Genomic DNA, 57,671 nt, shown 5'->3' on the forward strand with positions numbered 1-57,671 from the left:
TCAGCGCGTAGGGGTGCGTGTCGTACAGCGGCCAGTGGCGGAAGACCAGCCGGACGCCGCCGCCGGAGCCGTCGACCAAGGCGCGCAGCACCGGCGCCGTCGCGGCGCAGTACGGGCACTCGAAGTCGCCGTACTCCAGCACGGTCACCGGTGCCTGCGGATCCCCGTAGACGTGGTCCTGCGCGGTCACGGCGAGGGGGTTGCTGGTCATCGACGGGTCCTCAGGCGCCCGTGGCGACCAGGTCGCGGTACCCGGGGTGCCGCTCGATCCACCCGGCCACGAACGGGCACTGCGGGACGACGGTGCCCCCCGCCGCCCGGACGTCGTCCAGCGCGGCCCGGACCAGCCGGCCGCCGAGGCCGTGGTGCTCGTCGCCGGTCTCGACCTCGGTGTGGGTGAAGGTCCAGCGGTCTCCGGCCCGGGTGTAGGCGGCGATGCCGACCCGCTGGTCCCCCTCCAGGATCTCGAAGCGGCTGTGCTCCGGGTCGTCCCGGACGGTGGGCTCCGACGGTGTCGTCATGTCCGCGCCAACGCACCGCGCGACCGACGCCTTCCCGGCACCCCTCGCCTGCGCCGCCCAGCACGCGACAAGGCGTCGGACACGACAGGGCCTCGGACGCGACGAAGGCCTCGGACGCGACGAAGGCCCGGACTCCGAGGAGTCCGGGCCTTCGTGGTGGTAGCGGGGACAGGATTTGAACCTGTGACCTCTGGGTTATGAGCCCAGCGAGCTACCGAGCTGCTCCACCCCGCGTCGCAAGGAAAACGTTACCCCCGGACACCTGCGGCGTCCAACCGGGTGGGCGTGACGGTGACCACCCCGCGCCGACCACCCGGCGCCCCGGTCGCCCGCCCGGCTCCCCTCGGCGACGATGGAGCCGTCGCAGCCCGTCGACCTCCTCCCCGGGGCACCGCCCGCGGGACAGCACCGGAGGCCGCCGTGACCCTCCCTGCCCACCCGACTCCCCCGCCCCCCACCACTGCACCGACCCGCCTCGCCACCCTGGGCCGTGCCGCCGCCCGAGGCGCCGCGGCCGGGCTGCTCGGCGTCACGGTGATGACCGTGGCCGAGGAGGTCGAGCAGTCCCGCACCGGCCGGCCCGACTCCTCCGTCCCCGGCCGCACGTTGCGCACCCTGCTGCGACGACCGACCACGGAGGCCGACCGACCGCTGGGCTGGGACCACGCCATGCACTGGGGCACCGGCGCAGTGCTCGGAGCCCTGCGTGGGGTGTGGGCCGCCGTCGGACTGCGCGGGCCGCGGGCCCACCTCGCCCACACCGTCGTGCGGCTGGCCTTCGACCAGACCGTCGAGAACGCCACCGGTCGCGGAGCACCGCCGCGGACCTGGCCGGTGCGCGAGCAGGTCTGGGACACCGCGCACAAGGCCGTCTACGCCCTGGCGACCGGCCTGGCGGCCGAGCGGTGGATCGCCCCGGCGCTGGAGTCGGCCAGCGGGCGGCGCTCGCACTGACCACCACGCCCCCGGGCGGTCGAGCGCTCCTGCGGCACGCACGCGAGAGGCCCCCGGACCAGTGGTCCGGGGGCCTCTCGTGGTGGTAGCGGGGGCAGGATTTGAACCTGCGACCTCTGGGTTATGAGCCCAGCGAGCTACCGAGCTGCTCCACCCCGCGTCGCTGGGAAGAGCCTAACCCATCCCGTGGTGGGGCCCCCGCGGGGGCCCCACCACCGCCGGTCACCCGGTCGGGCTCGCCGCCGCCCCGGACTGCGCGGCCTGGTAGGCGGTCACCGCGTCGGCCAGGTCCTGCTGGGCCTGCCCGATCGCGGCGAAGTTGCCCGTCTGCTGCGCCGAGGCCAGGGCCTCCAGCGCCGCGTTGATGGCCGCCACCGCGGACTCCGTGGTCCCGGCGTCCGCCCCACCGCCGGCGGGTGCCTCCGTCGTCGGCGCGGCACCGGTGGACGGCGCTGCCGTGGTCGGGGCCGCGGTGCCCTCGGTCCCGGTGTCGGACTCGGTCCCCGGGTCGTCGGAGTCGGTGGCCACGTCCCCGGCGCCGGCGCCGAACACCTGGTCCAGCGCCTCGGACAGGGTGTCGCCGTAGCCGATCCGGTCGCCGTAGTTGACCAGCACCTTCTGCAGCAACGGGAAGGCGTTCTCCCCCGAGCCCTCGACGTACAGCGGCTCGATGTAGAGCAGACCCGCCTCACCGATCGGCAGCGTCAGCAGGTTGCCGAAGACCGCCGTGGACGTGTCGCTGTTGAACAGCGTGAGGTCCGGCCTGACCTGGTTGTTGGTCAGGAACGAGTTCTGCACCTGCTGGGGACCTCGGAACGGGGTGTTGCCCGGCAGCCTCAGCACCTGGATCTCGCCGTAGGTGGCGGGGTCCGAGCTCGCCGAGATGAACGCCGACAGGTTCTCCCGCTCGAAGGCGTTCAGCGCACTCGTGAGCTGGAAGCTCGCGCCCTCCTCACCCGGGCGGGCCGCCAGGATGTAGTACGGCGGCTGTGCCTCGCTGGTGTCCTGCGTCGGGTCGCTCGGGATCTGCCACCGGTCGTTCTGGTTGTAGAAGTCCGTCGGGTCCGTGACGTGGTAACGGGTCAGCACGTCGCGCTGGAGCTTGAAGAGGTCCTCGGGGTACCGGATGTGGCTGGTCAGCGCGTCGGGCATGTCCGACTTGGGCTTCACCACGCCCGGGAAGGCCTTCATGTAGGTCTCCAGGAGGGGGTCCTCCTCGTCCCAGGCGTACAGCGTCACCGTGCCGTCGTAGGCGTCGACCGTGGCCTTGACCGAGTTCCGGATGTAGTTGAACTGGTCGTCGGGCAGGGCCGTGGTCCCGGTGCCGGTCAGGGCGTCGGCCGCGGCCGTGCCCAGCTCCATCTGCTCGGCGTAGGGGAAGGCGTCCGAGGTGGTGTAGCCGTCGAGGATCCACTGCACCCGGCCGTCGACGACGGCGGGGTACGGGTCGCCGTCCACGGTCAGGAACGGCGCCGCCTTCTCCACCCGGTCCAGCGGGTCGCGGACGTAGAGCACCCGCGACTGGTCGTTGACCGCACCGGAGAGGATGAAGTTCCGCTCCCGGTAGTAGATGGCGAAGGTCAGCTGACGGAAGAAGCTGCCGATCGAGACGCCGCCCTCGCCGTCGTAGGTCGAGTTGATCTGCCCCTCGTCCGAACCGCCCTCGGGCTGGTCGAACTCGCGCGGGTTGGACCCGTCGGCGGCACCGACGACGGAGTAGACGTCCGTGCCGTTGTCGTTGAGCAGCTCGCCGTAGTAGATCCGCGGCTGGTCGACCTCGATGGTGCCGGTGGTCGGCAGGTCGCGGGCGCCGCTGAAGTTGGGCTCGCCACCCTCCTGGCCGGCGACGACCTCGTTGGCCGGCGCGGCCACGAAGCCGTTGCCGTGGGTGTAGACGGTGTGCCGGTTGATCCAGCTGCTCTGGTTGTCGCTCAGCCCGGAGCTGTTGAGCTCGCGGACGGCGACCACGTAGTCGCGGGTCTCCCCGTCGATCGTGTACCGGTCGATGTCCAGCTTGTCCGGGAAGCCGTAGACGTTGCGGATCTGCTGGCGGGCGGTGAACGTCTCGCTGAGCACGTTGGGGTCCAGCAGCCGGGCGTTGGGGATGGTCGCCTGGTCGTTGCGCAGGGCCGCGAGCGCGGCGTCGGGGTCGACGTCGGTGCCGTCGGAGTCCTGGGCGTAGTTCACGTAGTCGACGTCGGTGAGGCCGTAGGCCTCCAGCGTCGACCCGATGGCCCGCTCGATGTACTCGGCCTCGCGCTGGTCGGCGGAGGGCCGGACGACGAACTGCTGCACGATCGCCGGGTAGGCCACGCCGATCACCAGCGAGGACAGCAGCAGCAGCACGAGGGCCGCGGCCGGCAGGGCGAAGTTGCGCACCACGATGTTGGCGAAGAACGCGACCGCGCAGATGACGGCGACGAAGACCAGGATCGTCTTGGCCGGCAGCAGCGCGTTGACGTCGGTGTAGCTGGCGCCGCTGAACACGTCACCGCGGTTGGAGTAGACGAGCCCGTAGCGGTCCAGCCAGTAGGCGACCGCCTTGAGGGCCACGAAGACGCCCAGCAGGACCGAGAGCTGCACGCGGGCCGCCGGGGTCAGCTTCTGTCCGGGGGTCTGCAGCCGCATGCCACCGAACACGTAGTGGGTCAGCAGCGAGCCGATCAGCGCCAGGATGACGATCGCGAACCCGAAGCCCAGGGCCAGCCGGTAGAACGGGTAGTGGAAGACGAAGAAGCTGTTGTCCAGCCCGAACTGCGGGTCGACGGTGCCGAAGTCGGTGGAGTTGCGGAAGGTCAGCCAGGTCTCCCAGCTGCCCTGCGCGGTGAACCCGGCGAACAGGCCCAGCACGACCGCGATCGCGATGAGCACCAGCTTGCGGCGGGGCTCGACGGACTGGCGGTAGCGCTCGAGGTTCTGCTGCTCCAGGCTCATCGGCCGGAAGGTGGGCCGGAACCGGTAGGCCAGGTAGACCGCCAGCGCGACCAGTCCGCCGGTGGCGACACCGGCGACGGCGAAGAGCAGGGCGCGGGTCTGGACCTCGGTCCAGAACACCTCGGTGAAGTTGGTCTCGTCGAACCAGAGGTAGTCGACGTAGACGTTGGTGAGCGTCCCGATCACGGTGAACAGCACCAGCAGGACGGCGATGACGCCGATGACCAGCTTGGCTCGCCGGGACAGGGTCGGCACCGGCACGGGGGGCCGCATGGCCACGGGCGGGCTCCTTCAGTTGCTGTGGGACTCGACAGTGCTCAGGGGGTGCGGGTGCTCGGTGGTGCTGGAGCCGGGTGGTGCTGGAGCCCGGTGGTGCACAGGTCCTCGACCGGGGGCGGACAGCTGCCCGACAGTCGCTGCGGGCACGCTGACCGCGGGAGGGTCCGTCTGCTCAACTGTCGCGGGCGGCCCCGGGTTCCCCGGTGTCCTCCCCAGCATCCACGGGTCTCCCCGCCCGGGTGGCGGGCGGTCAGCCGCCGGTGGTGCAGGGGGCGGGCGTGCCGCCGTCCCGGAAGACCTCCAGGGCGGTCAGCGCGTCGTCCAGCGTGGCCACCCGGGCCATGGTGAGGCCGGGCTGCGCGGCGCCCAGTGCCTCGGCGCAGTTGTCGGCCGGGACGAGGAAGAGCGTGGCGCCGATGTCCCGGGCCGCGACCAGCTTGAGCGGGATGCCGCCGATCGGGCCCACCGCGCCCGTCGCGTCGATGGTCCCGGTGCCGGCGATGACCGCGCCCTCGGTCAGGTCGGTGTCCCCGACCAGGTCGATGATCCCCAGGGTGAGCATCAGCCCGGCCGAGGGGCCGCCGACGTCGTCGACCCGGATGTCGACGTCGAAGGGCGCCGACGGCGTCTGCAGCACCGACACGCCCAGCAGGGCGCCCTCGCGCTGGTCCGACGAGGTCGAGGTGATCGTGGCGGTGCCCGGCTCGCCGAGGCGCGTGTAGGACACGGTGACGTCGTCCCCCGCGGGGATCGCGGTCAGCGCGGCGTCCAGTGCGGCCTGGTCGGGGGTCGCCGTCCCGTCGACGGCCTCGATCGCGTCGCCCTCCTCCAGCTGCCCCTCCGAGGGCGAGTCCTCCGGGACGTCGGCGACGACGACCTTCTCGGGGTAGCCGAGCTGGGTGAGTGCCGCGGCGTTGGCCGACTGCTCCGAGGTGAGGAAGGCCTGCCGGTTCTCCGCCTGGGTCTCCTCGACCGACTGGTCGGGGGGGTAGACGGTGTCGCGCGGGACCACCGACACCTCGCTGTCGAACCAGCCCTGCACCGCCCCGACCAGGGTCAGCGGCCGCTGCGGGACCCCCACCGTGGTCAGGTTCAGGTTGCCGCTGACCTCGTTGCGGTCCCGGCCCTCCACGGTGATGATCGGCGTCCCGTCGAGGTCGCCGAGGGTGTTGTAGGTCGGGCCGGGCACCTGGGCCACGTAGGGCACCGGCAACAGGGTGCCGACCAGACCGAAGCCCAGCAGCAGGACCACACCGGCCACGAGGACGGTCACGCGACGGCTCACGGACGACGACAGTAGGTGACCCGGACCGCCGGGGCCCGCTGCTGTGCGGCGCCCCTGACCTGCCCGGGTGTCCGCCCAGGGCGTAGCGGCGGCCCGCCGGGGCACCCCGGACGCGGTTACCGTGGGGTGCATGAGCGACGTGCCCTTCGGATTCGGCCTCCCCGACCGCGACCCGGAGCGCCGTGGCGACTCCGACCCGAACGACCCGTTCGGCTTCGGAGCCCTCTTCGGCGCCGGCGGCCTGGGCGGCGCCGGCGGCGGGTCCCCCGAGGACCTGCTGGGCAAGATGCCGCTGTTCGCCGAGCTGCAGAAGCTGATGACCTGGAAGGGCGGCCCGGTCAACTGGGACCTGGCCCGCCAGGGCGCGATCAGCCAGCTCGCCGCCGGTCACCAGCCCACCTCCGCCGCCGAGCGCAGCGAGGTCACCGAGGCCCTCCGGCTGGCCGACCTCTGGCTGGACCAGGCCACCGAGCTGCCCTCGGGCGTCGAGCGCACGCTGGCCTGGTCCCGGGTGGACTGGCTGGAGCAGACGCTGCCGGCCTGGGGCGCCCTGATCGACCCCCTCGCCGAGCGCGTGGTCGCGGCGATGACCTCCGCGCTGCCCGCCGAGGCGCAGGCGATGGCCGGTCCACTGGCCGGGGTGATGGGCCAGATGGGCGGCGTCATGTTCGGCGCCCAGGTGGGCCAGGCGCTGGGCCGGCTGGCCGACGAGGTCGTCACCAGCACCGACGTCGGCCTGCCGCTGGCCCCCGCGGGCACCGCCGCGCTGGTCCCGCAGAACGTCGACGCGTTCCGGGAGGGCCTGGACCGTCCCGAGGAGGAGGTCCGCCTCTTCCTCGCCCTGCGCGAGGCCGCCCATCACCGGCTCTACGCGCACGTGCCGTGGCTGCGCCAGCAGCTGACCGACGCGGTGCACGCCTACGCACGCGGCATCCACGTCGACGCCGACGCCCTCCAGCGCGGCCTCGAGGACGCGATGGGCGGCATGGAGGGCGGTTTCGACCCGCAGGACCCGGAGAAGCTTCAGCAGCTGCTGGGCTCGGGTGTGCTGGAGCCCGCGGAGACCCCCGAGCAGCAGATGGCGTTGCGTCGGCTGGAGACCCTGCTGGCCCTGGTCGAGGGCTGGGTCGACGTCGTCGTCGCCGAGGCCGCCGGCAAGCGGCTGCCCGGGCACGGCGCGCTGGCCGAGACCATGCGCCGCCGGCGCGCCTCGGGCGGTCCGGCCGAGCAGACCTTCGCCACCCTGGTGGGGCTGCAGCTGCGGCCCCGCCGGCTCCGGGACGCCGCGACCGTGTGGGCCGCCATGGGCGCCCAGCACGGCAGCGACGCCCGCGACGCGCTGTGGTCGCACCCGGACCTGCTGCCCACCTCCGAGGACCTCGACGAGCCGATGGACTTCGTCGGCCGGCAGGGCCGTGGCGGCGAGCGGGACGCCGAGGGCCGCGACGAGTTCGACCGGCTGACCGCCGGACTGACCTTCGACGACCCGGACGGGACCGACGCCGGGGACCAGACCCCCGGTGCTGACGGTCCCGGGGACGACGCCGGGTCCGACGGCCCGGACCCCCGCCCGGGCGCCTGAGCTCAGTCGGTGTCGTCCCCGTCCGCGGGGGCGGCACCGAGCCGGGACTCCACGCCCTCGAGGAAGCCCAGCGCCCGCTCCGCACGCGGGTAGCGGCCCACCAGCGCCCAGAAGGCGTCGTCGTGGGCGGGCTCGAGCAGGTGCGCGAGTTCGTGGACGAGCACGTAGTCCACGACGTACTCGGGCATCCCGCGCAGCCGGCTGGACAGCCGGATGGTGCGGTCGGCGGGGGTGCAGGAGCCCCATCGGCGGTTCTGGTTGTCCACCCACCGCACGCTGGCCGGCAGCACGCCGCCCAGGTGGGCCTGCGACAACACCCGGGCGCGGGCCATCAGGTCCTCGTCGCTGCCCAGCGTCCGGCGCCGGCGGTCCTCCCGGGTCTCCAGCTTGGCGACCATCTGGGCCACCCAGCGCCGCTCCTCGGCCGCGCTGAACGAGGCCGGGATGAGCACGATGGTCCGGCCCTCCTGGCGGTAGGCGGTGACCGTGCGGCGCCTGCGGTGGCTGCGGCGCACCTCCACGGCCGCGTGCCCCGGGTCCCCGGGGTGTGCCGGGCTGCCGTGCGCGCCCGCGCCGGCCCCCCGGGTGCCGCGCCGGCCGCTGGTGACCCCCGCGTCTGCACCGCGCAGGGCGGCGGGAGCCGTCGGCGGGACGGCGGAGGGCGAGGCGGGACCGGGGTGCACGCACGCACGGTAACCGCGGTCGGGCCGTGCGCCCACACGCTGGACACCCGGTCGTGTGCAGGTGCACACCGTCGGTGGACATCCGGCACCGGACCGGTCCGCTCATGGGTCGTCCACAGGCCCGGACGGGCGTCTGCCCCTGCCCAGCAGGGGTACGGCCCCGGGCGGGGCCGGCGGGCGGGCCGTCGTCCCCGGGCCGTGCACAGCGCCACGCCGAGCACTCCCCACCGTGTCCACAGGCCCGTCCACAGGCTGTGGGTTTCCGGGGGCCCGGGAGACCCCGGTGCCGCGACCGCTCGCCGGAGCGTCGACGACGATCCGCTCGGACGATGTCACGCACCGTGGTCGTGCTGGCCGCCTGTGGACGACGGACCGGCCGATGCGCCCCCAGGTGCCACCCTCGCGGCGTGACCGACAGCGCCCACCCGCTCCTGCCGCCGACCACCCCGCTGCTGCGGCTGGACGGCGACTGCCTGCAGGTGGGCGGCGCGGACGGCGGGCCGGGCCTGCGGGTCGGCCCGGTCGACCCCGGCACGAGCGCCGGGCTGTCCCGGCTGCTGCGCTCCCTGGACGGGTCGCGGACGGTCCGCGCGGTGCACGCCGGGGCGCTGGCCGAGGGGCTGCCCGCCGACCTGGTGCACGACGTCCTGCACGAGCTGCGGTCCGCGGGACTCACCACCGAGGTGTCCCCCGCCGACCTCCTCGCCGCCGCACCCGGTCCCGCCGACCGGGCCCGTGTCCTGCTCGAGCTGCCGACGGCACTGGCGTCCCGGGGTGGCGGCCGGTGGCGTGACCGCGCGGGCGCCGTCGTGGTCGTCGAGGGCGCGACCCGGGTCGGCGTCCCGCTGGCCGGCCTGCTCGCCGCGGCCGGAGTCGGCCGCGTGCACGTGCGCGACCGGGGCACCGTGCGTGCCGAGGACACGGGGGTCGGCGGGCTGGGCGCCGCAGACGAGGGCCGCCCGCGGGCCCTGGCGGCCGCCGACGCCGTCCGGCGGGTGGCACCGCACGCCGACCTGCGCCCCCCGCCCGCCGGCCGGGTGCCGGACCTGGTGGTGCTGTGCCACCCGTGGGCCGCCCTGGACCCGCTGCACGGGGTGCTGCAGCGCGACGGGGTGGCCCACCTGGTCGCGACGGTGCGCGGGGAGACCGGCGTGGTGGGCCCGCTCGTCGTGCCCGGCCTGACCGGCTGCCTGCGGTGCGCGGAGGCCACCCGGCGGGACGAGGACCCGGCCTGGTCCCGGGTGTCCGCCCAGCTCCGCGAGGGGCCCGCCGCCGGCCCGGACCGGTCACCGTCCCCGGGCAGCGGGTCCAGCGCGGCCTGCCTGGCGACGGCGCTGACCGCGGCGGGTCAGGTCCTCGCCCACCTGGACGGCGAGCCCGGCCCGGTCGTGGTGGACGCCGTCCTGGAGCTGCACGCCCCCGACCTGCTCCCCCACCGCCGTGCCTGGCCCCCGCACCCGGACTGCCCGTGCCGGCCCGCGCGGCGGTGACCGGGCGCCCCCCGGCACCGCCGGACCGCACGCACCCGACACCGGACGTGCAGAACAGGGACACTGGGGGCGTGACGGACACCGGACGGGGAATCCCACGCGGCTCGGTGTCGCGGACCGCTCGACTGGCCTCGCTGCCCCTGGGTGCGGCGGGACGGGCGACGCTGGGCATCGGCAAGCGGCTCTCGGGCCAGTCGGCCGAGGAGGTCTCGGCCGAGCTGCAGCAGCGCACCGCCGAGCAGCTCTTCGCCGTGCTCGGCCAGCTCAAGGGCGGGGCGATGAAGCTGGGCCAGACGCTGTCGGTCTTCGAGGCCGCAGTGCCCGAGGAGATGGCCGCCCCCTACCGGGAGGCGCTGGTCAAGCTCCAGGAGGAGGCCCCGCCGATGCCGGTGCGGACCGTGCACGCGGTCCTCGCCCAGCAGCTGGGCGGCAGCTGGCGCAGCCGGTTCGCCCACTTCGACGACACCCCGGCCGCCGCGGCGAGCATCGGTCAGGTCCACCGGGCCACCTGGCGCGACGGCCGCGACGTCGCGGTGAAGATCCAGTACCCGGGTGCGGCCACCGCGCTGATGGCCGACCTGAACCAGCTCTCCCGCTTCGCCCGGATGTTCGGCGTGCTGTTCCCGGGGATGGACGTCAAGCCGCTCATCACCGAGCTCAAGGCCCGGGTGGTCGAGGAACTGGACTACGGCATGGAGGCCGACGCGCAGCGCGCCTTCGCCGCCGCCTACGCCGGTGACGAGCAGATCGCCGTCCCGCGGATCGTGGCCAGCGCCCCCAAGGTGATCGTCTCCGAGTGGATGGACGGCACCCCGCTGTCCAAGATCATCAACGGTGGCACCCGTGAGCAGCGCGACCGCGCGGGCTTGCTGATGTCCACGCTGCACTTCTCCGGGCCCCCGCGCGCCGGGCTGTTGCACGCCGACCCGCACCCGGGCAACTACCGGCTGCTGGACGACGGCCGGCTCGGTGTCATCGACTTCGGCGCCGTGGCCCGGTTGCCCGAGGGCTACCCCGAGCCGATCGGTCGACTGGTCCGCTGGGCGCTGGAGGGCAAGGCCGACGAGGTGCTGGCCGACCTGCGGGCCGAGGGGTTCGTCCGGCCCGGGGTCGACGTCGACGCGCAGAGCGTCCTGGACTACCTGCTGCCCCTGCTCGAGCCGGTCGGGAGCCACCGCTTCCGGTTCACCCGGGCGTGGATGCAGGAGCAGGCCACCAGGGTCGGCGACCCGCGCAGCGAGGTCAGCCGGCTGGGCCGCCAGCTCAACCTGCCGCCGTCCTACCTGCTCATCCACCGCGTGACGATCGGCTCCATCGGGGTGCTGTGCCAGCTCGACGCCGAGGGCGACTTCCGCAGCGTCATCGAGGAGTGGCTGCCCGGCTTCCGGGAGTGAGCACCCCGGCTCCTCGGTGACCGGTCCTGCTCACGGGTCGAGCCGGCACTCGATCTCGCGGACGTGCCGCCGGGCGCAGGCCGCGCACAGTGCCGTGACCACGCCGTCCCGGTCGGTCTCCCGTGACCAGCCCAGGGCCACCTCGGCCCGGGTGCCGTGTGCACCGCAGAGTCGACACGTCGACTCCTCGACCGCCATCCCGGCAGTGTGCCCGACCGGTGCGCCGCGGACACGGCACACGCGGCCCCACCGTCGTGGCCGACGGGTGGAGCCGCGTGTGGTGGTGCCGCGTCTGGTCGTCCCGGGTGCCGGTCGTGCTGCGTTCCCGGGCCGGGCGCGGTCTCGCCGGGTCCGGTCGTGCCGGGAGTCCTCCGGCGCGCCGGTGTCGCCGGGGCCGGCGGGTCACCACGGGCTCACCGGACGGCCGCGCTGGCGCGCGCGGCGCGACGGGTCGCGCGCTCGGCCCGGCGGGCCCAGCGCCGGGCGGCGACGACGCGGCGGGCGCGTGCCGCCGCGTCGTCATCGGCCCACAGCGCGGCCTGGTGACGGCGCGCCAGGTACAGCGTGCCGTCCCAGGGGTCGGTGCGGTCGATCTCCACGGCTCCTCCTCTCGGTCCTACGTCCTCGGTGGTGCCGGTCCCCGGGCGGGTGCTGGCGGCGTCGGTCACGCGGCCACCTTGCGGGGACGACCCCGCGGGCGCTTGCGGGCGATGACGACCCCGTGGTCGAAGATCTCCCCGCCCCAGACGCCCCAGGGCTCGCCCCGGTCCAGGGCCCCCGCCAGGCAGGCCACCCGGAGCGGGCAGTCCGCGCACAGCGCCTTGGCCTCCTCCAGCCGGGCCGGTGCCTCGGCGAACCACAGCTCGGGGTCGGTGACCCGGCAGGGCAGTGCCGTCCGATCGGCCCGGTGAGCAGGACCCGGGGTCCTGCCGTCGGCTGGTGCGTGCGGTCCGTCGAGCCCGGGGCGCAGCCTGGGCGCCGGTCGCTCGATCGTGTGCTGCACGGCCGTTCCTCCTCGTCTCCGTCGTGCCGTGTCCGGTCGACGGAGGTCCCGCCGACCGGGAGGTCGGTGGGATCGGCGGCTCTGGCGCAACGACAGAGGCCGCGGATCCCGGGTGGTGCTCCGGGTTCCGCGGCCTCTGGGAGGGCCGTCCGAGCTAGTCGCTCGGCGGTCCTCCCGGGGGCAGGTCACCCGGGGTGGTGTTGGTGGTGGCGTTGCTGGTGGCGTCGTAGGCAGCGGCTTCGCCGGCGGTCTCGACGCCGATCGGCAGGCCGGTCATCGGGACACCCAGGGGGCGCAGCCGGAGGGCAGCGGGCAGACCGGTCCCGACGTGGGGGACTGCGGGGCATGCCGTACCGGGCAGGAACCAGCTGACGACACCGCGGGCAGCGCGGGCGCCACGCACGACGAGGACCCCGGCCTGGAACGGGGTCTGCGACGTCATCACGGTCGACGTGTTCATCAGGGACCCCTCCTCTCGGGGCTCGGGGACCAGCCGGTGGGCCGGTCCCGGGTGCGGGTGCTGCTCGGACGGTGGTGCGTGCTCTCCGTCACCGGAGGGCGTGGACAGGAGGTTAGGGGGCGCCCCGCAGGGGGGTCAACGCAATTAACGCGGTGTTCTCCGGAGGCTCCGACCTCAGTCGTCGGAGCCGACCGCCGCGAGCACGTCCGGGCCGTACATCTCCAGCTTCCGGCTGCCGATCCCGGGCAGCGCGGCCAGCTCGGTGAGGGAGGAGGGCCGGGTCTCGGCGATGGCCTGCAGGGTGGCGTCGTTGAAGACCACGTAGGCCGGCACGGAGGCCGCCGCCGCGGTCTCCCCGCGCCAGGCCCTCAGCCGCTCCAGCAGCTCGCCCGCGGCGCCCTCCAGCGCGACGACGGCCCGCTGGACCGGCTTGTCCCGGCGTGCCGACACCTGCTCCGGGGCGATGCCGGTGAGGAAGCGGCTGCGCGGGCGGGACCGCCGTCCCCCCGGGTTGCGGGCCAGGGACCAGGACAGCGTCAGCTGCTCGCGAGCCCGGGTGATCGCGACGTAGAGCAGCCGGCGCTCCTCCTCCACGGCCTCCGGGCGGGCCAGCGACTGGGCGATCGGCAGCACCCCGTCGACCAGGCCGACGACGAAGACGGCATCCCACTCCAGGCCCTTGGCCGCGTGCATCGAGGCCAGCGTCACGCCCTGGACGGTGGGTGCGTGCTGGGCGTTGGCTCGTTCGGCCAGGTGCGTGACGAAGCCGGCCAGGTCCAGGGTGGGCTGCTCGGAGACCAGGTCCACGGCCAGGTCGACCAGCGCCGACAGCGACTGCCACCGGTCCCGGGCGGCCCCGCCGGGCGGCGGGCGGTGCTCCACCCAGCCGGTGGAGGCCAGCACGTCGCGCACGGTGGGGACCAGTGGGCCGTCGTCCCGGCCGGCGGCGGCACCGCGCAGCAGCAGGACCGCCTCGCGCACCTCGGGCCGCTCGAAGAACCGCTCGCCGCCCTTGAGCACGTAGGGCACGCCGGCATCGGCCAGCGCGGACTCGTACACCTGGGACTGGGCGTTGATCCGGAAGAGCACCGCGATCTCCGCGGCCGGCAGTCCCCCGTCGACCAGCTCGCGGCAGGCGGCGGCGACCGCGGCGGCCTCGGTGGGCTCGTCGGGGTGCTCCAGGAAGCGCGGCTCCGGGCCGGCGGCACGCTGGCCCAGCAGCCGGAGCCCGGGCAGGCCACGCCGCTTCGGCGCCATGCCGATGACCCGGTTGGCCAGCCCGACCACCTCCGGGGTGGAGCGGTAGTCGCGCTCCAGCTTCACCACCTCGGCGTCGGGGTAGCGGTCGGCGAAGCCGAGCAGGTGGTCGGGGTCGGCACCGGTGAAGGAGTAGATGGTCTGGTGCGGGTCGCCGACGACGCACAGCTCGGCGCGGCCCCCCAGCCAGGCGTCCAGCAGGCGCTGCTGCAGCGGGTTGACGTCCTGGTACTCGTCGACGACGAAGTGCCGGTACTGGCCGCGCACCTCCCGGGCGACGTCCCGGTGCTCCTCCAGGGCGTAGGCGGTCACCAGGAGCAGGTCCTCGAAGTCCAGCGCACCGTCCCGGCTCTTGGCCGACTCGTAGCTGGCGTAGACCGCGGCCACCGCGGCCGGCTCGAACGGCGCCTCGCGGCCGGCCGCCTTCGCCCGCGCCGGGTAGTCGTCCGGGGTGGCCAGCGTGGTCTTGGCCCACTCGATCTCACTCGCCAGGTCACGCAGCACCGTGCGGTCGGTGGACAGCTTGTGCCGGGTGGCTGCCGTGGCGACCAGCCGCAGCTTGTTCTCCACCAGCTCGGGCATCGGGCCACCGAGCACGCGGGGGGCGAAGTAGCGCAGCTGGCGCATCGCCGCGGCGTGGAAGGTCCGCGCCTGCACACCGCCCACGCCCAGGGCCGACAGCCGCCCACGCAGCTCGCCGGCGGCCCGGGCGGTGAACGTCACGGCCAGCACCTGCTCGGGCACGTAGACCCCGGCGTGCACGCCGTAGGCGATGCGGTGGGTGATCGTGCGGGTCTTGCCCGTCCCGGCGCCGGCCAGGATGCACACCGGCCCGGTCACCGCGGCCGCCGCAGCCCGCTGCTGCTCGTCCAGGCCCGCGAGGACCGCCTCCGCGCCCGTGGGCCCCTGCCGCTCGTCGGTCCCGACCACTCCTGCGCCACCCACGTGCGCAGTGTCCCAGTCGGGTCCGACGGGACGGGGAAGCATCCCCCGGGGGTGCACGTTGGTGCATGGGTGCGTCACCACGCACCCGCGAGGGCCCCGAGTGGCCGTCGTCCGCACCGACGTTGGAGGATCCCCCAGTGAGCGCAGCGACCGCAGCCGTGACGATGTACACCACCACCTGGTGTGGCTACTGCGTGCGGCTCAAGAAGCTCATGCAGCGCGAGGGCATCGAGTTCGCCGAGGTCAACATCGAGACCGACGAGGACGCCGCCGTGCTGGTCATGAAGGCCAACGGGGGCAACCAGACCGTGCCCACGCTGGTCTTCCGCGACGGCAGCGCCCTGACCAACCCGAGCATCGACCAGGTCAAGACCCAGTTGTCGGGGCTGTCCGGCGCGTGATCCCGCACCCACGGCCCTCCGCGGGCGATGATCGTCCCCGTGCGGGCCGTGGGGGACCCGTGCCCCCACGGCCACCCGGGTCGCGGAGACCCCAGGAGGACGTGGTGGCGAGCAGTCCGGTCGACCCCCAGCTGACCGGCGCCGCACCACCCGCGACGTCCGGCACCACACGAGGCGGCCGGCACCCGGCACCCGGCGACGACGTCGTCCGGACGGCGGCCGGTGAGCCTGCCTTCGTGGTGACCCGGACGACCCGCGGCTGGGCGGTGCTGACCCCGGCCGGCGCCGAGGACACCGCGGACCTGGTCGAGGCGATGAGCCTGGCCGACCTGATCGCCGAGGACCTCGGCGCCTCCCCCGAGCCCGGCCGGGACGCCCGCCGCGCCGCTCGCGGGAGCACCGACGGCGAGGCCGCCGACCCGCGTGACGCCCAGATCGCCGCGTTGCAGCGGACGGTCGGCCAGCTGGAGCACGCCCTGGCCACCCGGGTCTCCACCGAACGGGCCATCGGGGTGTTGGCCGCCCGCAGCGGCAGCACACCGCGGGAGGCCTTCGAGGAGATGCGCCGGCAGGCCCGCTCCGAGGGCCGCGCCGTGCACGACCTGGCCCGCGAGGTCCTCGACAGCCTCACCGCGGCTCCCGCCGTGCCCGCCCCACCAGTGCCCGGTGACGCCGTCGTGGCCCCGTCCGGGCGGTCCCGTCGGGTGGAGCGCAACCGCGGCCGGCACGTGGGCGCCGAGGGTGAGCGCTGACCAACCCGCTCCCGCTCACCCCCGACGCGCTGGCCGACCGGCTCGCCGTCCTGCTCGCCGACACCCCGGCCGAGGACGGCGCGGTGGCCCTGCGGGTGGCCCTGGACGGTCCCGACGTGGCCAGACCCCGTGACCTCGCCGAGGCCGTCGCCGGACGGCTGCCCGCGCTGGGCAGACCGTGCACCGTGGTCCCGGCCGAGGGCTTCCTGCGGCCGGCCTCGACCCGGCTGGAGCACGGGCGGACCGACCCCGACGCACGCTACACCGACTGGCTGGACACCCGGGCGCTGGCCCGTGAGGTGCTGGACCGGGTGGGTCCCGGCGGTCCCGGTGACGTCCTCCCCCGCCTGTGGGACGCCGAGCGCGACCGGGCCACCCGGGCCGCCCGGGTGCCCGCGCCCGGGGTGGTGCTCGTGCCCGGGTCGCTGCTGCAGGGCGTGGGGCTGGCCTTCGACGTCGTGGTGCACCTGCGGGTGAGCGCGGCCGCGCGCCGGCGGCGGACCCCGCCCGAGCAGGCCTGGGAGCTGCCCGCCTTCGACCGCTACGACGACGAGGTGGACCCCACGGCGTGGGCCGACGCCGTCGTGCTGGCCGACCACGCCGACCGCCCGGCCCTGGTGCTCCAGGGCCGGTTCAGCGCCTGAGCGACCCCTCCGGGCGCCCCGGGACAGGCCGGCTCAGGAGAACTCGCCGGCCACCCAGCGGTCGACGATGTGGCGGGCGATCGAGACCGGCGGCGGCAGTGCCGCGGGGCCGGCACCCGAGCGCAGCTCGTCCCGGGTGAACCAGCGCGCCTCCTCGATCTCGTCGTGGTCGACCTGCAGGTCGGTGGTGACCGCGCGCGCGACGTAGCCCAGCATCAGCGACTGCGGGAAGGGCCAGGGCTGGCTGGAGACGTAGCGGACGTCGGTGACCTCCAGCCCCACCTCCTCGGCGACCTCCCGGGCGACCGCCGCCTCGGCGGACTCCCCAGGCTCCACGAACCCGGCCAGGATGGAGAACCGACCGGCCGGCCACACGGCCTGGCGGCCCAGCACGCACCGGTCACCGCCGTCGTGGACCAGCATGATCACCGCGGGGTCGGTGCGCGGGAAGACCTCCTGGCCGGTGGTGGGGTCGCGCTGGGTCCAGCCGGACTTCTCGATGGTGGTGGCGGCGCCGGTGTAGGGGCTGAACCGGTTGCGCTCGTGCCACTCGACGATGCCGACGGCCTGGGCCAGCAGGCCCGCGTCACGGTCGCCGAGGTCGGAGCCGACCTCGCGCAGCCCGGACCAGCTGTCCACCGGGGTGCCGCTGATGGTCAGCGAACGCGGCCCGCGGACCACGGCGTAGGGCACGTCGTCGGCGACCCCGAGGTAGATGCCGCCGGTGGGGAACTCCGGCTGGGTGTCCCAGAGCAGCTCGGGACCCCCGTCGCCCTCCCGGACCGGGACCTGGCGCTTCTCGTCGATGGTCAGCACCCGCACCGGGCGGCCCTTGGCCGGGTCGTCCAGCAGCCGGTCCAGGTGCCCGCGGTCGTGCGCCACCCGGGACAGCACCGGGACCTCGGCGCCGGAGGAACCGGTCGAGGTCAGCCACACGGCGTCGTCGGCCGGGGTCTCGGTCGGCGGGTGCTCACCCAGGGCGGGAGTCGGGTTGTCGGCGGCGTCGCTGCCGCCGGGGGGCACGGTCACGAGGGCTCCGTCGACTCGGTGGTGGTGGCGCGCGTGGTGGTGGTCGGGCGCACGGCGGAGGCGGTGACCTCCACCGGGCCCAGCGCGCGCAGCTGCTCGGCGACCTGCTCGGCGTCGCCGACCACCACGGCGGTCAGCCCGGCCGGGTGCATGTGGCGGCGGGCCGCGGCTGCGACCTCCTCGAGGGTGACCGTGGCCAGCGCGGCCTGGTGCTCGGCCAGCCACTCCGCGGGCAGCCCGGCACCGATCAGCGCCGACAGCGTGCTGGCCAGCCCCGCGTGGGTCGCGGTGGCCAGGGCCATCGTGCCCAGCACGTAGCGGCGGGCCCCCTCGAGCTCGGCCTCGGTGACCGGCACCAGTGCGATCCGGCCCAGCTCGTAGGTGGTCTCCAGCAGCGCCGGCCCGGTGACGCCGGTGGCGACGTCGGCCTCCACGACGAAGGAGGACCCCGCCGCCAGGTGGTCGACCGAGCTGCGGGGGCTGTAGGTGTACCCGCGGCGCTCGCGGATGTTCTCCACCAGCCGGGAGGAGAAGTACCCGCCGTAGACCATGTTGGCCAGCCGCAGCGCGGGCAGCTCGGGGTCGGTGCGGCCGGGTGCCGGACCGCCGAGGCGGATGTTGGACTGCACGGCGCCGGGTCGGTCCACCAGCTGCAGCGGGCCCACCCGCAGCTCGGTGAGCGGCGGGACCCCGGTCTGCCCGGCAGTACCGGTCCACTCACCGAGGGCGTGTGCGACCGCCTCGACGGCACTCGCCGGGTCGACGTCGCCGACCAGGGTCAGCGTGCTGCCCGCGGGCAGCAGCCGCTCGCGGTGCAGCTTGCGCAGCGCGGCCGGGGTGACGGCGGAGACCAGCGCCGGGTCGGGCAGCTGCACCGCGTAGGGGTGCACGCCGTGCCGGCGGGTGGCCAGGGCCGTGCGGGCGACGACGCCGGGCTGGGACTTCGCGATGCCGATCCGCTCGACCACCCGGGCGCGCTCAGCAGCGACCTGGGCCTCGGGGTACGTGGCCCGGGTCAGCAGCTCGGCCAGGACGCCGAGCACAGCCGGCAGGCCGGCCGGGAGCATCGTCGTCCCCAGCAGGAGGCGGTCGGGGTCGGAGGAGACCGACAGCTCGGCGCCCTCGGCCTGCAGCAGCTGGGCGATCTGCACCTGGTCGTGGGCGGCGGTGCCCAGCAGCACCGCGCCGGACAGCACCGAGGTGCGGGCCACGTGGGTGCCGGCGGCCCGCGCGGTGGTGGCCGCGAACGGGATGCGCAGCCGCAGCTCGACCAGCGGGACGCCAGCGCGGGGCACGACGGCGACGCGGAGCCCGTTGGGCAGCGTCGTCTCGTGCACCTGCGGGACCGGCTGCGGGCGGGGCTCGCCCAGCGGCGGGACGAGGGAGAGGTCGAGCACGGGCGCGCTCACAGGTGTCCTCCGGTGGGGTGGGTGCGGGTCACGCGGCGCCGTCCCCGGTCCGCAGCTCGAGCACGGCGGCGGTGTCCGGGCGCAGCCCGCGGGCGGCGAGCTGGACGGCCTCGGGGGTGACGGCGGCCAGCCGGGCGGCCAGCTCGCCGGCGAGCTCGGCCCGGCCGTGCACCAGCTCGGCGGAGGCGAAGCCCAGGGTGCGGCCGAGCACGGAGTCGGCCTGCCGGAGCAGCTGGGCGCTGGTGCGGGCCTGGACCCGGGTCAGCTCCTCGCGCCCGACGCCGTCGACGGCGATCTTCTCGACCTCCTCGTGCACCGCGGCCAGTACCCGCTCGGGGGTGACGTCGGCCGGGTGGTGCACCTGGGTGGTGAGCGTGGTGGCGTCCCGGACGTCGAAGGGGTCCCCGAACAGGCCCACGTAGGAGGACTGGGCGACGGCCAGGTGGTCGCGGTGCACCAACCGCAGCTCCAGCCGGGAGGCGTCGCCCTCGCTGAGCAGCTCGGACAGCAGCACCGTGCCCAGGTAGGTGTCCAGGTCCCCGACCGGGTCGGGCACCCGCCAGGCGACGGCGACCGCGGGGGCCGGGGCGAGCCGGTCGACGACCACGCCGTGCCGCGGCCCGGTGGGCGAGGGCTCCCCGGTGTAGGGCGTGGGCGGGGCCGGGCGGGCGGCCACCGGGTCGAACCAGCGGCGCACCAGCCGCTCGGTCTCGGCGACGTCGAGGTCACCGCCCAGGCACAGCACCGCGTTGGCCGGGGCGTAGTAGCGGTGGAAGAAGTCCTGCGCGTCCTCGACGGTGGAGGACTCCAGGTCGACGAAGGAGCCGTACCCGTCGTGGGTGTTGGCGAAGGACTCGAAGGCGATCTGCGGCAGCTGCAGCCACGGGAAGGCGCCGTAGGGCCGGTTGAGCACGTTGACCCGGATCTCCTCCTTCACCACGTCGATCTGGTTGCGGAGGTTCTCCTCGGTGATCGCCGGGGCGGCCATCCGGTCGGCCTCGAGGAACAGCGCGCGCTCGAGGGCCTCGGCGGGCAGTGCCTCGTAGTAGTTCGTGTAGTCCTGGTGGGTGGACCCGTTGAAGGAGCCGCCGGCCGCCTGCACCAGGCGGGCGTGCTCCATCTTCGGCACGTTCGCCGACCCCTGGAACATGACGTGCTCGAACAGGTGCGCGAAGCCGGTGCGGCCCTCGGGCTCCGAGCGCATCCCGACGTCGTAGAAGACGCTGACCGCGACGACCGGCACGCTCCGGTCGGGGGCGAGGACGACGCGCAGCCCGTTGTCGAGCGTGAACCGCTCCACCGGGTGCCGCAGGGTCAGATCGGCACCGGCTGAGGTCACGTCCCGACCCTAGTCGCGGGGTACGACAGCTGCTGCCCGCCCGTCGGACACCGGTGTCAGAGGACGTCGACCGCGCCGACGACCCGGTCGATGACGCCGTAGAGCTCGGCGTGGGTGTTGGGGATGGACAGGTACAGCAGCGCGGGCGCGGGGCGGCCGGTGTCCACGACCAGCATCGCGGCGCGCTCGCCGCTGGCCTCGTAGCCCTCGACGTCCCAGCTGAGCACGAACTCGTACAGGTGGGCGGGGGCGCCGTCGACGGTGAGGTCCTCGTCGCGGAGCACCTCGATCTCGTTGGGCGCCGGGTAGTAGTTGCCGCGGGCGCTGTCGGCCACCGCCTGGGTGGTCGCGGCCAGCGAGCCGGGACCGGCCCAGCCGTACCCGGCGGCGACCGGTCCCGAGGTGATCTGGGCGATGAACTGGTCACCGCTGGGGACGCTGTCCTGGGTGACGAAGTACTGCCCGCGCACCGCCGTGGTCTCCAGCGGCACGCCCATCACGTACTCGTACCAGCCCTCGCCGAGGAAGGGGTAGGCGATGCCGGCGTCGGGGTCGACGATCTGCACGGTGCCCGGGGCGAAGGTCGGACCGGTCGCGGTGGGGCCACCGCCCAGACCGGCGGTGGGCTGGGCGACCCCTCCCCCGCCGGCGCCCCGCCCGACCAGCACGACCACGACGACCAGCAGGACGACGGTGGCCACCGCGCCCAGCACGATCGCGAGCGTCCGCCCCGTGGAGGACCGTGGCGCCGGCGTCCAGACCGGAGCCGGGGCGGCCCGCTGCGGCCCGGGGCCGAACGCGGTGCCCACCGCCACACCCGGCCCGGCCGGGGTGGTGACGTCGGACCAGGTGGCGCCGTCCCACCAGCGGACCAGGCCGGGACCGCCGTCGGGGTCGGGGTACCAGCCCGGTGCGACGCCGGACCCGCCGGACGTCACAGCTCGGCCCGGTCGGCGTTGTCGCGGTACCAGGACATCAGCCGCGTCACCCCGTCGGTGTCCCCGCCGCGCAGGCTCACCGTGGAGAAGCCGGGTCGGTCGTCCCAGGTCCAGCTGACGACGGTGTCCCGGTCCTCCTCCACCGAGCAGGACAACCGACCGATGGGCTGGTCGTCGTAGTCGAGCAGCCGCACCCAGCCCTGGTCGCCGTCGGAGCTGCTGCAGGCGAAGTCGTCGTCGCCGTCCAGCTGGGGCAGCTCGCGCCGGGCGACGTCGGCCTCGAACTCCGCTGCGGCCGCCGCGGGCGAGGCGAGCAGCTGGTAGGTCTGCGAGGTGGGCCCGTCCTCGGTGTCGCTGCTGCCGCAGTCCAGGGCCAGCAGCGCCCCGTCGGTGCCGCCGGTGGCCGGGCAGTCCCCCGCGTCGACGTCGGCCGGCAGCCCGACCTCCAGCAGCTGCAGCTGCGCGCGGTCGGCTGCCGAGCGGGCCTCGTCGGCGCGGCGGTCGGTGACCACCAGCAGCACGGCCAGGGCGACCGCGGCCAGCAGGGCGACGACGGCCACCGCGACCCACGCCCAGGGCGTCCGGCGGGCCGGCCGGGGTGCGGCCCCCGGCCCTCCCCCGCCGGCCCACGGTGGTGCACCCGGGAAGGGCGGCGGACCGGCGGGCGGTTGCGGCGCGCTCTGCCCACCCGGCGGCGGTCCGACGGCGGTCGCCCCGGGCAGCGGCCGGACCCGGGTGTCGGGACGGTCGCCGGGACCGCCGGTGAGCCCGATCGTCGTGGGAGCGGTGCCCTCGATCGGCCCGCCGGGGGGTGCCTCGGCGGGGCGGGGCACCTCGACGCCGCTCACGCTCAGCGCGGCCCGGGCGGCGGCGGCCATCCCGCCGGCCGACGTCCAGCGTTCGCCGGGGTCCTTGGCCAGCCCGCGGGCGACGATGCCGTCGAGCAGGTCGGGGACACCCGGGCGCAGCGAGCTCACCAGCGGTGGCGGGGTGTTGACGTGGGCGTACATCTGGCTGGCCGCGTCGGCGGCGGGGAAGGGCCGCTCGCCGGTGAGCGCCTCGAAGAGCACGCAGGCCAGGGAGTAGACGTCGGCCCCGGCACCGAGCTGGCTGCCCAGGAAGCGCTCGGGGGCCATGTACTCGGTGCTGCCGACGGTGAGCCCGGTGGCGGTCAGCGAGGGCCCGGTGGAGCTGTCGACGGTGCGGGCGATGCCGAAGTCGACGAGGTAGACGAAGTCGTCCCCGGGGGCGGAGCCGGCCAGGTCCCGGCCGTCCGGGCGGGCCACGAGCAGGATGTTGGAGGGCTTGACGTCCCGGTGCACCAGGCCGTCGGCGTGCGCGGCGTCCAGCGCCCGGGCCACCTGACCGACGACGTCGACGGCGCGGGCGGGCTCCAGCGGCCCGGTGCGGCGCAGCAGCGAGGCGAGGTCCTCGCCCTCGACCAGCCGCATGTCCAGGAACAGCCGCCCGTCGATCTCCCCGTAGCGGTGGATCGGGACGACGTGCGGCTCGCGCAGCCGGGCGGCGACCCGGGCCTCGCGCCGGAAGCGCTCGCGGTAGGACTCGTCGCTGGCCCACTGCGGGTGCAGCACCTTGAGCGCGACGTCCCGTTCGTGCTCGGCGTCGTGCGCCCGGAGCACCTCCCCCATGCCGCCCCGCCCGAGCACCCCGAGCACCCGGTAGGGACCGAACTGCGCACCCTGCTCCACGGTCGTCAGCGGGCCGGCAGCGGGATGGTGGCCAGCTCGCGCCACAGGTGCGCGGTCGCCTCGGCCCCGCGGTACAGCATGGGCAGCAGGACCCGCTCGTTCGGGGAGTGGATGCGGTCGGTGGGGAGGCCGACGCCCAGGAAGAGCAGCGGGGCGCCCAGCGCGGCCACCAGGTCGGCCTCGGGTCCGCTGCCGCCCTCACGGGTGAAGAGGACGTCGTCCGCGGGGACGTCGAAGGCCTGGCCGATGGAGCGCAGCAGGGCGTCCATGGCCGGGTGGTCCAGGTCGCTGGCGCAGGGGCTGACGCCGCCGGCCGGGACGTGCACGTCGGCCTCGATGCCCTCGGGGGTGTTGGCCTGCACCCAGGCCCGGACCTGCTCGGCGAGGTCGGCGGGCACCTGGTCGGCGACGAGGCGGAAGGTGACCTTGGCGTGTGCCTCCGCGGGGACGATCGTCTTGTGGCCGGGGCCGGTGTAGCCGCCCCACACGCCGTTCACCTCGGCCGTGGGCCTGGCCCCGACCCGCTCCAGCGTGGAGAACCCGGCCTCGCCGGTGGCCGCGCGGGATGCTGCGGGACCGGCCAGCCAGGCGGCCTCGTCGAAGGGCACCCGGCCCATCAGCTCGCGCTCCCGGTCGGTCAGCGGGCGCACCCTGTCGTAGAACCCGGGCAGGGTGACCCGGCCGGTGTCGTCGTGCAGGCTGGCCAGCAGCGTGGCCATCGCGTGCAGCGGGTTGGGGACGGCGCCGCCGAACGAGCCCGAGTGCAGGTCGACGCCGGGGCCGCGCAGGGTGATCTCGGCGTCGGCCAGCCCGCGCATCGCGGTGACGGCGCTGGGCACGTCGGGGGCGGCCATACCGGTGTCGCTGACCACGACGACGTCGCAGTCCAGCCGGTCCCGGCGCTCGCGCAGCAGCTCGACGAAGTGCGGCGAACCGGACTCCTCCTCGCCCTCCACCAGCAGCTTCACGGTGACGGCGGGGGTGTCCCGGCCGGTGGCGGCCAGGTGGGCGCGGATGCCCAGCAGGTGGAAGGCGACGTTGCCCTTGTCGTCGATCGCGCCGCGGGCGTGCAGCTCGGGGCCGGCCGGGGTCTCCACCCGGGTGGGCTCGAAGGGCGGGTGCGTCCAGGCCTCCTCCGGGTCGACGGGCTGCACGTCGTGGTGGCCGTAGACCAGCGCGACGGGCGCACCGGCGTCCGCGGAGGGCCACTCGGCGTAGACGGCGGGGGCCCCGGCGGTCTCCCACACCTCGACGGTGGGGAAGCCGGTGCGCCGCAGGGCCTCGGCCAGCCAGCGGGCACTGGCGTCCACGTCGGCGGCCCGTGCCGGGTCGGCCGAGATCGAGGGGATCCGCAACCAGGCGTCGAGGTCGGCGTGCAGGTCCTCGAGGTGGGCGGTGACGAAGTCGCGTTCGGCGTTGCTGCTCACGCCGCGACCGTAACGCGCCGGTGCGACACGGCCGGGCTACGTTCGGCGCCATGCCCCCCGGACAGCTGCAGGTGGACGTCGGCGACCTGACCTTCGACGTGCGGACCGACGGTCCCCCGGACGGTCGGCCGGTGCTCCTGCTGCACGGCTTCCCGCAGACCTCGCTGAGCTGGGCGGCCGTCACCCCGCTGCTGGCCCGGGCCGGGTTGCGGACCTACGCCCCCGACCAGCTGGGCTACTCCCCCGGCGCACGCCCCCAGGAGTCCGAGGCCTACGCCCTCACCTCCCTGGCGCAGGTCACCGCCGACCTGATGACGGCGCTGGACGTGCCGGTCGCCGACGTCGTCGGGCACGACTGGGGCGCCAACGTCGCCTGGGCGCTGGCCGGCTGGCACCCCGACCGGGTGCGCACGCTCACCGCGGTCTCGGTGCCGCACCCCACGGCCTACACGCTGGCCTACCGCGCCGACCCGGAGCAGAAGGAACGGTCGGCCTACATCAAGCTCTTCTGGCAGGAGGGCAAGGCCGAGCGGGTGCTGCTCGAGGACGACGCACGCCGCCTGCGCCGGCTGCTGGAGGGCGTGGACCCCGAGGCGGTCGAGGCCTACGTGGCCCACCTGTCCGCACCGGGGGCGCTCACCGCGGCGCTGGACTGGTACCGGCAGATGAGCTCGGGCACCCCGGTGGACCCGGTCGGCGTGCCCACCACCTACGTGTGGAGCGACGCCGACGTCGCCATCGGCCGCACCGCGGCCGAGGCCTGCGCCGACCAGGTCACCGGCGACTACCGGTTCCTGGAGCTCCCCGGGGTGTCGCACTGGGTGCCCGAGCACGCCCCGGAGGACCTGGCCCGGGCCGTGCTGGAGCGGGTGGCGGGCACGCCGGCCTGAGTGCCCCGGCCTGAGTCCCCCGGCCTGAGTCGCCCGCCTGCGCTCACCGCGCCGGCTCCGCCGGTCCGTCGTCGGCACCCTCGACCAGGGCCAGCAGGCCGGCCTCGTCGAGCAGGTCGACCGGACGCAGCGTGACCCCGGCCGGCACGTGGTGGAACCCGGCGCTGACCCGGTCCACCGGCAGGCCGACCAGCCGCGACCAGCCCAGCCGGTAGGCTGCCAGCTGCACGCTCGCCGCGGCCAGCTCGGTGGGACCGGGGACCGGTCCGGTCTTCCAGTCGACCACCTCGTAGCCGCCGTGGCCGTCGGCGAAGACGGCGTCGATGCGGCCGCGCAGGGTCAGTGGGCCCAGCGGGGTCTCGAAGGGGGCCTCGACGTCGACCGGCTGCCGGTCGGCCCAGGGGCTGGCCAGGAACGCCTCCTGCAGCGCGGTGAGCGTCTCGTCGGGGGCGGCCGCGGCGTCCCCGGAGCCGGGGAGCTCGTCGAGGTCGATCAGCCGGGACGCACCGAACCGTTGCTCCAGCCACAGGTGGAACGCGGTGCCCCGGCGGGCCAGCGGTGCCGGGGCCGCCGGCATCGGACGGCGCAGCCGGCGGGCGAGCTCGGCGGGGTCCCGGCGCAGGGACACCAGCGCCGACACCGACAGGTGCGCCGGCAGCGCCACCTCGGTGGCGCCGCGGCCGGACTCGGCCCGCTCCCGCAGCAGCAGCTCGGCGTCGCGGACCCAGTCGGTGACCACCGGGTCCTCGACCGCGCCCAGGCCCGGCTCGCCCAGCGGGTGCGCCCGGGTGGCGGTCACCAGCTCGGCCGCCGCGGTCAGCGCCCGTCGGCGGTTGGCCGACAGCGGGTCGGCGGGCCACACCCCGACCGGCCACTCGGCCAGGGCCGGGTTGGCGGCGTCCTCCGGCGGCGCGGGCTCCCACACGTCGACGACGCCCCGGCCGCTGTCGGCCAGCACCTCGACGGCCTCCCGCACGGCCTGCAGCAGGGTGGAGGGGCCGTTGGGCTTGACCCCGTCCCGCCACCAGCTGCCCGAGCACAGCAGCAGGCGCTTGGCCCGGGTGACCGCCACGTAGCCCAGCCGGACCTCCTCGGAGAGCCCGAACTCCTTCCACTGCGCCACGTACTCGCCCAGGGCGTCGCGGACGACGGACTGGTCCCCGGAGCCGGGCACCGGCAGGTGCAGCCGGGGCAGGTCCTCCCGGTCGGTGAGCCGCAGGTCGACGGGCACGGCGCCCGGGTCGTTGATCCAGGAGTCCGACGTGTCGGACTTGCTGGGGAACTGCCCGACGGTCATCCCGGGCACCGCGACGACGTCCCACTCCAGGCCCTTGGCCGAGTGCCCGGTGAGCAGCTGGACCGCCTCGGGGTTGACCGCCACCTCGCCGGGCTCCAGACCGCGCTCGCGGACCTCGGCGTCGGAGAGGTAGCCGAGGAAGGCCGGCAGGGAGGGCAGCTCGGCCAGGTCGGCGAACTGGGCGGCCACGGTGTGCAGCGCGTCCAGGTGGGTGCGGGCGCCGCCGGGACTGGCGTCGGGGTGGCTGGCCAGCTCGGTCTCCAGACCCAGCGTGCGGACCACCTCGTCCACCAGGTCCGGGAGCGGCTCACCCAGCCGGGTGCGCAACTGACCCAGCTCTGCGCCGAGACGGCGGAGCCTACGGTGGCCGTCGGCCGAGTAGGTGTCGGGGCGGCCGAGGTCGTCGAGGGCCTCGACGATGCTGCCCCGCTCGGGGGCGAGCTCCACCACCGGACCCTCGAGGACCGGCCCGTCGGCTCCCCCGGCCAGGGGCTCCGGCCGGCGTTCGCGGACCAGCTGCCGGGCGCGGGCCTCGAGGGCGGCGAGGTCCCGGGGCCCGATCCGCCACCGGGCACCGGTCAGCAGCCGGCCCAGGGAGTCCCCGGCGGTGGGGTCGACGAGCACGGTCAGGGTGGCGACGACGTCGGAGACCTCGGGGACGTCGAGCAGCCCACCGAGCCCCACCACCTCGACCGGCAGCCCCCGCTCGCGGAGCGCGGCGGCGATGCCGGGCAGCTGGGCCCGGCGGCGGGCCAGCACGGCGATGGTCGGACGGCGGTGCGCCGTCGCCTGTACCCCCTCCGGGCGGTCACCGGCCGCGGCCGGACCGTGCCACTCGGCGGCCAGCCGGTCGGCGAGCGCCGCGGTCTCCGCCGCGATCGTCTCGTAGAGGCCCACGTGCACCCGGCCCGGTCCGGCCGTCGGCGCGGCGGTCAGGTCGGGCAGCGGGTCGGCGTGCTCGGGCTGGGGCAGGTCGGCGGCGACCCGGTTGGCGATCGCCAGCACGGCCTCGTCGTTGCGCCAGCTGGTGGACAGGGTGAGCCGCTCGGCGCGCCGGTCGGGGGCGCCGGGGAAGGTGCGCGGGAACCGCTCGATGGTCCCCGAGGAGGCCCCCCGCCAGCCGTAGATGGACTGCCGGGGGTCACCGACGGCCAGCACCGGGTGGTGGGCGTCCCCGCCGAAGAGGGCCTCGAGCATCCGGAGCTGGCCCACCGAGGTGTCCTGGTACTCGTCGAGCAGCACCACCCGCCAGCGGGCCCGTTCCCGGCGGCCGACCTCCGGCGAGCTGGTCGCCGCGCGGGCCGCGTGGGCGACCTGGTCGGCGTAGTCGATGGCCCCGGCGGCCCGCTTGCGCGCCTCGTAGGCCTCGACCACGGGCAGCAGTGCGACCCGGGCACGCTGCCGGCCCAGCACCTTGAGCACGTCGGCGTAGGCGCCTTTCTTCCGCGGCGCGTCCGGGTAGGACCGGACCTGGTGCTCCAGCTGCGCCGTCCAGGCACGCAGCCGGTCGGGGCTCACGTCGTGCTCCCCCAGCTCGGCGGCCAGCTGCAGGACGTCCTCGGTGGTGGTGACCAGACCCAGTGCCACGTCGCTCATGTCCCCGGTGTGGGCGGCCACCGCCGTCGCGGCCTGCCCCCAGCACATGGCCGGGCCGAGCACCCCGGCACCGGGCTCGACGCCGATCCGCAGGCCGTGCTCGGCGACGATCCCGGCGGCGTACCCGTGGTAGGTAGCGACCGTGGGCGTGGCCACGCCCAGCCGCTCGCGCAGCCCCGGGTCGGTGTCGGGGTGCTCGGCCAGCGCGGTCAGCCGCAGCCGGATGCGGGCGCCGAGCTCGCTGGCGGCCTTGCGGGTGAAGGTGAGCCCCAGGACCGCCTCGGGGGCGACGAGCTGGTTGGCCACCAGCCAGGCGACCCGGGCGGCCATCGTCTCGGTCTTGCCCGACCCGGCGCCGGCCACCACGACCATCGGCCGGTCCACCGGGGCCTGGACGACGGCGGCCTGCTCGGGCGAGGGCGCGTAGGACAGCCCGCACCGCCGGGCCACCTCGGCCGGGTCGAGCAGCTCGGGCACCTCGGCGACCCGGGCGGGCACCGCCCCGGGCAGGTCGAAGGACAGCTGCCCGTCGACAGTGCCGTTGCGGGGGGTCACCGGGTCACCTGCCGGCCGGACTCCTGGACCGGGCAGCTGCGCCGGAAGGAGCAGCGCTCGCAGTCGGTGTCGGTGCGGGCCTCGAAGGTGCTCGCCCCCATGCCGTCGCCGACCCCGGCGACCAGCTCCCCCGCCCAGGTCGTGCGCGGGTCGACGTCCTCGGGCAGCGGGGACTGCACGTGCTCCTTGGCCGCCTTCTGGGACCCGCCGACCTGCAGCAGGGAGGCTCCACCGGGCACCGTGCCGTGCTGGGCGAACGCGCCCTCGGCGACGGCGACCTGGTAGGCGGCCAGCTGCCCGTGCTCCTCCACGGTGCGCGGCGCGGTCTTGCCGGTCTTGAGGTCCACGACGACCAGGCGCCCGGCCCCGTCCCGCTCCAGCCGGTCGACCTGGCCGCGCAGCCGGGCCCGGCCCACGGTCACGTCGAAGTCCTCCTCGGCGGCGACCAGCTCGCGGTCGCCGCGGGCGTGCCAGGCCAGGAACTTGGCCAGCATCTCCTGGGCCCGGTCCCGCTGGCGCTGGTCGAACCAGCCCGGGCCCAGGTCCAGCCGGTCCAGCTCCCCGGCGAGGACGTCGGACGCCTGCGCGGCCGGCAGCCCGTCGGCGACCTGCTGGGCGACGTCGTGGACCGCGGACCCCACCGTGCGGGTGGTCTCCGGGGACGCCTCGGCACCGACCGCGCCGAGCACCCAGCGCAACGGGCAGCGCTGGAAGGTGTCGATGGCCGAGGGCCGCACCCGGACGACCTCACCGGGGTCGACCAGCGGCGCGTCGTCGGACAGGGGGGCCAGGCCCCACCAGGACGCCGGGTCCGCCCCGGGCACCCGCTCCTCGGCCAGCCGGCGCAGCAGCGCGGCCGCACTGGACCGGCGCGACGCCGGGGTCAGCGGGTCGGTCAGGGCCCGCCGCAGCTCGGCGACCAGGGCCGGCAGCGTCAGCGCGCGCGGCAGGGGGGTGTGCGGTCGGCTGCCGTCGGCCACGCCGCCCTCCCCGACCGGCGGCGGGACGACGAGGTCGAGGAAGCGCGAGGCGTTCGCGCCGGCGTCGGCCCCCTCCAGGCCACCGTCGACGGCCGTCACCACCAGGCGCCGGCGGGCCCGGGTGACGGCGACGTAGAACAGCCGCCGCTCCTCGGCCAGGGCCAGCGTGCGCCGGTCCAGGCTGGCGGCGTCGGTGCCGGCGACGACCTCGACCAGGTCCTCGGCGCCCAGCAGGCTGGCGCGGGTGCGCAGGTCGGGCCACACGCCCTCCTGCACCCCGGCCACGCACACCAGGTCCCACTCCAGCCCCTTCGAGGCGTGCGCGGTGAGCAGCCGGACGGTCTCCCCCGCCGGTGCGCGGGCGGCACCGCCGTCCCCGGGGAGCTCCTGGGCACCGAAGTGGTCGACGAAGTCGGCGACGGTGGCGCCGGGCAGCCGGTCCACGAACGCCGCCACCGCGTCGAAGAGCGCCACGGCGGCGTCCAGGTCCCGGTCGGCGACCGCACCGGGCGGACCGCCGGCGGCGCTCGCGGCGGCCCACCTCGGTCCCAGCCCGCTGGCTTGCCAGACCGCCCACAGCACGTCCTCTGCCGAGCCCTCCCGCAGCAGGGCGACCCGGCCGGCGGCCAGCACCCGGGCGACCCGCAGCGCCGGTCGGGCCACCGGCTCGGGCAGCGCGTCCAGCAGCGTGGCATCGGCCAGCAGGTCGGCCAGCGGGGCACCCCGCTCGGCGGGGTCGACCCCCCGGGCGACCAGCTCGCGGCGGGCGGCCCGGCGCAACCGGCGCAGGTCCAGCACGGTGGCCCCGCCCAGCGGGGAGGCCAGCAGTGCCTCGGCCCCGGTCTCGGTCAGCCCGGTCTCGGTCGGCCCGGTCTCCCTCACGACAGGGCCACCGGCGTCGGGGGCCGCGTCGGGGACCTCGGTGCCGTCGGGCGCGGCCGCGACCGGCCGGGCCTGGTCCCGGCCGGCCGGGAGCAGTGCCCGCAGCACGGCGAGCAGCGGCTCCACGGCCGGCTGCTGGGCCAGCGCCAGGTCGTCCGCGGAGACCGCGACCGGGACCCCGGACTGGGTCAGCGCGCGCCGGAGGGGACCGAGGGCCACCGAGCTGCGGACCACCACGGCCATCCCCGACCACGGCACCCCGTCCAACAGGTGGGCCCGGCGCAGGGTGTCCGCGACGTGGGCTGCCTCCACGGCGGGGGTGTCGAAGACGTGCACCTCGGCGGCGCCGGGGGCGGTCGCGTCCCCCGCGGCGAGCCGGCGGTGCTCCCAGGGCCCGGGCAGCCCCTCGGCGACCCGCCGGCTGACGGCGAGCAGCTCGGCACCGGACCGGCGGCAGACCCCCAGGGAGAGCCGCTGGGCCGGCCGGCCGTCGGCGTGCCGGAACCGGTCGGTGAACTCGGCGATCCCGCGCGGCTCGGACCCGCGGAAGGCGTAGATGGCCTGGTCCGGGTCGCCGACGACGACCAGGTCCCGGCCGCCGCCGGACAACAGCCGCAGCAGCTCGACCTGCGCCGGGTCGGTGTCCTGGTACTCGTCGACGAAGAGCCAGCTCGCCCGCTCCTGCTCGGCCCGCAGCAGCGCGTCGTCCGAGCGCAGCTCCTCGATGGCCTCACGCACGAGCTCCGCGGGGTCGTAGCCGCTGCCCGACCCGCCGAAGGCCGTCTCCAGGAACGTGACGTCGTCGTACTGGCGGGCGAAGCGGGCCGCGGCCACCCAGTGCGGGCGGTCGCCCTCCCGACCCAGCTGGGCCAGCCGCTCGGGACCCACCCCCCGCTCGGTCGCCCGCAGCACGAGCTCACGCAGCTCACGGCGGAACCCCGCGGTGCCCAGGGCCGGAGCCAGGTCCTCGGGCCAGCGGACCCCGTCGTCCTCGGCGTCCCCGGCCAGCAGGCGACGCACGGTGAGGTCCTGCTCGGCGGAGGTCAGCAACCGCGGCGGCGGGTCCCCGCGCAGCGCCGCCGCCCGGTGCAGCACGCCGAAGGCGTAGGAGTGGAAGGTGCGGGCCACGGGCTCGCGGATGGTGCGTCCCACCCTGGCGGTGATCCGGGTGCGCAGCTCGGCGGCAGCCTTGCGGCTGAAGGTCAGGACCAGCACGCGTTCGGGGTCCAGCCCGGCCTCGATCCGGGCGGCGACGGCCTCTACCACCGTCGTCGTCTTGCCGGTGCCCGGGCCGGCCAGCACCAGCAGCGGCCCCCCGGCGTGGTCGACCACCGCCTGCTGGGTGGGGTCCAGCACCGGGCGGGCTGCAGCGGGCGCCGGCGCACGCACCAACCGGTAGGTCGGTGCCGCCGTCGTCGTCGTGCCCCCTGCTGCCACGTCGTCGATCAGACCACGCGCCACCGACAGTCCGGTGTCACCGCAGGTCATCGTCCCGGGTCGGGCCAGCCCACCGCAGCCAGGTCCACCCGGTTCCCGCGCACCGGCACGCCCTCGGATGCCAGCAGCTCCAGCTGACGGACCCGGACCGGCTCCGCCGCGGTGCCGTCGGCCCGCACCACCCGGTACCAGGGCACGGCCGCACCGCCCTGGGACAGCGCGCGGGCGACCCGCCGGGGACCCACCCCGACGAGCCGCCCGATGGCGCCGTACGTGCTGACCCGACCGGGCGGGATCGCCTCGACCGCGTCGAAGACCGCCTCGTCGACGTCCGCCGACGGGCCGGTCACCGGGTCACCCGACGTAGTCGCTGTTCTCCAGCCACCAGTTGTAGAGGTCGGCGACCTCGGTCTGCGAGGTGCCCGGGGTCTGGACCAGGCCCTCGACCAGGAACTCGTCGTCGGTCCAGATCAGGTAGACGCTGCCGTTGTCGGCGATGCCGCAGGCGATCTGCCCACCGGGGACGGTGCCGCGCACCCAGGTGCCGCTGCCGGTCGTGGTGGTGCAGTCCTGGCCGTCGGCGATCGGCTGCAGGCCCTGGCCGGAGGCGTCGGCCTGGAACACCGAGTCCAGGGTGCCCTGGTCCGGGTACAGGTAGAAGCTCGCCCCCGAGGGGCCGGGCTGGGTGTCGGCCGGGCCGCAGTCGGCGGCCGCGGTGGCACCGTCGGAGGGCAGGTCACCGGCGACGCAGTCGGAGAAGTCCGGAGGCAGCTGGGCGATCAGCTCGTCGTCGCCGTCCGACGTGGGCGCCGAGGAGCTCGAGGACGAGCTGCTCGACGACGACTCCGAGGACGGCGACGCGCTCGTCGTGCCGGCCGAGGACGTGGTCGGGTCGGCGACCGGGGTGGGGTCGTCGTCACCGCCGAGGGTGAAGAAGAGCAGCGCCGCGACCGCGATGACCACGACCAGCCCGGCCACGCCGGCGATGACCAGGTTCCGCTTGCCACCACCACCAGCGGGGCCCTGGGGGCCACCGCCGTAGGGACCACCAGGACCGCCGGGCCCGGCGGGTCCACCGGGGCCGCCGTAGCCGGGCGCCGCGAACTGTCCAGGCTGGCCGGGCTGGCCCGGCATGCCGTAGCCGCCCACGGGCTGGCCGAACTGCTGGGTCGGGGGCTGACCGCCCGGGGCCGGCTGACCGGACTGGCCGGGCTGCTGGCCGAACTGCTGGGTCGGCTGCTGACCCCACCCGCCCTGCGGGCCAGGTGCCTGCGGACCCGGGCCCTGCTGACCGGGGCCCTGCTGGCCGAAGACCTCGGTGGGCTGGTCGCCACCGGGAGCGGGCTGCCCGTAGGGCGGCTGACCACCGGCCGGGCGGCCGTGGGGGTTGTCGCCGAAGGGCGGCTGACTCATGGGTGTGACCTCCAGCTGGGGACGTGTGCCGCCACGCAGCGTAGGGCCCACCTGCGGTCCCGTCGCGTCACGCAACCTCTCTCGCGCGCCGCCCCGACCCGTCCGAGGGGGTCAGCCCCGGCGGCCCCAGCGGGCCAGCAGCCGGGTCTGCGGGTCGGCGTCGGCCGGCACGGCGACCGGCTCACCGGCATGCGCGGGCGGGCCGTCGGGCACCCCGCGCAGCTCGCTCACCAGCAGCGCAGCCGACACCAGCTCGCCGTCCAGCTCGGTGTCCCCGCCGGTGGCCCGGGCGACGTCCCAGGCGTGGACGGTGAGGTCGGTGGTGAGCTCGACGAGCAGGTCGGTGGCCGGGCCCCCGTCGGCCAGCGTCGCGTCCAGCGCGTCGGGCTGGGCCGCGGCGGTGAGCGCGTGGTCCGCGGCGTCCTCCCACGACCCCAGCGGGTCGCCGTCGAGCAGCTCCTCGGTGCCGACCGGCAGCGCGGACCCCGCCGCCGTGGCCCCGGCGAGCAGGGCGGGCACCAGCAACTGCTGGCGGGTGGCGTGGGCGACCAGGTCGGCGACGGTCCAGCCCGGGAGCACGACGGCGTCCCAGCCGCCGGCCTCCACGGCGTCCACCCGGTCGGTGAACTGGGCCTGGGCCCGTTGCAGTCGCTCGATCAGCTCGGCCTGGGTGCGGTCCACGACCCCAGTGAAACGAACGGGACCCGGCCCCCTGGGGGCCGGGTCCCGTCGCGACGAGCGAGGGCGGTGCTCAGTAGGTCGGCAGCGCCTTGTCGATGCGGGTCGCCCACGCGGTGACGCCGCCCTGCACGTGCACGGCGTCGGAGAAGCCGGCGGCCTTGACCGCGGCCAGCGCCTCGGCCGAGCGGACCCCGGTCTTGCAGTGCAGCACGATCGGCTTGTCCTGCGGCAGCGAGGACAGCGCCCGGCCGGAGAGGATCTCGTCCTTGGGCACCAGGCGGGCGCCGGGGATGGAGACGATCTCGTACTCGTTGGGCTCCCGGACGTCGATCAGCTCGAAGTCCTTGCCGGCGTCCATCATGTCCTTGAGCTCGTCGACGGTGATCGTCGAGCCGGCGGCGGCCTCCTGGGCCTCCACGGACACGACGCCGCAGAACGCCTCGTAGTCGATGAGCCCGGTGATCGGCTCCGCCTCGGGGTCCTTGCGGACCTTGATGGTGCGGAAGGTCATCTCCAGGGCGTCGTAGACCATCAGCCGGCCCAGCAGGGTGTCCCCGATGCCGGTGATGAGCTTGACGGCCTCGGTGGCCTGGATGGCGCCGATGGTCGCGCACAGCACGCCCAGGACGCCGCCCTCGGCGCACGAGGGCACCATCCCCGGCGGCGGCGGGACCGGGTACAGGTCGCGGTAGTTCGGGCCGTGCTCGGCCCAGAACACCGACACCTGGCCGTCGAACCGGTAGATGGAGCCCCAGACGTAGGGCTTGCCCAGCAGCACGCACGCGTCGTTCACCAGGTAGCGGGTGGCGAAGTTGTCGGTGCCGTCGACGATGAGGTCGTACTGGCTGAAGATCTCCGCGACGTTCTCCGAGTCCAGCCGCGTCTCGTGCAGCCGCACGTCGATGAGCGGGTTGATCTCCTTGACCGAGTCACGCGCGCTCTCGGCCTTGGACCGGCCGACGTCGGACTGCCCGTGGATGATCTGGCGCTGCAGGTTGGACTCGTCGACGGTGTCGAACTCGACGATGCCCAGGGTGCCGACACCGGCCGCGGCGAGGTACATGAGGACCGGGGAACCCAGCCCGCCGGCGCCGACCGCGAGGACCTTGGCGTTCTTGAGGCGCTTCTGCCCGTCCATCCCGACGTCGGGGATGATCAGGTGGCGGCTGTAGCGGCGGACCTCGTCGATCGACAGGTCGGCGGCGGGCTCCACCAGGGGTGGCAACGACACGAGCGCTCCTCGGGGTGGTCGATCCCGGCCGGTGACCGGGTTCCTGTGCTGACCAACAGCCTGACAGGTCCCCCTCTTCCCTCCCGGCGCGGTGCACTCAGGGGGAGGGCCAGGCGTTCTTCTGGCATCCCTCCAGGCCCAGGGTCTGCTGCTGCATCACCGGGGCGAGCTGACCGGGCCCGGGGCAGGGCTGGTGCCCGTTGCCCAGCGCGTGGCCGACCTCGTGGTTGACCACGTACTGCCGGTAGGTGGCGATGTCGCCCTCGTAGTCGGGGACGGCGGTCTCCCAGCGGGCCAGGTTGATGACGGCCCGCTCGCCGTAGCGGCAGGAGGTGTACCCGCCGGTGCCCACGCCCGGGCAGTAGGTCTCCATGCTGCCCGGGCTGACCAGGCTGACCCGGAAGTCGTAGTCCCCGGCGGCCGCCTCGGCGGCACCGACCCGCTGGAAGCTCATCGCCCCGCCGCTGCCCCAGGACCGCGGGTCGCCCAGGGTGGCCTCGACCGCGGCGGCGAACCCGGCGCCGTCGACACCGATGCCGTCCTCCACCTCGACGACGAAGCGCTCCAGCGGACCGCTGCCGTAGACCTGCGAGGAACCGTCGACGACGGACACGGTGCCCGCGCCGGTCTCCACGTAGCTGGCCGGTCCGGTCGTGGCGGGGAGCTCGGTGGGGTTCGCGTCGCCCTCGGCGGGCGCCGGCTCCGGGGTCGCCGCGACCGTCGGGGTGGCCGGGGCCCGGCCGGGCTCCAGCGCGGCGGCCAGTCCGGAGGCCGAGGCGGCGGCCGACGTGGCGGTGTCCGAGGCGGGGCCGCCCTCGGTCCCGGTGACGGCGACGTCGACCACGGTGAGCACGGTGAGCACCGCCAGCAGCGGGACGGCGTAGGCCCGCCAGCCCCACCGGCTGGCGAAGGCGGCCCACCGGCCGTGCGCTCCGCTGCCGACCGGCGCGCCGGGCCGACGGCGGCGTCGCCCCACCGGGTCCCGGCGGGCGACCAGCGGGCCGGTCGTCGTCCGCAGCCCGGTGTCGGGCAGCGGACGCGGCAGGGGCTCGGGGACGCGGGTGGACCGGGACCGCCGGGACTGCGGCGGGCGCGGTCCCACGAGGGGACGGTCCCCCACCGGACGCCGGGCGGCGAGGGGTGCCGCCGGGTCCTGTCGACGGCCGACCGGGGGGTCGACGTCGTGGTCCGGGCGGGTCACACCGGCCAGGTTCTCACGGGCCACGGGGCCCTCCCGTGACCACCGACGGGCGGGCGGCGTGTCGGACCGTCCCGTCCCACTCGTCTCACCGGACCCGTCCGGCGGCCTCCTCGAGCAGCCCCAGGACGGCGCGGGCGGTGTCCTCGGGGGCCTCGGTCATGGCGACGTGGCCGATGCCCGGTTGCAGCTGCAGCCGGGCGTCGGGCAGCGCCAGCGCCAGCCGGGGCGCCAGCCGCGGGTCGACCAGCTTGTCCTCCGCGCCCCACACGACCAGCGCCGGGACGTCGACGGACCGGGCCGCCCGCCAGGCGTTGGCCCGCCCGACCCGCAGGTAGGAGGTCATCAGACCGCGCATGCTGCGGGTCAGGGCCCGCCCGGCCCAGGGCTGCCCGTCCCGCTGGCGCATCTCCTGGACCGCCTCGGCGAACCGGGTCGCCGGGACCCGGGCCGGGTCGCCGAACACCATGGCGAGCATCCCGCGCACCCGCTCCTCCGGGGTGCCCAGGGCGATGCGCTTCTCCGCCAGCGTGGGGATGCCCGGGAGCAGCAGCAGCGCGATGGCCCGGTCGAAGGCCGGGGGCACCCGGTAGACCGGCATCGCCGGGGACACCAGCGTCAGGGTGGCCACCAGGTCCCGGCGCCGGGCGGTGGCCAGCAGCCCGACGAGGCCGCCCAGGGAGTTGCCCAGCAGGTGCACCGGTGCGCCCTGGCCGGGGCCGGGCCGGTCGCGCACCCACTCCAGCGTCGCGACGACGGCGCTCACGTGGTCGGCGATGGACCAGCCGCCCCGGGCGGGCGGCTCGGACTGGCCGAACCCGGGCAGGTCGATGGCGAACCCCTCGCAGCGCACCGCCAGCAGGCCGGCGAGGTCGGTCCAGTTGGTCGCCGCGCCACCCAGGCCGTGCACGTAGAGCGCGCGCTCCCGCGGGGCGTCGTCGGCGGGCCCGTCCAGCGGTCCGGTCCACGGGGTGTGCCGCAGGTACAGCGGGATGCCGTCGACCTCCACCTCGCTGCCCGGCCAGGCGGGCGTGGACTCGCTCAGCGGGGGCAGCGGCACGGTCGACAGCACCGCGGGACGGGGCTCCCCCACGCCGGGCGCCCCGGTGTCGGGGCCGGCCTGGGTGCCGGCGCCGAGGTCGTCGTCCCCCGGGCCGGGGAGGACGTCGCGGGCGGGGGCGTCGGCGGGCCGCCGGGCGTCGGGCACCCGGCGACGGTAGTCCGTCACCGCTGCAGCGCACCGGGGCGGTGAACCCGCCGGTAACATCTGCCGGGCCATGCAGCCGACGCGACCGACCTCCCCCGCCCCGAGCCAGGCCGCCGCGGCCGCCCGGCGCACCTCCCGGCTGCCCCGGGGCGCCCGTCGGCTGCAGCTGCTGCACGCCGCCCAGGAGGTCTTCGTCGCGCAGGGGTTCCACGCCGCGGCGATGGACGACATCGCCGTCCGGGCCGGGGTCAGCAAGCCCGTGCTGTACCAGCACTTCCCGGGCAAGCGGGAGCTGTACCTGGCGCTGCTGGAGCAGCAGGTGGGCGAGCTGACCGAGCGGGTCCGCCAGGCGATGAGCGGCACCGACGACAACCGGACCCGCGTCGACGGCGCCGTCGGTGCCTACTTCGACTTCATCGACGCCGACGGCGAGGCCTTCCGGCTGGTGTTCGAGTCCGACCTGCGCAACGACGAGGAGGTGCGCCGGGTCGTGGACCAGGGCGCCCGGGCCTGCGTCGAGGCGATCGCCGAGGTGATCGAGGCCGACACCGGCGTCGACGCCGAGCGGGCGCAGCTGCTGGCCTCGGGCATGACCGGCCTGCTGGAGACCAGCGCCCGCTGGTGGCTGCCGCGCAAGGGCACCGTCTCCCGCGACGAGGCGGTCGCACTGGTGAGCTCGCTGGCCTGGCGCGGCATCTCCGGGTTCCCGCGCATCGGCGACGACGACCACCCGACACCCACCGCCTGAGCCACCGCCCGAAGCCACCGCCACAGCCCGCCGGGGATCCCGTTCGCTGAGGGCGCACCCCGGTCGGGGGCCAGGCCGCGCGGGCTCGGCTAGCGTCGTCGGTGAGCAGCCGTCACCACCCGCCAGACGTGCAGCCAGACCTGAGGAGGCATCTCCAGCGTGGAAGTCAAGATCGGTGTCCAGCACTCCCCCCGCGAGCTCGTCATCGACAGCCCGAAGACCCCTGACGAGATCGCGGCCGAGGTTTCCGCGGCGATGTCCTCGTCCAAGGACGGCCTGCTGACCCTCGTCGACGAGCGCGGCCGCCGCGTCGTCGTGCCGGTCGACCGGATCGCCTACGTCGAGATCGCCGAGGCCGACACCCGCCGCGTCGGGTTCATCGCCGGCGGCAACTGACACCAGCACCCCGACGGGGCCCGGGACCACACGGTCCCGGGCCCCGTCGGCGTCGGTGGGGTCCTCCCTGGGTCCCTGTGTCCGTGGGGATCAGGGGTTGAGGCCCAGGGCCTGCATCCGGACGGTGTGCCCGGCGGTGATCCGGCCGATGAGCTCGGCGACGCCGTTGAGCGACCCGCTGCCGGTGATCAGCAGCTCGCCCAGCCCGTCGCGCTCGGCGATGACCGCCTGCGACTGGGTCAGCGCCTCACCGACCAGGCGGCGCGCCCACAGCGCGAGCCGGCCGGCGACGGCGCGGTCGGCGACGATCGCGGCCCGCACCTCCCGGACGGCGAAGTCGGCGTGGCCGCTGTCCTCCAACACCTCCAGGACCAGGTCGCGGTCCTCCGCGGGCAGGAAGGCCGCGACCTCGCGGTAGAAGTCGGTGGCCAGACCGTCGCCCACGAAGGCCTTGACCAGGCCCTCCAGCCAGGTGCCGGCCCGGGTCGAGTCGTGGAAGGCGTCCAGCGGCGCGACGAACGGGGCCATCGCGTCGGCCGGGGCGACCCCCAGCTCGCGCAGCCGCGCGGACAGCCGCTCGTGGTGGGTGATCTCGGCGGCCGCCATCCGGGCCAGGGCTGCCCGGCCCTCCAGCGTGGGGGCCAGGCGGGCGTCCTCGGCGAGTCGGTCGAAGGCGGTCAGCTCGGCGTAGGCCAGCACCCCGAGCAGGTCCACCACGGCGGCCGGGTCGACGGTGCTGGGCTCGGCGGCGGTCGTCAACGGGTGCCCCTCCATGGTGTTGGTGGTCGTGCGGACGTCGGTCTCGCCGAGGGCGGTGGTGGTGCCGCGGCGTGTCCGCCCAGCCCCGGGGCCGGGTCCGCTCGCCCGCCGCGGACGCGGCGGGACCTGTGCGCACCGTAACCCGCGCTACCATGGGCGACGGCGAGCCGCACGGCTCGCTCTCCGTGTGCGCTGATCACCGCTGGACGACGACCACCAGAGTCCCCCTCACGGGGTGGGGCACGGGTCGGTCTCCTCGGGCAGTCCTCCCCGACGCCCGGGTCTGCTGGCCGCGTCGGCGCTGGACCGAGATCCCACACCGGGACCGCGAGACGTCGGCGCCGCCGATGCACGCAGGTCCCCCTCCAGACCGAGGCGAGTGCACTGACCTCCACCGAGAACACCACCGAGAACACCCCCGTCGAGAGCCCGGCCGAGAGCCCGGCCACGACCCCCGAGGTCGACCACGCCGAGACCGGGGCCCCGGCCCCCGAGCAGCTCGAGGCGCAGATCGACGAGCTGGGCGGTGCCCCCGTCACGCCCGACGCGCCGCTGTTCAGCGACTTCGACGTGCACCCCGACATCATCGCCTCGCTGGCCGACGTCGGGATCACCCGCACGTTCGCCATCCAGGAGCTGACCCTGCCGCTCGCGCTGGCCGGCAACGACCTGATCGGCCAGGCACGCACGGGCACCGGCAAGACCCTCGGCTTCGGCGTCCCGCTGCTGCAGCGGGTCGTCCCGCCCTCGGAGGGCGGCGACGGGGTGCCGCAGGCGCTGGTCGTCGTCCCGACCCGTGAGCTGTGCGTGCAGGTCTCCCGCGACCTGGCCGCCGCCGGCACCCGCCGCGGTGTCCGGGTGCAGGCCATCTACGGCGGCCGCGCGTTCGAGCCGCAGGTCGCCGCGCTGCAGGCCGGCGTCGAGGTCGTCGTCGGCACGCCCGGCCGGCTGCTGGACCTGGCCCAGCGCGGGGACCTGGTGCTGGGCAAGGTCCGCGGGCTGGTGCTCGACGAGGCCGACGAGATGCTGGACCTGGGCTTCCTGCCCGACATCGAGCGGATCCTGGCGATGGTCCCGGACAAGCGTCAGACGATGCTGTTCTCCGCGACCATGCCCGGCCCGATCGTCACGCTGTCCCGGTCGTTCATGACCCAGCCCACGCACATCCGGGCGCACGGCAACGACGAGGGCTCGACGGTCCCGCAGACCACCCAGTTCATCTACCGGGCGCACAACCTGGACAAGCCCGAGCTGCTGTCCCGGGTGCTGCAGTCCCGCGACCGCGGCCTGGTCATGGTGTTCTGCCGCACCAAGCGCACCGCCCAGAAGGTGGCCGACGACCTGGTCGAGCGCGGCTTCGCCGCCGCCGCGGTGCACGGCGACCTGGGGCAGGGCGCCCGCGAGCAGGCGCTGCGCGCCTTCCGGGCCGGCAAGGTCGACGTGCTGGTCGCCACCGACGTCGCCGCCCGCGGCATCGACGTCACCGGCGTCAGCCACGTCGTGAACTACCAGTGCCCCGAGGACGAGAAGACCTACGTGCACCGCATCGGCCGCACCGGCCGCGCGGGCAGCACGGGTGTCGCCGTCACGCTGGTCGACTGGGACGACATCCCCCGGTGGCAGCTGATCAACAAGGCCCTCGAGCTGGACTTCACCGACCCGCCGGAGACCTACTCCACCTCGCCGTGGGTCTACACCGACCTCGACGTCCCGACGACGGCGACCGGCCGCCTCCCGCGCGCCCAGCGCACCCGCGAAGGACTGGGCGCCGAGACCCTCGAGGACCTCGGCGAGACCGGCAAGCGGCAGAAGACCGGTGGCCGGGACGGCGCCCGCGACGGTGGCCGTGGCGACCGTGACCGTGCCGACCGTGCCGACCGTGCCGACCGCGGCGATCGCGGCGGGCGCTCCGGCCCCGGTCGGGACGACGCCCCCACCGCCGACGAGCCCACCACCGTCGGCCCCCCCAAGAGCCGTCCGCGCCGGCGCACCCGGGGCAACGGCGAGGCCGCTGCCGGTGCCGCCGCCGCGACCGACGGCCCCGCCGCCGACGCGCCCGCCACGGACGCCGGGGACGGTGCGGCCAAGCCGCGTCGCCGCCGACGCCGGGGCGGGGCCAACCGCGGGGGCGGCAGCTCCGAGTCCGTCAGCTGATGGCTGTGCGGCGCCCGCCGCTGCGCGCGCTGGTCTGGACGGCGGCCACCCTCGTGGTGGTCGTCGTCCTGGCGTTGCTGTGGCGCGGGTCGGACGCCGCCGTGACCGACAGCACCACCGCCGCCGAGCCGGCGCCGGCCTCGGGCAGCCCGGCCGCGGCGCTGGACCGCGGCTGGTCGGCCGACCCGACCGGCCCGGCCCCGCGGCGGGTCGTCGAGTCCGGCCGGGTCGTGCTCGCCCTCACCGACGGCGTGCGGGTCCTGGACCCGGCCACCGGCGAGGAGGCCTGGCGGTACACCCGCAGCAACGCCCGGCTCTGTGACGTGACCGCCGTCGAGGGCGCTGTCGTCGCGGTGTTCTCCACCGGCGGGCGGTGCAACGAGGTCGTGGCCCTGGACGCCGGCACCGGCGTCCGCTCCTGGTACCGCACGGTCGGCTTCCGGGCCGACGTCGCCCTGGCCAGCACCGAGCGGATCGTGCTGGCCAGCAGCCCGACCGGCCTGGCCACGATCGACCCGACCGGCAACAACACCCGCTGGCGCTACGAGGTGCCCGGGGGCTGCCGGCTCACCGGCGCCGACGTCGGCAGCACCGGTGTCGTCGCCCTGCAGGTCTGCGACGGCGGGCCGGTGACGGCGCTGCTGTTCGACGGCTTCGACGGGTCCCAGACCTGGAGCCGTGACCTGGGCGTCGACTCGGCGCGGCTGGTCGGCGTCGACCGCCTGGTCGACGTCGTCGTGGGCGACTCCCTGCAGGTGCTCTCCCCGGCCGACGGCGCCACCCTGCAGACGATCCCGCTGCCCGCGGCCGCCGGCGCCGACGACGAGCCGCTGCAGCAGGCCGGGCTGGCCGACACCGCCCTGGTCTGGGTGCGCGGCACCGCCTACGTGCTGGACCAGACCACCGGCGCCGTGCGCTGGTCGGTCCCGGCCACCGGGCTGCCCGCGGTCGGCGACGGCGGCAAGACCACCGACGGCGCGGTCCTGGTGCCCGAGGACGGCGCGTTCGTCAGCCGCGACCTGGCCACCGGCACCGAGCTGGCCCGCTCCACCGCACCCGAGGACGTCCCCCGCGGCGGACGGGCCTCCGTGGTGGGCGGGACGGTCGTCGTCGCCACCCCGGGCGAGGTCGTCGGCTACCGCTGACCGTCCCGGCCGCGATCGGGGGACACTGGGTGCCATGCTCCCCGGCGGCTCCGAGAACACCGCGTCCGACGACCTGCGCCAGCTGACCCCGCACGGCGCCGCGCCGCTGACCCTGCGCGGCACGGCCGGCCCGCTGGCCGCGCTGGACACCGGGCCGGGCAACCGGGGCACGGTGCTGATGGTCGCCGGGTTCACCGGCACCAAGGAGGACTTCGCGCCGCTGCTGGCCCCCGTGGCCCGGGCCGGTTGGCGGGTCGTGGTGGTGGACCAGCGCGGGCAGTACCAGTCCCCCGGCCCCGACGACCCCGCCGCCTACACCGTCGAGCTGCTGGCCGCCGACGTCGTCGAGGTCGGCCACCAGCTCCGTGGGGACGGCCCGCTGCACCTGCTCGGGCACAGCTTCGGCGGCATCGTGGCCCGCGCCGCCGTGCTCGCCGAGCCGGGCCTGTTCGCCTCGCTCACCCTGCTCAGCAGCGGACCGGTCGGGCTGACCGGTCCGCGCGCCGACCTGCTCGAGCACCTGGCCCCGCTGCTGGAGGCCGGCGGGGTCCGGCTGGTGCACGACACCCTCGAGCAGCTGTCGCTCACCGACCCGCGCAGCGCCGCCGTGCCGGCCCCGGTCCGGGAGTTCCTGGCCACCCGGTTCCTGGCCAACACCGAGGCCGGGCTCACCGGGATGGCCGCCGCGATGACCGGTGAGCCCGACCGGACCGCCGAGCTGGCCGCCACCGGGGTCCCGGTGCTGGTCGCCCACGGTGCCGACGACGACGCCTGGACCCCGACCGCGCAGACCGACATGGCCGCCCGGCTGGGTGCCCGGCACGTCGTCCTGGACGGCGCGGCGCACTCCCCCGCCATCGAGACACCCGCGGCGACGATCGGGGCGCTCACCGGCTTCTGGTCCGCCGTCCCCGCCGTCAGCGACGCCCAGGAGGCCTCCGCATGACCTCGATCAAGGACTTCACCGCCACCGAGGACCTGGCCGGCTTCTTCGGCCCGGACTCGGTCACCTGGCGGATCCACGCCGACCCGGCCTTCTCCGTCGGCGGCATCCGCGCCCTGCTGCTGCAGGCCCTGCACCCGGTCGCCATGGCCGGCGTCGACACCTTCTCCGAGGGCTTCAAGACCGAGCCGTGGGCCCGGCTGACGCGCACCGCGGAGTACGTCGCGACGCTGACCTTCGGCACCCGCCGGGAGGCCCTGCGCGCCGTCCGCCGGGTGCGCGGGGTGCACCGCGGCAAGACCGACACCGAGGTCACCACCGGCCGCACCTACCGGGTCGACGACCCGGACCTGCTGCTGTGGGTGCACGCCTGCGAGGTGGACTCACTGCTGTCGGTGGCCCGGCGCGCCGGGGTGCCGCTGACCGACGCGGACGCCGACGCCTACGTCGCCGAGCAGGTCGTCGCCGGCGAGCTCATCGGCTGCACGCCGGGGGAGGTGCCCTCCTCCGTCGCCGAGCTGGACGCCTACTTCGAGCGGGTCCGCCCGCAGCTCGCGCTGACCGAGCCCGCCCGCAAGGCGCTGCAGTTCGTCGTCGTCCCGCCGATGCCGGGCTGGGTGCAGGTGCTGACCCCGGCGCGCCCGGCCTGGGCGGGACTCGCCTCGCTGGGCCTGGCGACCCTGCCGCGGTGGGCCCGGGCGATGTACGGGCTGCCTGCGTTCGCGATCACCGAGCCCGCGACGACGGCCGCCGTCCGCGCGTTCCGGGCCACCACGCTGGCGGTGCCGCACCGGGTGCGGGACAACCCGACGCTGCGCGCCGCCCGCGAGCGGGTCGCCGTCGCCACGCCCGTGGTCGCCTGACCCCAGCCGGTCGCCTAACGAGCGTCCAGGTCCCGCACGGCAGCTCGACCCTCCGGGCAGGACCGGCGGAACGAGCAACCGGCGCACTGCCGGCCGGTGACGACGGGGAACGCCGCACCGGTGTCACCGCCCGCGGTGACGGCGGCGGTGGCCGCGGTCGCCGCCGCCGCGGTCGCCTCGGCCCGGCGGACGTGCTCGGCCAGCGTGGCCTCGGTGTGGTCGAACCCGGCGACCGTGCCGGTGGGCAGGTGGTGCAGCTCCACCCGGGAGCACGGCCGGCGCAGCGTCCGCCGCACCCCCAGCACGTACAGCGCCAACGCCGGGGACGACGCCGCCTCCCCCTCCGTGCTGGGACGGCGGCCGGTCTTGTAGTCCACGACGACCAGCTCCTCGCCGCGGTCGTCGATCCGGTCCACCCGGCCGGAGACGCTCAGGGTGGCGGTCCGCACGGTCACCTGGCGCTCGGTGGCCAGCGGCGGGTCCGCGGGGTCCAGCCCGGCGACGTGCTCGTCGACCCAGCCGGCCGCCCGGGCCCGCCACTCCGCGGAGTCCGCTGCGCCCGCCGTCCCCACGTCGGACCAGTGCCGGTCCAGCAGCTGACGCGCCGCGGCCGGGGTCCGCCGGGACTGCGGCAGCTCCCACCAGGACCGCAGCGCAGCGTGCACCGCGGCACCCACGACCGCGTTCACCCGCGGCAGCGACTGCGGCGGCGTCGGGCGGTCGACGTAGCCGAACCGGTAGCGCCGCGGGCAGGCGTCGAAGGCGGCCAGCTTGCTGGGGGTGGCGGCGAAGAGCGGCTCGGGCATCCCGGGCAGCTCGAGCTCCAGCTGGCTCACGCGCCGTCGGCCATCGGGTGGTTCCCGGTGCCCAGCGCGACCAGCCGCTCGTACTGCGCCGGGTCGGTGGTGCAGGCCGCGATCGGGGTGCGCTTGTTGGTGCCGTGGTAGTCGCTGGACCCGGTGGTCAGCAGGTCCAGGTCCGCGGCCAGCGTCCGCAGGTGCGCCCGGTCGGCCGGCTCGTGGTCGGGGTGGTCGACCTCCAGGCCCAGCAACCCGGCGGCGGCCATGGCGCCCAGCGCGTCGTCGCCGACGACCCGGCCGCGGCTGCGCGCCAGGCCGTGCGCGAAGACCGGCACCCCGCCGGCCGCCCGGACCATGGCGATGCCCTCGAGCACGTCGGTGTCGGCCTTGGCCACGTAGTAGGGGCTGGTGTGGTGCAGCAGCCCGGCGAAGGCCTCGTCGACCGAACCGACCACACCGGCCTGGACCAGGGCGCGCGCCACGTGCGGGCGCCCCACCACCCCGCCGCCGCTGCGCTCCACGACGGCGGCCCAGCTGACCGGGTGCCCGTCGGCGGCCAGCGCGTCGACCATCCGCTCACCCCGGGTCAGCCGCTCGGCCCGCAGCCGACCGCGCTCGGCGGCGAGCTCGGGGGCGTGGGGGTCGAACAGGTAGGCCAGCAGGTGCACGCTGATCGGCGACTCGTCGGCCGGGAACCAGCGGCAGGACATCTCCATGCCCGGCACCACGGTCAGGCCCGGGGGCCGGGCGGCGGCCACCGCGGCCCAGCCGTCGGTCGTGTCGTGGTCGGTCAGCGCGACGACGTCCAGCCCGGCCGCGACGGCGGCGGTCAGCACCTCCGCCGGGGTGTCGGTGCCGTCGGACACCAGGGAGTGCGTGTGCAGGTCGATGCGCATCGAGGCCAGCCTGCCCCATCGCCGACCCGCCGACCGCCCGGACCGGCTCAGTGCGTGCGCGGGTACCGGCTCCGGAAGCCCGGGATCGGCCCCGTGCCGTGCCGGCCGTCCGCGGGACCCGGGCCCGGTGCGGCTCCCGGGAACGGACCGCCGCCGTCCTCCTCCTCGCTGCCGCGGCGCGCCCCGGCCGCGTCGGAGGGGAACAGCAGACCGCTGATCTGGTCGTAGAGGGTCTTGGCGTCGGGCAGGTAGCTGACGCTGGACAGCGCCTGGTCCTGACCGGCGGACTCGAAGCGGAAGCCGCCGTAGCCCAGCAGCTGCCCGACCAGGGACTCCGAGTAGGTCAGGTCGGTGATCCGGCGCAGCGGCATCACCGCCACCGTCCGCACGACCACCCCCGACGTCATCAGCACCCGGCGCTTGGTGACCAGGAAGTGCCGGACCCACCACTCACCGACCGCCAGGCCCAGGTAGGCCAGGGCGCCCAGACCCACCAGCAGGCCCAGCAGGCTGGTGACCCGGTTGTCCGGGGCGAGGACCAGCAGCCACAGGCCCAGCGCGAGGAACGGCACCCCCCGGACCGCCGGCCGGGCCAGCACGGCCCAGTGCCGGCGCTGGTTGATGATCGCCTCCTCGCCGGGGAGGAGGTACTTCTCGGCGTCCCTGCCGGTGCGGGAGACCGGACGGGCGGTCGTCACGACGGACCGGCCGGACGGCTCAGACGAGCGAGCCGACGAAGGAGGCCAGCGACGACGCGGCGTCGCCCAGGGCGACGCCTGCAGTGCGCACGATCTCCGCCGACGACTCGGGCTGCTGGATCACGTAGAACAGCACGAAGGCGACGACGAGCCAGGTGAGGACCTTCTTCAGGTTCACGCGGTCACCTCGGTCTGGGCGGGGGCAGGCGCAGGACGCCCGCACGGCCGGGGAAGAGCCGCGTCACATGAGTAACACAGGCCGCACGCGTCACGGGCACGCCACGCCGGACCGGCGTGTCAACGCCCGGGCAGCAGGTGCTCCCCCACCGGCCCCAGGGGCAGGTCGGCGGGCACCCGCTCGCGCAGGTCCAGCAGCACCAGGTCCTCGGCCAGCAGCCAGGCCGCGGTCGCGGGCCAGGTCACCACCCACAGCCACACGCCGTAGGCCTCGCCGACGAACACGGCGCGGTCCTCGGAGGTCGGCACCTCCCACAGCGGGGCCCGCTGCCCGGCGGCCTGCACCGCCGCGGCGGACAGCCCGTCCACCAGGTCCCCGGGGTCCAGCCACGGCAGCCCGGCGTAGCCGGCGCCCAGCCCGGTCCCGGGCTCCTCGGCGATCAGCAGCACCTCCGCGGTGCCGCCCAGCGGCGCCGGCCCGACGCAGTCCACGACCGTGCAGCGGGCCCCGGGCTCCCCGCCCCACGCCAGCCCGGTGACCGCCCAGCCGGTGGGCAACGGGTCGGGCACCCAGGCGGGCACGCGGGCGTCGGTGCAGACCGCGCGGATCGCGTCGTGCGCCAGCACGGCGGTGTGGTGCAGTGGGGTGACGGCGGCGTGCAGGTGGCACCAGGCCTCGTCCGAGCCCGGCCGGACCACCAGCAGCTCACCGCACCGGGGACACACGGGGCTCATGGTCATCGGGGATCACCGTCCAGGCCCGGGGGCCCGCCGTCAAGCACCGGCCGCATGCTGGGGTGGTGACGACGACCCGGGTGCCCTGTGTCGGAGCCGTCGTGCACGACGCTGACGGCCGACTGCTGGTGGTGCTGCGCGCGAACGACCCGGACCGGGGCTGCTGGTCGGTGCCCGGCGGGCGGGTGGAGGCCGGGGAGGACGACGCGGCCGCCGTCGTCCGCGAGGTCGCCGAGGAGACCGGTCTGGACGTCGTCGCCGGCGCGGTGGTGGGCCGGCTGGAGGTCACCGGCCCGGACCGGGTCTACGCGATCACCGACCTGGCCTGCACGCTGGTCGACCCCGCCCAGGTGCCCGTCGCCGGGGACGACGCGGCCGACGTCGCCTTCGTGACCCTGGCCGAGCTGACCGCGCGGCCGTGCACGCCGGGGCTGGTGGACACCCTCGGCGCCTGGGGCGTGCTGCCCGGCTGAGCCCACCCCGGCCGCCGGGGTGGCGGACGGGGTGGGGCGGCTCAGCGGCGGACCGGCTCCGGGCGGCCGGGCTGCTCGCCGCCGCGGGCCTCCCCGTAGGAGCGCTTGGGCACCATCACCTTGCGGCGGAACACGCACACCACGGTGCCGTCGTGCTTGTAGCCGATCGTCTCGACGTACACGACGCCCCGGTCGTCCTTGGACCGCGACTCCGTCTTGTCCAGCACGGTGGTCTCGCCGTAGACGGTGTCCCCGTGGAACGTGGGCGCCACGTGCCGCAGCGACTCGACCTCCAGGTTGGCGATCGCCTTGCCGCTGACGTCGGGGACGCTCATGCCCAGCAGGATCGAGTAGACGTAGTTGCCGACCACCACGTTCTTCCCGAACTCCGTGGTCTCCGCCGCGAAGTGGCTGTCCAGGTGCAGCGGGTGGTGGTTCATCGTGATCAGGCAGAACAGGTGGTCGTCGTACTCGGTGACCGTCTTGCCCGGCCAGTGCTTGTAGACAGCGCCGACCTCGAACTCCTCGTAGTACCGCCCGAACTGCACGTGTCTGCTCCCGGTGTCGTCGTCGACTCAGTGGCTGGTGCGGTCCGGACGGGTCACCTGCGCGCGGGGCCCGGCCTGGACGTGGCGGCGATCCTACGATGGGCCGGTGCCCCGACCGTCCGCCCCCGAGCTGCAGCCCGACCGGCAGCCCGACGTCCAGGAGCCGGCCGAGGTGCTCCGGCTGACCACCACCGGCCGGCGTGCCCGGCTCGCCGCCGCGGCCCTGGTCCTGGCGCTGCTGCTGGGCGGCAGCCTGTGGGGGGACGACGACGAGTTCCCCTTCGGCCCCTTCCGGATGTACTCCACGCGGGCCGCGCCCGACGCGCCCGTCGTCTCCACCCGGGTGGTGGGGCTGACCGCCGCCGGGGACGAGGTCCGGCTCTCCGGGGGCGAGGTGGGCCTGCGCCGGGCGGAGTTCGAGGGTCAGCTGCCCCGCTTCGTCGCCGACCCTGCCCTGCTGGGGCTGGTGGCCGAGACCTACGAGCAGCAGCACCCGACCGACCCGGCCCTGGTGCGGGTCGAGGTCGTGCAGCGCCGCTTCGTCCTGGAGGACGGAGCCAGCACCGGGGCGTTCACCGACGACGTGCTGGTCGCCTACGACCTGGAGGGGACCCCGTGAGCCGGTCCACCGTCGACCGCTCGGCACCCGACCGCCCGGCGCCCGACCGTCCGGAGACCGCGGCGGCCGTGCCGCTGACCCCACGCTGGTGGACCCGCCCCGTGCCGCTGGCCCGGATCGCGGTCTTCCGGGTGATCGCCTACCTCTTCGTGCCCGTCGACGTCTTCGTGACGACGTCCTGGGTGCGCGCGCACGCCGACGTGCCGACGGAGTTCTACCAACCGCTGCTCATCGGCCGGCTGCTGCCACTGCCCACGCCGACGCACACCGTGGTGCTCCTCGTGCAGTGGGCGCTGGTGCTGGCCGCGCTGGCCGCGGCCTCGGGCCGGGCACCCCGCCTGCTGGGCTGGACGGTCTTCGCGCTGTACGCGGAGTGGATGGTCATCGCGATGAGCTACGGCAAGGTGGACCACGACCGGATCGCCTTCCTCGTCGCGCTGGCCGTGCTGCCCACCATCGGGCACGCCCGCTGGCGGGACCGGCGCTCGTCGGAGGCCGCGGGCTTCGGCACCGCCGCGGTCCTGGTCACCGTCATGCTCACCTACTTCCTGGCCGCCTGGGCCAAGATGCGCTTCGGCGGCTGGGACTGGGCGACCGGTTCCACGCTGACCCGCGCGGTCATCCGCCGGGGCACCGACCTGTCGCTGTGGACCCTGGACGTGGCCTGGCTGCTGCCCGCCGCCCAGTGGCTGATGCTGGTGTTCGAGTTCGCCTCGCCGCTGGTGCTGCTGGTGCGCAGCGACCGGGCCCGGGCCGGGCTGGTGGCCTTCCTGCTCGGCTTCCACGTGATGGTCTACGCCGGTGTCGGGATCGTCTTCCTGCCGCACTGCATCGCGATCCTGTCGATCCTGCCGTGGGAGCGCCTGCGCGGGGTGCGGTTGCCGGGGCGGGCCGACACCCCGTCGACGGACCGGGACGGTGCCCGGCCGCCTGCCCCCGACGTCGTCCCGGGAGGCCGGGACGGGGGCTGAGCCCCGCGTCCCGGCCGACCCGCCGCTCAGATCATCGCGCCGATCCGGGCCGCCATCTCCGCCTCGTGCTGCTGGTAGGCCCCGGCCACGTCGGTCAGCAGCGTGCCCATGCCGGTCAGTGCATCGCTGATGCTCTGGCTCGACGCGCGCCACTGCTCGTAGAGGGCCCGGAACTGCTGGGCGGCCTGGCTGTCGGTCCACCCGTCGGTCACCCCGGCGTCGATGGACGCCGACAGCGTGCCGAGCCGGGCCGACTGGTCGGCCGCCTCCCCCTGGCACTGCGCGGACATGGCCTGCAGGGTCGCGATGTCGACCTTCACGGTTCCTCCTCTGGTCCGGGCACCTCCCGGTCCGGGCCGACGCTAGGGACCCGGGCCGGCCGGCGGGCCCCGTCGTCCACAGGGCCGGTGACCGTCCACAGATCCCGTCCGGACCCCCCACGGAGGGCCCGCGGCGGCCACCCTCGTCCGCGTGTCCGCACCCACCACCGAGCCGCCCGCCGACCGTGAGAGCGGCGTGCGCTGCTGGACGCTGCACTCCTCCGACGGCGCCCGGGACGTCGTCGTCCGGGCGCCGGGGCACGCCGTGCTCGGCGACCTGCTCCCGGCGCTGCCCGGCGGGGTGCTCTGGGCCGGCTCCCGCACCCTGCGGGCCGACACGCCGCTGACCGACCCCGACCTGGCGCACGGCGCCGAGCTGGGGCTGGGGCGTCCGGGTCCGCGCACCACCCCGGCCACGGGCGCCCTGGAGCTGCACGTCGCCGGGGGCCCCGACGCCGGCCGGGTGCTGCCGCTGACCCGGGGCCGGGTGACCGTGGGCCGCGGACGGGGCCGCACGTTGGCCCTGGACGACCCCGACGTGTCCCGGCACCACGTCACCGTCGCGGTGACCGGCACCGGGGTGACGGTGGCCGATGCCGGCTCCTCCAACGGCACCCACCGGGCCGCCGACGGGCACCCCCTCGGCCCGGAACCCCTCGGTCTGGCCCCCCTCGGTGCGGACCCCCTCGGTGCGGACCCGGAGCCCTGGCACCTGGGCACCCTGGTCCGGCTGGGGGCCAGCAGCCTGCGGCTGGCCGCGCCCGGCGGTCGGCCACTGCCGGTGACCCCTGCCGCCGGGGGCCGGCTGGCGGTGCGACCGGCCCGCCGTCCGGTGCCCGCCGCCCCCGCCGTCGTGGCCGTGGCGGTCCCCGCTGCCCCGACCGAGCGACCGCGCCGGGCCCTGGCCTGGATCGCCGTCGCGGTGCCGGCGGTGGCGGGCGTGCTGATGGCCTGGCTGCTGTCGGCGCCCCAGTTCCTCTTCTTCGCCCTGCTCAGCCCGGTGGTGGCGCTGGGCACCTGGACCTCGGACCGGTGGTCGGGACGCCGCGGGCACCGCCGTGCGGTCACCGACCACGCGCTCGCCCTCGTCGACGTCGAGGTCCAGGTGGCGGCCGCCGTCGCGGCCGAGGTCGCGGCCCGCGAGCAGGCCGCACCCGACCTGGCCGCGTTGCTGACGGCCGCCCGGCGCCGCAGCGACCCGCTGTGGGGACGCGGGCACGCCGACCGGCGGGCCCTGGTCGTGCGACTGGGCAGCGGCCCGGGCGCCACCGGCGTCACCCGGCTGCTCGAGGGCGCCGTGGTCGAGCCGACGCACCACCCGCACCTGCCGGTGGCCCTCGACCTGCGCGGAGGCGGACTGGGCGTCCAGGGGCCCCGGGAGGCCGGGCTGCGGACCGCCCGGGCGCTGCTCTGCCAGGTGGCCGCCCTGCACCCGCCCGGTGACGTCCGGGTGGAGCTGCTCTGCCCCCCGTCGACCGCCCGGGACTGGGCGTGGGCGCGGTGGCTCCCCCACCTGGGCACCGGGCCGGGCGCGCCCGGCACCCTCCGGCTGGTCGTCGTCGACCTGCCGGTGGACGCCTCCGCCGTGCAGCAGGTGCGGGAGCTGCGGGCCGCCGGGGCCTCCTGCGTGGTGCTGTCGTCGGAGCCCACAGCCCTGGACGCCGACGGGTCGCCGGTGCTGGCCCTGTCCGGCGAGACCGGCAGCGCGGGGCGGCTGTCGCTGCCCGGCGAGCCCGACAGCGAGCTCACCGTGGACGGCGCGTCCACGGGCACGGCGGCGGAGCTCGCGCGGCAGCTCGCCCCGCTCTGCACCCCGGCCGGGCCCGGCGGACTGCCCACGGGGGTGCGGTGGCGTGACGTGGCACCGCGACGGCCGTGGTCCCGGTCGCGCTCCACCCTGACGGCGACCCTCGGCGTCGGGCCCCGCGGACCCGTCGAGCTGGACCTGTGCGCTGCCGGCCCGCACGCCCTGGTCGCCGGCACCACCGGGTCGGGCAAGTCCGAGCTGCTCCGCACCCTGGTGCTCGGCCTGGCCGCGGCACACCCGCCGGACCGGTGCAGCCTGCTCCTGGTCGACTACAAGGGCGGGTCGGCCTTCGCCGAGGCGGCCGCGCTGCCGCACACCGTCGGGCTGCTCACCGACCTGGACGGCGCCTCGACCGCCCGCGCCCTCCGGTCGCTGACCGCCGAGCTCACCCGCCGGGAGACGGTCCTGGCCGAGCACGGCGTCCGCGACCTGACCGCGCTGCCCGAGGACGTGCTGCTGCCCCGGCTGGTCATCGTGGTCGACGAGTTCGCGACGTTGTCCGACGAGCTGCCCGGCTTCGTCCCCGGCCTGGTCGGGATCGCCCAGCGCGGCCGGTCGCTGGGCGTGCACCTGGTGCTGGCGACCCAGCGGCCCGCCGGGGTGGTGAGCCCGGAGATCCGGGCCAACTGCACGGTCCGGCTCTGCCTGCGCACCACCGACGAGGCCGGGTCCCGGGACGTGCTGGGCCTGCCCGACGCCGCCTGGCTGCCGGTCGACACCCCGGGGCGGGCACTGCTGCGGGTCGGCGCGGAGAGCCCCGTGCCCGTCCAGGTCGCCCGGGTGGCCGTCCCCACGGCCACCGCGGCCGGGGACGTCGCCGTCGGCCCGTGGTCGTGGCCGGCGCCGCCCCGGCTCCCGGTGGCTCCCGCGGCCCCGGACGGTGGACCCACCGACCTCGCCGCGCTCGTCGCCGAGCTGACCACCCGGGCGGCGGCGGCCGGGCTCGGGTCACCACCCCGCCCCTGGCTCCCCCCGCTCCCGGACCGGGTGCCCCCGCGGGCCGGACCGGCCCGCCCGGGACCGGTCGTCTGGGGGCTGCGCGACCGGCCCGACCAGCAGGCCCAGGACCCGCTGCTGCTCGACCTCGCCGAGGGCGGCAGCTGGCTGCTGCCCGGCGGCCCGGGCAGCGGGCGGACCACCGCGCTGCGCACGGTGCTCGGCGAGGCGGTGCACGCCCTGCCACCGGAGCGGCTGCACGTCCACGTGGTCGACCACGGCGGGGGGACGGTGGCCGCGGCGGCACTCGGACTGCCGCACACCGGCACGGTGCTGGGGCGCGACGACGGCCACCGGCTGGTCCGGCTGCTGACCCGACTGCAGGAGGAGGTCGACCGGCGCCGCGCGGACGGCACCCCCGGCGCACTGCAGCTGCTGCTCGTCGACGGGGTGGACGGCGTGCTGACCGCCCTGGAGGAGCTGCTGCCGGGCACCGGCACCGGGCTGCTGCTGAGGCTGGTCCGCGACGGGGCGGCCGTCGGCCTCACCACGGTGCTGACCGCCGACCGGGTGCTGCCCGGGGGCCGGCTGGCCGCCGCGGTCGGACGCCGCCTGGTGCTGCCCTTCGCCGACCGGGCCGACTACGTGGTCGCCGGGGTGCCGGCCCGCGCCGTGCCCGGGCACCGCCCGCCGGGCCGTGCCCTGTCCGGCGAGGACGCCGACCTGGTGCAGCTCTCCCTGCCCCGGCCGCTGTCGTGCGCCCCCGGGCAGGTCGCCGACCCGCGGCGGATCCGCGTGGTGGAGCTGCCCGCCGACCCCCGCCTCCCGGTCGGGGACGGCCCGGTGAGCGGCTCACCCGTCGTCGACCTCGGCCCCGGCGGCGACGGAGGCGAACCGGTGCGGGTGGACCTGGCCCGCAGCGGTGGCCTGCTGGTGTGCGGGCCGGCCGGGTCGGGCCGGACCAACACGCTGGCCGCCCTGGCGGCCCGGCTGCTCCGCTCCGGCACGCCGGTCGCCGCCCTCGTGCCCCGGGCGGACAGGACCTGGAACGCGGCCGGCGGCCCCGCCCCCACCGCGGACCTCGCCGGCTGGGCCGCGGGGCTCGGCGGACGGGTCGGCGTGCTCGCCGTCGACGACCTGCACCTGCTGGACGACGTGACGGCCGACCGGGTCACCGCGCTCTGCCGTCCCGGCGGCGCGGTCCTCCTCCTCGCGGCGTCCACCGCCGCCGACGTCGCGGCGGCCTTCCGCGGACCGGTGGTCGCGTTGCGCCGGGCCCGCAGCGCGCTCGTGCTGCGCCCGGGCCGGGGCGACGCGGAGCTGCTGTCGCTGCGGCTGCCGCGGGCCCCGCTGCCCGTCCGGCCGGGGTCGGGCTGGCTGGCCACCGACGGCACCGTCACCCGCGTCCAGGTCGCCCGGGAGCCGGTGCCGATGCCGGTGCCAGTGCCGGTCGTCCAGCCGCGGGCCGGGGTGCGGACAGCACCACCCCCGGCCGGCACCCGGGGCGGCCGGCACCGCGCCGCGTGAGAGGCGGGTCCCGCCGACGCCCCACCCCGGACTCAGAGCAGGTCGAGCGCCGGCCCGATCTCCTGGGTGGCGTACCAGGCCAGCTCGTGGCCCTCGGCCTGGTCGACGACGAACTGGGCGTCCTCGCTGCCCAGGTCCGCCTCCAGCACGACCGACACCGCCTTCCGGACGTCCTCCTCGGCCTCGGCGACGTCGATGTGCGCGCTGGCGATGTCGGCCGCGGTCAGGTCGGCGTCCGTGCGGGCCGCCCCCCGGTCGGTGTCGGGGTCCCCGAGCGGGGTCACCGACCCGTCGGTCACGTCGGCGGCCAGCACCACCCGGCGGCGGGCGGCACCCGGGTCGACGTCCACGAGCCGCAGGCTGGCCCGGGCCGCGGCCAGCAGCGCCGCGTACTCCAGCTCCTCCTGGTCGGCGTCGGAGTCCGACAGCTCGTAGAACGAGCGCAGCTCGGGCGTCACGGCGAAGACCGTGTGCGGACCCACCAGCCGCCCCTCGTCCAGGAACTGGCGCAGGACGGTGGTCGTCGCCGGCAGGTACACGCGCACGCAGGAACTCCTCGATCGGTGGTCGGACAGACCGCCCAACGTACGGGGGCGGTCAGACCATCCCCTGGTCCCCGGCAGCCGGGGCCGGGCGCGGCACGACGGGGGTCGGCCGCACCGTCTCGACGAGCTGGGCGACCTCCTGCTCGATCAGGTCGGCCAGCACCTCCACGTCGCTGACGGAGTCCCGGTCGGCGTTGAGCCCGAAGTAGACGGTCCCGTCGTAGCTGGTCAGCCCGATCGCCAGCCCCTGCCCCTGGGCCAGCGGGACGACCGGGAAGACCTCCAGCATCCGGGCCCCCGCCGCGTACAGCGGGACCTGCGGGCCGGGCACGTTGGTCACCACCAGGTTGAACAACCGGCGGGACAGACCGCTGGCCGCCCGTGCCCCCAGCGCGTGCAACGTGGGCGGCGCGAAGCCCGAGATGGCCACCAGGGTGTCGGCCCCGACGGACTGGCCGCTGCTGGAGACCCCCCGCATCGCGTAGCCGATCCGGGCCAGCCGCACCCGCGGGTTGGACTCCCCCACCGGCAGGTCCACCAGGAAGCTGGACACCCGGTTCCCCGGGGCGTCCTCGTCCTCCCCGGCGCCGCCACGCACCGAGACCGGCACCAGCGCCCGGACCGAGGTGGACCCGACGACCGGTTCGCCGCGGGACATCAGCCACTCGCGCAGCGCGCCGGTCACCGTGGCCAGCAGCACGTCGTTGACGGTGCCGCCCAGCTCCTTGCGCACCGCCTTCAGGTCGTCGAGGTCCGCCCGGGCCACCGCCACGCGGCGCTGTCGACCGATCGAGCCGTTGAGCGGGCTGGTCGGGGCCGGCCGCACCGTGGTCCGGGCCAGCGCCTGCAGCACCGTCCCGGCGGTGCCCAGCAGCCGGCCGGCCGTGGCCCGAACGTCCCCGGCCGCCGTCCGGACGGTCTCCACGACCGCGGTGGGCCGCTGGACGTACTCCTCGACGGCCTCCCAGACCAGCGCGGCCGGTCCCGGCGGACGACGGGGCCGCCAGTCGTCCGGCGGGGCAGGACGGTCGGCGGGCACCGGGGCGTCGTCCAGGATGACCTGGCCGATGTCGATGGCGCCCAGGCCGTCGACGAGCGCCGGGTGGGTCTTGGTGACCACCGCGATCCGGTCGCCCTCCAGCCCCTCCACCAGGTACATCTCCCACAGCGGCCGGGCGTGGTCCAGCGGGCGGGCGGTGAGCCGCGCGACCAGGTCCAGCAGCTGCTCCTGGGTGCCCGGGCGGGGCAGCGCGGAGCGCCGCACGTGGTAGGTGACGTCGAAGTCGGGGTCGTCCACCCAGGCCGGGTTGGCCAGGTGCCCGGGCACCTCGACCACCTTCTGCCGGTACCGGGGCACCAGCGGCAGCCGGGAGCTCACCAGGTCGACGAGGTCCTCGTGGTCCAGCCCCCCGCGCGGGGACTCCAGCACCAGGACACCCCCGACGTGCATGGGCGTGTCCGCGTCCTCCAGGTAGAGGAACGAGGCGTCCAGCGAGGTCAGGCGGTCGACCACAGTGCTCCCTCCGTCGCAGGTCCCCAACCTACGGGCGCCACGTGATCGAGGACACCCGGCACCGCTCGGACCGGCCCCTCGCCGGACTGCGTGCGCTCAACCTCGGCGCCGGGCACCCCGTCGGGCCGGCGCCGGCACCCCGGCCAGCTCGGCGGCCAACCCGCGCAGCGCCGTGCGCAGCGGCGACCGCTCCGCCACCTCGGCGAGCGTGCGACCGGCCGCCAGGGCGGCGTCGGTGGCCCTGCGGTCGGCCGGCAGGAACCCACCGACCCGGGTGCCGGCGAAGCGGCTGAGCG

General features: G+C 76.0%; 52 protein-coding genes, 2 tRNA genes and 1 pseudogene (2 of these 55 only partly in view). 18 read left to right on the top strand and 37 right to left on the bottom strand.

The window, feature by feature from the left end; translation table 11 throughout:
• The 3 genes and pseudogenes from ASG41_RS24430 to ASG41_RS01340 form a co-directional block, all read right to left on the bottom strand.
• Positions 1-211, bottom strand: a pseudogene (locus ASG41_RS24430) (DsbA family protein) (its annotated part extends 281 nt beyond the left edge of the window); the annotation flags it as partial.
• Positions 212-221: 10 nt separating this feature from the next.
• A complete protein-coding gene (locus ASG41_RS01335) occupies positions 222-521 on the bottom strand; it encodes a GNAT family N-acetyltransferase (protein WP_056288619.1) in 300 nt (99 codons plus the stop codon).
• 157 nt (positions 522-678) lie between these two features.
• Positions 679-755, bottom strand: a tRNA-Met gene (locus ASG41_RS01340).
• Between the two features lie 186 nt (positions 756-941).
• Between ASG41_RS01340 and ASG41_RS01345 the strand changes: the two genes are divergently transcribed.
• Positions 942-1,475, top strand: coding sequence for a hypothetical protein (locus ASG41_RS01345; RefSeq protein ID WP_235564306.1), 534 nt, complete (start codon positions 942-944; stop codon positions 1,473-1,475).
• Positions 1,476-1,558: 83 nt separating this feature from the next.
• On the opposite strand, the gene ASG41_RS01350 is transcribed toward ASG41_RS01345, so the two are convergent.
• From ASG41_RS01350 to ASG41_RS01360, 3 genes are all read right to left on the bottom strand, one after another.
• Positions 1,559-1,635: transfer RNA gene (locus ASG41_RS01350), tRNA-Met, on the bottom strand.
• A 62-nt stretch (positions 1,636-1,697) separates the two neighbouring features.
• Positions 1,698-4,682, bottom strand: coding sequence for a UPF0182 family protein (locus ASG41_RS01355; RefSeq protein WP_235564456.1), 2,985 nt, complete (start codon positions 4,680-4,682; stop codon positions 1,698-1,700).
• A 256-nt stretch (positions 4,683-4,938) separates the two neighbouring features.
• Positions 4,939-5,973 carry a PDZ domain-containing protein gene (locus tag ASG41_RS01360; RefSeq protein WP_056288625.1) on the bottom strand — a complete coding sequence of 345 codons (1,035 nt, stop codon included), beginning with the start codon at positions 5,971-5,973 and terminating at the stop codon, positions 4,939-4,941.
• Positions 5,974-6,103: 130 nt separating this feature from the next.
• Between ASG41_RS01360 and ASG41_RS01365 the strand changes: the two genes are divergently transcribed.
• A complete protein-coding gene (locus ASG41_RS01365; RefSeq protein ID WP_056288628.1) occupies positions 6,104-7,555 on the top strand; it encodes a zinc-dependent metalloprotease in 1,452 nt (483 codons plus the stop codon).
• Between the two features lie 2 nt (positions 7,556-7,557).
• Here ASG41_RS01365 and ASG41_RS01370 read toward each other — a convergent pair whose 3' ends face one another.
• On the bottom strand, positions 7,558-8,238 hold the full coding sequence (locus tag ASG41_RS01370; RefSeq protein WP_235564308.1) for a M48 family metallopeptidase: 681 nt from the start codon (positions 8,236-8,238) through the stop codon (positions 7,558-7,560).
• A gap of 407 nt (positions 8,239-8,645) precedes the next feature.
• Here ASG41_RS01370 and ASG41_RS01375 point away from each other — a divergent pair, with 407 nt between their 5' ends.
• A complete protein-coding gene (locus ASG41_RS01375; RefSeq protein WP_056288630.1) occupies positions 8,646-9,728 on the top strand; it encodes a ThiF family adenylyltransferase in 1,083 nt (360 codons plus the stop codon).
• A gap of 71 nt (positions 9,729-9,799) precedes the next feature.
• Positions 9,800-11,122 carry an AarF/ABC1/UbiB kinase family protein gene (locus ASG41_RS01380; protein WP_056290077.1) on the top strand — a complete coding sequence of 441 codons (1,323 nt, stop codon included), beginning with the start codon at positions 9,800-9,802 and terminating at the stop codon, positions 11,120-11,122.
• Positions 11,123-11,152: 30 nt separating this feature from the next.
• Here the strand turns inward: ASG41_RS01380 and ASG41_RS24055 are convergent, their stop codons facing one another.
• From ASG41_RS24055 to ASG41_RS01405, 5 genes are all read right to left on the bottom strand, one after another.
• The gene (locus tag ASG41_RS24055; RefSeq protein WP_200938669.1) at positions 11,153-11,320 is read right to left on the bottom strand and encodes a hypothetical protein; all 168 of its coding nucleotides are present in this window, start codon (positions 11,318-11,320) and stop codon (positions 11,153-11,155) included.
• Between the two features lie 215 nt (positions 11,321-11,535).
• Entirely contained in the window at positions 11,536-11,790 is a 255-nt protein-coding gene (locus tag ASG41_RS01390) for a hypothetical protein (protein WP_157518895.1), read from the bottom strand.
• Positions 11,787-12,125: a WhiB family transcriptional regulator gene (locus ASG41_RS01395; protein WP_235564310.1), complete on the bottom strand. Its 339-nt coding sequence runs from the start codon at positions 12,123-12,125 to the stop codon at positions 11,787-11,789. The genes ASG41_RS01390 and ASG41_RS01395 overlap by 4 nt, the downstream gene beginning before the upstream one ends.
• Before the next feature lie 154 nt (positions 12,126-12,279).
• Positions 12,280-12,585, bottom strand: a complete 306-nt coding sequence (locus ASG41_RS01400) for a hypothetical protein (protein WP_056288640.1) — start codon at positions 12,583-12,585, stop codon at positions 12,280-12,282.
• Positions 12,586-12,759: 174 nt separating this feature from the next.
• On the bottom strand, positions 12,760-14,787 hold the full coding sequence (locus ASG41_RS01405; RefSeq protein ID WP_235564317.1) for an ATP-dependent DNA helicase UvrD2: 2,028 nt from the start codon (positions 14,785-14,787) through the stop codon (positions 12,760-12,762).
• 137 nt (positions 14,788-14,924) lie between these two features.
• On the opposite strand from ASG41_RS01405, the gene ASG41_RS01410 reads away from it, so the two are divergent.
• The 3 genes from ASG41_RS01410 (at position 14,925) to ASG41_RS01420 (ending at position 16,584) form a co-directional block, all read left to right on the top strand.
• On the top strand, positions 14,925-15,188 hold the full coding sequence (locus tag ASG41_RS01410) for a mycoredoxin (RefSeq protein ID WP_235564318.1): 264 nt from the start codon (positions 14,925-14,927) through the stop codon (positions 15,186-15,188).
• Positions 15,189-15,292: 104 nt separating this feature from the next.
• Positions 15,293-15,940: an ANTAR domain-containing protein gene (locus ASG41_RS01415; RefSeq protein ID WP_235564320.1), complete on the top strand. Its 648-nt coding sequence runs from the start codon at positions 15,293-15,295 to the stop codon at positions 15,938-15,940.
• 83 nt (positions 15,941-16,023) lie between these two features.
• Positions 16,024-16,584 (top strand): uridine kinase, encoded by a 561-nt coding sequence (locus ASG41_RS01420; RefSeq protein ID WP_235564322.1) that lies wholly within the window; start codon positions 16,024-16,026, stop codon positions 16,582-16,584.
• Positions 16,585-16,617: 33 nt separating this feature from the next.
• On the opposite strand, the gene nudC is transcribed toward ASG41_RS01420, so the two are convergent.
• Genes nudC through ASG41_RS01450 form a run of 6 tightly spaced genes read right to left on the bottom strand, consistent with a single transcriptional unit; the run spans position 16,618 to position 24,435 of the window.
• Positions 16,618-17,613 carry an NAD(+) diphosphatase gene (gene nudC, locus ASG41_RS01425; RefSeq protein WP_056288648.1) on the bottom strand — a complete coding sequence of 332 codons (996 nt, stop codon included), beginning with the start codon at positions 17,611-17,613 and terminating at the stop codon, positions 16,618-16,620.
• Positions 17,610-19,022, bottom strand: coding sequence for a pitrilysin family protein (locus ASG41_RS01430; RefSeq protein ID WP_056288651.1), 1,413 nt, complete (start codon positions 19,020-19,022; stop codon positions 17,610-17,612). Before ASG41_RS01430 ends, nudC begins: the two co-directional genes overlap by 4 nt.
• A gap of 28 nt (positions 19,023-19,050) precedes the next feature.
• Positions 19,051-20,361, bottom strand: a complete 1,311-nt coding sequence (locus tag ASG41_RS01435) for a pitrilysin family protein (RefSeq protein ID WP_056288654.1) — start codon at positions 20,359-20,361, stop codon at positions 19,051-19,053.
• Positions 20,362-20,417: 56 nt separating this feature from the next.
• Positions 20,418-21,299 (bottom strand): DUF2510 domain-containing protein, encoded by an 882-nt coding sequence (locus ASG41_RS01440; RefSeq protein WP_056288659.1) that lies wholly within the window; start codon positions 21,297-21,299, stop codon positions 20,418-20,420.
• Positions 21,296-23,008: a serine/threonine-protein kinase gene (locus tag ASG41_RS24060; protein ID WP_056288662.1), complete on the bottom strand. Its 1,713-nt coding sequence runs from the start codon at positions 23,006-23,008 to the stop codon at positions 21,296-21,298. The genes ASG41_RS01440 and ASG41_RS24060 overlap by 4 nt, the downstream gene beginning before the upstream one ends.
• A gap of 5 nt (positions 23,009-23,013) precedes the next feature.
• Positions 23,014-24,435: a M20/M25/M40 family metallo-hydrolase gene (locus ASG41_RS01450; protein ID WP_056288665.1), complete on the bottom strand. Its 1,422-nt coding sequence runs from the start codon at positions 24,433-24,435 to the stop codon at positions 23,014-23,016.
• Positions 24,436-24,485: 50 nt separating this feature from the next.
• Here ASG41_RS01450 and ASG41_RS01455 point away from each other — a divergent pair, with 50 nt between their 5' ends.
• A complete protein-coding gene (locus ASG41_RS01455) occupies positions 24,486-25,325 on the top strand; it encodes an alpha/beta fold hydrolase (protein ID WP_056288669.1) in 840 nt (279 codons plus the stop codon).
• Positions 25,326-25,368: 43 nt separating this feature from the next.
• On the opposite strand, the gene ASG41_RS01460 is transcribed toward ASG41_RS01455, so the two are convergent.
• The 8 genes from ASG41_RS01460 to ASG41_RS01495 form a co-directional block, all read right to left on the bottom strand.
• Positions 25,369-28,773 carry an ATP-dependent DNA helicase gene (locus tag ASG41_RS01460; RefSeq protein ID WP_082556449.1) on the bottom strand — a complete coding sequence of 1,135 codons (3,405 nt, stop codon included), beginning with the start codon at positions 28,771-28,773 and terminating at the stop codon, positions 25,369-25,371.
• Positions 28,770-32,096, bottom strand: coding sequence for an ATP-dependent DNA helicase (locus ASG41_RS01465; protein WP_235564325.1), 3,327 nt, complete (start codon positions 32,094-32,096; stop codon positions 28,770-28,772). Before ASG41_RS01465 ends, ASG41_RS01460 begins: the two co-directional genes overlap by 4 nt.
• Positions 32,097-32,119: 23 nt before the next feature.
• Positions 32,120-32,422, bottom strand: coding sequence for an MGMT family protein (locus ASG41_RS01470; RefSeq protein ID WP_056288673.1), 303 nt, complete (start codon positions 32,420-32,422; stop codon positions 32,120-32,122).
• 4 nt (positions 32,423-32,426) lie between these two features.
• Positions 32,427-33,485 carry a hypothetical protein gene (locus tag ASG41_RS24065; protein WP_056288678.1) on the bottom strand — a complete coding sequence of 353 codons (1,059 nt, stop codon included), beginning with the start codon at positions 33,483-33,485 and terminating at the stop codon, positions 32,427-32,429.
• 111 nt (positions 33,486-33,596) lie between these two features.
• Positions 33,597-34,166 (bottom strand): TIGR03086 family metal-binding protein, encoded by a 570-nt coding sequence (locus ASG41_RS01480; RefSeq protein WP_056288681.1) that lies wholly within the window; start codon positions 34,164-34,166, stop codon positions 33,597-33,599.
• 70 nt (positions 34,167-34,236) lie between these two features.
• The gene (gene moeZ, locus ASG41_RS01485) at positions 34,237-35,397 is read right to left on the bottom strand and encodes an adenylyltransferase/sulfurtransferase MoeZ (protein WP_056288684.1); all 1,161 of its coding nucleotides are present in this window, start codon (positions 35,395-35,397) and stop codon (positions 34,237-34,239) included.
• A 97-nt stretch (positions 35,398-35,494) separates the two neighbouring features.
• The gene (locus tag ASG41_RS01490; protein WP_235564327.1) at positions 35,495-36,622 is read right to left on the bottom strand and encodes a DUF3152 domain-containing protein; all 1,128 of its coding nucleotides are present in this window, start codon (positions 36,620-36,622) and stop codon (positions 35,495-35,497) included.
• 61 nt (positions 36,623-36,683) lie between these two features.
• Positions 36,684-37,823, bottom strand: a complete 1,140-nt coding sequence (locus ASG41_RS01495) for an alpha/beta fold hydrolase (protein WP_235564329.1) — start codon at positions 37,821-37,823, stop codon at positions 36,684-36,686.
• 49 nt (positions 37,824-37,872) lie between these two features.
• Here ASG41_RS01495 and ASG41_RS01500 point away from each other — a divergent pair, with 49 nt between their 5' ends.
• Both ASG41_RS01500 and ASG41_RS01505 read left to right on the top strand, forming a co-directional pair.
• Positions 37,873-38,550, top strand: coding sequence for a TetR/AcrR family transcriptional regulator (locus ASG41_RS01500; RefSeq protein ID WP_056288688.1), 678 nt, complete (start codon positions 37,873-37,875; stop codon positions 38,548-38,550).
• Positions 38,551-38,709: 159 nt separating this feature from the next.
• On the top strand, positions 38,710-38,946 hold the full coding sequence (locus ASG41_RS01505) for a DUF3107 domain-containing protein (protein WP_056288692.1): 237 nt from the start codon (positions 38,710-38,712) through the stop codon (positions 38,944-38,946).
• 90 nt (positions 38,947-39,036) lie between these two features.
• Here ASG41_RS01505 and ASG41_RS01510 read toward each other — a convergent pair whose 3' ends face one another.
• On the bottom strand, positions 39,037-39,705 hold the full coding sequence (locus ASG41_RS01510; RefSeq protein ID WP_235564332.1) for a ferritin-like fold-containing protein: 669 nt from the start codon (positions 39,703-39,705) through the stop codon (positions 39,037-39,039).
• Between the two features lie 570 nt (positions 39,706-40,275).
• Here ASG41_RS01510 and ASG41_RS01515 point away from each other — a divergent pair.
• Genes ASG41_RS01515 through ASG41_RS01530 form a run of 4 tightly spaced genes read left to right on the top strand, consistent with a single transcriptional unit; the run spans position 40,276 to position 44,810 of the window.
• Entirely contained in the window at positions 40,276-41,859 is a 1,584-nt protein-coding gene (locus tag ASG41_RS01515) for a DEAD/DEAH box helicase (RefSeq protein WP_235564333.1), read from the top strand.
• Positions 41,859-43,004, top strand: a complete 1,146-nt coding sequence (locus ASG41_RS01520; RefSeq protein WP_056288701.1) for a PQQ-binding-like beta-propeller repeat protein — start codon at positions 41,859-41,861, stop codon at positions 43,002-43,004. The genes ASG41_RS01515 and ASG41_RS01520 overlap by 1 nt, the downstream gene beginning before the upstream one ends.
• Positions 43,005-43,038: 34 nt before the next feature.
• Positions 43,039-43,950: an alpha/beta fold hydrolase gene (locus ASG41_RS01525; RefSeq protein WP_056288705.1), complete on the top strand. Its 912-nt coding sequence runs from the start codon at positions 43,039-43,041 to the stop codon at positions 43,948-43,950.
• Positions 43,947-44,810 carry an oxygenase MpaB family protein gene (locus ASG41_RS01530; protein ID WP_056288708.1) on the top strand — a complete coding sequence of 288 codons (864 nt, stop codon included), beginning with the start codon at positions 43,947-43,949 and terminating at the stop codon, positions 44,808-44,810. The genes ASG41_RS01525 and ASG41_RS01530 overlap by 4 nt, the downstream gene beginning before the upstream one ends.
• A gap of 14 nt (positions 44,811-44,824) precedes the next feature.
• Here the strand turns inward: ASG41_RS01530 and ASG41_RS01535 are convergent, their stop codons facing one another.
• From ASG41_RS01535 to ASG41_RS01550, 5 genes are all read right to left on the bottom strand, one after another.
• On the bottom strand, positions 44,825-45,646 hold the full coding sequence (locus ASG41_RS01535) for a PD-(D/E)XK nuclease family protein (protein WP_235564335.1): 822 nt from the start codon (positions 45,644-45,646) through the stop codon (positions 44,825-44,827).
• Positions 45,643-46,506, bottom strand: coding sequence for a PHP domain-containing protein (locus ASG41_RS01540; protein WP_056288711.1), 864 nt, complete (start codon positions 46,504-46,506; stop codon positions 45,643-45,645). The genes ASG41_RS01535 and ASG41_RS01540 overlap by 4 nt, the downstream gene beginning before the upstream one ends.
• A 47-nt stretch (positions 46,507-46,553) precedes the next feature.
• Entirely contained in the window at positions 46,554-47,204 is a 651-nt protein-coding gene (locus tag ASG41_RS01545) for a PH domain-containing protein (protein WP_056288715.1), read from the bottom strand.
• A gap of 19 nt (positions 47,205-47,223) precedes the next feature.
• Entirely contained in the window at positions 47,224-47,382 is a 159-nt protein-coding gene (locus ASG41_RS24070) for a hypothetical protein (RefSeq protein ID WP_200938671.1), read from the bottom strand.
• A gap of 119 nt (positions 47,383-47,501) precedes the next feature.
• Positions 47,502-48,122 (bottom strand): DUF6758 family protein, encoded by a 621-nt coding sequence (locus tag ASG41_RS01550; protein ID WP_056288719.1) that lies wholly within the window; start codon positions 48,120-48,122, stop codon positions 47,502-47,504.
• Between the two features lie 74 nt (positions 48,123-48,196).
• Between ASG41_RS01550 and ASG41_RS01555 the strand changes: the two genes are divergently transcribed.
• Entirely contained in the window at positions 48,197-48,589 is a 393-nt protein-coding gene (locus ASG41_RS01555; protein WP_255352955.1) for an NUDIX hydrolase, read from the top strand.
• A 41-nt stretch (positions 48,590-48,630) separates the two neighbouring features.
• Here ASG41_RS01555 and ASG41_RS01560 read toward each other — a convergent pair whose 3' ends face one another.
• On the bottom strand, positions 48,631-49,137 hold the full coding sequence (locus tag ASG41_RS01560; RefSeq protein WP_056288725.1) for a MaoC family dehydratase: 507 nt from the start codon (positions 49,135-49,137) through the stop codon (positions 48,631-48,633).
• Between the two features lie 106 nt (positions 49,138-49,243).
• Here ASG41_RS01560 and ASG41_RS01565 point away from each other — a divergent pair, with 106 nt between their 5' ends.
• Both ASG41_RS01565 and ASG41_RS01570 read left to right on the top strand, forming a co-directional pair.
• On the top strand, positions 49,244-49,756 hold the full coding sequence (locus ASG41_RS01565; protein ID WP_235564342.1) for a hypothetical protein: 513 nt from the start codon (positions 49,244-49,246) through the stop codon (positions 49,754-49,756).
• Complete coding sequence (locus ASG41_RS01570) at positions 49,753-50,727, top strand: MFS transporter permease (protein ID WP_162245523.1); 975 nt, start codon at positions 49,753-49,755, stop codon at positions 50,725-50,727. Before ASG41_RS01565 ends, ASG41_RS01570 begins: the two co-directional genes overlap by 4 nt.
• A 26-nt stretch (positions 50,728-50,753) precedes the next feature.
• Here ASG41_RS01570 and ASG41_RS01575 read toward each other — a convergent pair whose 3' ends face one another.
• Positions 50,754-51,047, bottom strand: coding sequence for a WXG100 family type VII secretion target (locus ASG41_RS01575; protein WP_056288727.1), 294 nt, complete (start codon positions 51,045-51,047; stop codon positions 50,754-50,756).
• Between the two features lie 151 nt (positions 51,048-51,198).
• On the opposite strand from ASG41_RS01575, the gene ASG41_RS01580 reads away from it, so the two are divergent.
• Positions 51,199-55,317 carry an FtsK/SpoIIIE domain-containing protein gene (locus ASG41_RS01580; RefSeq protein WP_056288729.1) on the top strand — a complete coding sequence of 1,373 codons (4,119 nt, stop codon included), beginning with the start codon at positions 51,199-51,201 and terminating at the stop codon, positions 55,315-55,317.
• Between the two features lie 32 nt (positions 55,318-55,349).
• Here the strand turns inward: ASG41_RS01580 and ASG41_RS01585 are convergent, their stop codons facing one another.
• The 3 genes from ASG41_RS01585 to ASG41_RS01595 form a co-directional block, all read right to left on the bottom strand.
• Positions 55,350-55,862 carry a hypothetical protein gene (locus ASG41_RS01585; RefSeq protein WP_056288732.1) on the bottom strand — a complete coding sequence of 171 codons (513 nt, stop codon included), beginning with the start codon at positions 55,860-55,862 and terminating at the stop codon, positions 55,350-55,352.
• A 52-nt stretch (positions 55,863-55,914) separates the two neighbouring features.
• Entirely contained in the window at positions 55,915-57,375 is a 1,461-nt protein-coding gene (locus tag ASG41_RS01590; protein ID WP_056288733.1) for a wax ester/triacylglycerol synthase family O-acyltransferase, read from the bottom strand.
• Positions 57,376-57,471: 96 nt separating this feature from the next.
• Positions 57,472-57,671: the end of a chromosome partitioning protein gene (locus ASG41_RS01595; protein ID WP_056288736.1), read on the bottom strand. It continues 1,081 nt past the right edge of the window; the window shows 200 of its 1,281 coding nt (coding positions 1,082-1,281); the start codon falls outside the window, past its right edge; it ends in the stop codon at positions 57,472-57,474.

Source organism: Modestobacter sp. Leaf380 (genome assembly GCF_001424485.1).
GTDB lineage: Bacteria > Actinomycetota > Actinomycetes > Mycobacteriales > Geodermatophilaceae > Klenkia.

Bases quoted from the DNA above. Each gene is read 5' to 3' on its own strand.
- ASG41_RS01335 (WP_056288619.1), bottom strand. From the start codon at position 521: ATGACGACACCGTCGGAGCCCACCGTCCGGGACGACCCGGAGCACAGC.
- ASG41_RS01355 (WP_235564456.1), bottom strand. From the start codon at position 4,682: ATGCGGCCCCCCGTGCCGGTGCCGACCCTGTCCCGGCGAGCCAAGCTG.
- ASG41_RS01365 (WP_056288628.1), top strand. From the start codon at position 6,104: ATGAGCGACGTGCCCTTCGGATTCGGCCTCCCCGACCGCGACCCGGAG.
- ASG41_RS24055 (WP_200938669.1), bottom strand. From the start codon at position 11,320: ATGGCGGTCGAGGAGTCGACGTGTCGACTCTGCGGTGCACACGGCACC.
- ASG41_RS01400 (WP_056288640.1), bottom strand. From the start codon at position 12,585: ATGAACACGTCGACCGTGATGACGTCGCAGACCCCGTTCCAGGCCGGG.
- ASG41_RS01455 (WP_056288669.1), top strand. From the start codon at position 24,486: ATGCCCCCCGGACAGCTGCAGGTGGACGTCGGCGACCTGACCTTCGAC.
- ASG41_RS24065 (WP_056288678.1), bottom strand. From the start codon at position 33,485: ATGAGTCAGCCGCCCTTCGGCGACAACCCCCACGGCCGCCCGGCCGGT.
- ASG41_RS01500 (WP_056288688.1), top strand. From the start codon at position 37,873: ATGCAGCCGACGCGACCGACCTCCCCCGCCCCGAGCCAGGCCGCCGCG.
- ASG41_RS01520 (WP_056288701.1), top strand. From the start codon at position 41,859: ATGGCTGTGCGGCGCCCGCCGCTGCGCGCGCTGGTCTGGACGGCGGCC.
- ASG41_RS01525 (WP_056288705.1), top strand. From the start codon at position 43,039: ATGCTCCCCGGCGGCTCCGAGAACACCGCGTCCGACGACCTGCGCCAG.
- ASG41_RS01530 (WP_056288708.1), top strand. From the start codon at position 43,947: ATGACCTCGATCAAGGACTTCACCGCCACCGAGGACCTGGCCGGCTTC.
- ASG41_RS01540 (WP_056288711.1), bottom strand. From the start codon at position 46,506: ATGCGCATCGACCTGCACACGCACTCCCTGGTGTCCGACGGCACCGAC.
- ASG41_RS01550 (WP_056288719.1), bottom strand. From the start codon at position 48,122: ATGACCATGAGCCCCGTGTGTCCCCGGTGCGGTGAGCTGCTGGTGGTC.